Source organism: Massilia sp. P1_C10 (assembly GCF_056406475.1).
The window spans coordinates 1-57671 of record NZ_JBFUAC010000002.1 but is presented as its reverse complement, the minus strand read 5'-3'; the positions used below and the strand labels follow the sequence as shown (position 1 = coordinate 57671).

The window sequence follows — 57671 nt, the reverse complement described above, 5'->3', positions numbered from 1 at the left end:
GGTCTCTTCGTTGCAGGTCAGGCCGGCCAGGTAGAACATTGCCGGCAGGCGCGCGCCCGCGGCAGCGCGCGGCAAGAATACCGAGAAACGCATCGGCAGGCCGATGGCCTTGGAATCGTGCTGGTAAAAGCGTTGCAGCCCGCCGAAGCAGGCATGTTCACTAATGAGTTCTGGCATACGGTGGTCCGGATCGGGTTAACTGCCGCAGTATGCCTTGCCGCGCGGATTATTGCCAACGCGCGCAGGACAGCGGCTTCTAGTGCCCGAGATGCTCGCTGACGACGGCCCGGATGGTGGCGAAGTCATCGCCGGTCGTGCGCAGCGCGCTCGCCAGCAAGGTGAATTTGGCGCGGATTTCGAGTTCGGTCGGCCCGTGCTGTCCCGGCAGCCCGGGCGCCATCCCGATCCAGTCGTCTGCGTGGATGCCGAACAGCGTCGCCCAGCTGCCGATGCGCACGCCGGCGTACAGCAGTTTGCACTCCAGGGCGGTGCAGCCGCCCGCCATGCAGGCGAGAAAGAACATGCTGTCGGCATCGTCGCGCACCATGCCGGGCGTGCGCAGCGCGACGTCGTGGATGATCGCGGCGCGCCGGTAGCGGCCGGTGAACGGGCTGCCCACCGACGACCACAGCGTGCGGGGAATCGTGGCGCCATTGGTGACCACGCCTTTCGGCGCCTCCCAGCGTCGGCCCTGCGGATCGATGTACCAGAATGTCTCGAGCAGGCGCATGTCGCGGTCTTCGCCGTTTTCGCTCAGCCATTCCGTTTTCGGGTTGCCCGAGAAACTGCCGTTTTCCATGATGGATCACCTCCGCCTTGCCATTTCAGCACGACGGCAGCGAGGGCGCGCTGGGCTGGCGCAAGAACGGATCAGACCAGCTGCAGCGCGCCGACCAGGGCGCCGAATCCCAGCACCCACAGCAAATGGATTTTCGTGCGCCAGATCACCAGCCCGCTGGCCAGCGCGAGCGTCCACAGCGGCCAGTCGTGGCGCGCGTCGCCGCCTGCGGCGCCGAGGATGAAGCTGGTCGACACGAGCAGCGCGATGACGATCGGCGCCATGCCCTGCTTGAACGCCCGCACCGCGCGCAGTTCGCGGTTGCGGTGGCCCCACTGGGCCGCCACATAGGTCAGCACGGTCGACGGAATCATGATCCCGAACATGGTCACCATCACGCCCAGCACGGCCGCGGCCATGCTGCCGGCATTCAGGCCGACGTTCCAGCCCATCAGCGCGACGAACAGCACGTTCGGCCCCGGCGCGGCCTGCGCCAGCGCGATCGATTCGTTAAATTGCGCCTGGGTCAGCCAGTGATGCTGTTCGACCAGGTAGCGGTGCATTTCCGGCGTGGTGGAGATGGCGCCGCCGACCGACATCAGCGACAGCATCAGGTAGTGGGAAAACAGGTCGAACCAGTCGGCCCAGCCGAGCACCAGGTGGATTGGCGGGCTCATGCGCTCAGCCTGCGGTAGGTCAGCACGCAGCCGAGGCCGCCCAGGCCGATCAGCACGTAGCTGAGGTGGAACTTCAGCAGCGCGACCATGACGAAGCCGGCGATGGCGATGGCGACGCACCAGGCCAGCGGCATCGGATTGCGCGCCAGCGCCACCGACAGCTTCAGTCCGGCCGCGCCGATCAGGCCGGCGGAGACGGCGGCCATGCCGCGCAGCGCGCCGGCAACGTGGGGATTATCGGCGAACTGGGCGTGCACCAGGGCCAGCAGCAGGATCAGCACCAGCGGCACCGCCAGCATGCCGGCCAGCGCGGCCATCGCGCCGGGAAGCCCGAAGTAGCGTCCGCCGATCATCATCGACAGGTTCACCACGTTGGGGCCGGGCATGATTTGCGCGACCGCCCAGTCCTCGATGAATTCGTCCTGCGTCAGCCATTGCTTGCGGTCGACCAGCTCGCGCTGCACCACAGCGAGCACGCCGCCGAAGCCTTGCAGGGCCAGTAGAGTGAACGAAACGAACAGGTCGGTGAGCGATTGCGGACAGGGCCGCGGGGCAGGGGGCGCAGTGGTCATGCTGCCATTATCGCGTGCGCCGGCTTCGGTTGTCCATGCGGAAAGTACGTAGTTCCGGGGCATATCGTGCCGGACGACACGCGCCGCAAACGCGTGGTAGTGTGCACCTGTTCGCCGATTTTGAACGCTGGAATTTGCAATTTCGATGGGAAACTGACATTGACTTTGCATAGCGTTCGCGGATACTCCTTCTAGGCAACAAGGCGCCACGTTTCACTTTCTGTAAGGAATCGCCATGAATCCTCTCCCGAACGGTCCGGCCGGCAATCTCGCTCTCGCAGAGCCGAACTATGAACGGCGCGATTCGCGCTGCCGCGACATCGTCGACCATGCGATCGCTGTCCAGGAAACCCGCAACACCATGTCCGCCGTCGAATATCTGAAATCCCACGACATCGCCCCCCACGTGATCGAACGTGTCCTGCTCGATCCTGAACGCCGCCGCACCAATTCTGCACACTAATTTCTCCCGAACCGCATGAGCAGGCGGCGCAGCAGCGCCGAACGTGGCTTTTCGCGTCGATCAATATAAAAATGATATCGAAATCCGACCTGTTCAAGGCCTCGGACATTCCAGGTTATGCACAAAAAATTCCTACAAGAATTATCCAGAAATTTTTTTTGGACTTCAGCATTGACTTTGCAAGCCGTTGATTTTGCAGGCAATTTTTATTGCCTTCTGAACGGGCATTTTGTTGAAAGGCCCGTCTTTCAAGGCTTGCAGGGTGTCAAGCGGCGCTTATCCACAAAGTTATGCACAACGATTGTGGATATGTAAAAAAGTGCTTTAAAAACGGCCACTTAGCTTATCCATTGAATTTAACGCTTGAGCATCCGCAACACGGCGCGGCAAGTTAACAACAACCCGTCATGCAAAAAGGCCGATTTTTACTTGCGCTCATTTACTGGATAAATGTACAGTGCTATGAATTTCCCGACCGATTGCCATCAATGTCCGTAGTTGCCGTTCCCGATACCCAGGACGATCCCTATTCCAGCCTGAACGCCGAACAACGTTCGGCCGTCGAGCACGATATCGGTGCATCCGACGGCGCCGCGCGCCCGCTGCTTGTGATCGCCGGCGCCGGTTCCGGCAAGACCAATACCCTGGCGCACCGGGTCGCGCGCCTGATCCAGAGCGGGGCCGATCCGCAGCGCATTCTGCTGCTGACCTTTTCGCGGCGCGCCGCCACCGAGATGACGCACCGGGCCGGCAGCGTGCTGCATCGTGTAATGGGCATGCGCGGCAGCCAGGCGCCGACCAGCCTGCCGTGGGCCGGCACTTTCCACAGCATCGGCGCGCGCTTGCTGCGCGAATACGCCGGCCGGATCGGGCTCGACGATTCGTTCACCATCCATGACCGGGGCGACTCGGAAGACCTGATGGGCCTGGTGCGCCACGAAATCGGCCTGACCCAGACCGCCAAGCGCTTCCCGCTGAAGGGCACCTGCCTGTCGATCTATTCGCGGGTGGTCAACAGCCGCGATCCGCTCGCGCTGGTGCTGCAGAGCACGTTCCCGTGGTGCAGCGAATGGGAAGCCGAGCTCAAGACGCTGTTCGGCGCCTACGTCGACGCCAAGCAGGAGCAGAACGTGCTCGACTACGACGACCTGCTGCTGTTCTGGTCGGAAATGGCGTGCGACCCGGAACTGGGGCCGGAGCTGGGCGGCCTGTTCGACCATGTGCTGGTCGACGAATACCAGGACACCAACCGGCTGCAGGCCTCGATCATCACGGGCATGAAGCCGGACGGGCGTGGCGTGATGGTGGTGGGCGACGACGCCCAGTCGATTTATTCGTTCCGCGGCGCGACGGTGCGCAATATCCTCGACTTTCCGAAACAGTTTTCGCAGCCGGCGCAGATGATCACGCTGGACCGCAACTACCGCTCGACCCAGCCGATCCTGGATGCGTCGAACGCTGTCATCGCCGGCGCGCTCGAGCGCCACGCCAAGACGCTGTGGACCGACAAGGTGTCGACCGTGCAGCCTCAGCTGGTGCTGATCCCGGACGAGGCCGAGCAGGCGCGCTGGGTCTGCAACCGCATCCTCGAGCAGCGCGAGGCGGGGACGGCGCTGATCCAGCAGGCGGTGCTGTTTCGCGCCGCGAGCCACAGCGCCGCGCTGGAACTCGAGCTCATGCGGCGCAATATTCCCTTCGTTAAATTCGGCGGACTGAAGTTCCTCGAAGCGTCGCACATCAAGGACGTGCTGGCGGTGCTGCGCTTCGCCCAGAATCCGAGCGGGCGCATGGCGGGATTCCGTGTCGCCCAGCTGATTCCCGGCATCGGCCCGGCGACCGCGTCCAAGTTGCTGGACGCCGTGGGCGAGGCGGCCGAGCCGATGGCGGCCGTCGAGCAATTCGCCGCGCCGGCCAAGAGCAGTGGCGACTGGCAGGAGTTCGTCGCGCTGTACCGGGCGCTGCGCGCGCCGGGCCTGCGCTGGCCGGCCGACATCGAGCTGGTCAAGAATTGGTACCTGCCGCACCTGGAGCGCATGCATGACGACGCGCAAGTGCGCGCGGCCGACGTCGAGCAGTTGGCCCAATTGGCGGGCGGCTATGGCACACGCGAAACCTTCCTGGCCGAAATCACGCTCGATCCGCCGGAAGCGACCAGCGACCGCGCCGGCCCGCCGCTGCTCGACGAGGATTACGTGATCCTGTCGACAATCCATTCGTCCAAGGGGCAGGAGTGGAAATCGGTGCACGTGCTTAACGTGGTGGACGGCTGCATCCCGTCCGACATGAGCACCGGCAACGCCGACGATATCGAGGAGGAGCGGCGCCTGCTGTACGTGGCGATGACGCGCGCCAAGGAAAACCTGCACCTGGTGGTGCCGAACCGCTTCTTCATCAAGCAGCAGGCGCAGATGGGCGACCGCCACGTGTACGCCGCGCGCAGCCGCTTCATCGCGCCGGCCATGCTCAAGCATTTCGAGGAGTGCGTGTGGGTGACGGCGGATACGCAGCAGAGCCGCAAGCCGATGCCCGAGAGCGTGCGCATGCTGGTGCGCGACCGCGCGCGCAGTGCGTGGAAGTAGGTCAGCCGAGCTCGGTGGCGACGGCGACGTACTGGTCGACCGCGCCGTCGGCGCCCTTGTAGGCCTTGATCGAGCAGTGCAGCTGGCGCGGAACGCCGGCGATGTCGATGCGCAGGGTGCCGCTCCAGGCGCCGGCGCTCGACAGCTCGGCCAGGATCTCGGTTGCGATGTCTTCGGGGAAGGGTTCGCGATGCACGGCGTGCAGGTCGCGGCCACGCAGGCGTTCGACGGGCTGGCCGGCGACCTGGCAGAAATGGGAATTGGCGTCGACGATGCGACCTTCGCGATCGAGGGTGAGCACGAGCGCGCGTTCGCCGACCTCGTTCAGGATCTGGCGCGCGCGCTGCAGCTCAGCCAGCGCGGCGTCGCGGGCGTGAGCGGCGCCGGCCAGGGTGGCGTAGGCGCGCAGCGCGGCGATGACGGTGGTGAACAGCTTGCGCGTGGTCAGGTCGGTCTTGCTCCAGAAATCGTTGATGTCGTAATCGACGATGATGCTGTGCTCGAGCGCCTGGCCGGGCTGGCCGGTGCGCAGCACGATGCGCACCAGGTCGTTGTGCAGCTCTTCGCGTACCTGGCGGGCAAAGATCAGGCCGGCGTCGGTGGTTTCCATCATCACGTCGAGCAGCACCAGCGCGATGTCGGGAGTGTCGCGCAGCTTCTGCAGCGCTTCGCGGCCGGAGTAGGCGTGCAGGAAGCTGAGGCGGCGACCCTGGAAGTGGGTGTTACTCAGCGCAAACTTTGTGACGACGTGGACATCGACATCGTCGTCGACGATCAGGATGCGCCAGGGCGCCAGCTCGTCCACGACAGGCGCGCCTGTGCCTGGCGACTCGTCGTCGTCGATGAACAGGTCGGGATCGTCGGCATTCGCATTGTCGGTCGCTTGCATGAGCCCACACTAAGACAGAGCCGGCGCTTTGTCAAAGCAATTCCCGCTGGAAGAAAAGCTTGTTAAATGTGTCTTTGTTTGTGACTTATCCCCCGTGTGGAGTTTTTGTAGGACTACGCCTCGTCGCAGTGTGTAGGACAAAACGCCATCGTCTGCAAGTCATTGATTTAAAAAGGGAAAATTTCTGCCTCCGGAACGGGCATTTTGTCAAAAATGGCGTGGTTGCAGGGCTTTCAAGGCAGCAATGATGTCTTGTCCACAATGTTATCCACAGTTTGTGTGGATATCCCGAAAACCCCAATGAAATCCGTGGCTTAGCGCGCTGAGGCGGCGCCCTTCGGGTCTGGTCCTGCTGACCTGACCCCACTTTTTGTCGTCACGGAAACGCAAGCGACCATCAGTTTCGGCTTGGATGCTTTGCTAGTCCGTCAGATCCGGTAGCGGCGGGTCGACATATTCTTCGTCGATCGGAATCCCCTTCTTGCGAAATTCGGCTTCCTGCAGTGCACGAGTTTCTCCCATTTTGGAAATTTGGGGCTTCAACAGGGTTGTCCAACGAGGACGTTCCAAGCCGTCGACATATCCTCGAAAGTGGCCGTTTTCGTTCGATAGTTCAGTTGTAATCAAGTATGCGCCCGGTTTCGATAAGTCAACCAAAGTGCGTTCTCGCGTCATTTGCACGGTCAGAAACACACGGTCGGCGTAGAAAGTCCATTCCGTTAGATTGGCAAACTGCATCCATTCTTCCAGGGTCGGGACATACGATGGGTCCAAGGACGTTGACTTCCTAGATTGAAGCATTAAATCGGTCATGTGCTTTCCTCTCAGCCGTGCTACGTTTCGAGGAATAACTACCCGCCACCCGTTCTGAACTATGCTGTTCAGGTAGACGAATGTCTTTCTGCGTGCGTCGTCGTGTGAAATCGTATCCGTGTCAGCAAGGGCTGAATTTATTATGAATGAGTGCAGTCCTTCTGCAGGAAACTCCATGTCTTCAGTGCCGGTCACGCTGAGAACGTGTGCAATCGGTATGCTGCCGGTACGTTGTTCAATAACGACGGTTCCCATTGCATCGCTTGGCCAGCGAAGTTCGTAAAAATTTAATCCAGCTGGTTGACGGTCGACGTTCATCATTAAGCCATTTCGGCGAATGAAGGAGTCGGCTTTTTCGCCTATCGATAGATGAATCGAACTTTTTTGCATGGCGGGAAGGCTCCGTTGAGAGTAGGTGACAGTTCCAAATAGCGCGCACCCAACCAGAGCCGCGCCCAGGAAGATTTTTAATGCCAACTTCGGCCGCGTGGTACTACCCATTATCTGTACCATTTGTCCCCGCATCGGAGAGATCTATCCATGTCGCCATGATGGCAAGCACACCGTGAGTTTGTGAAATTTTCTCGCCGCTGAATCAATCCAGGCCATTCGGCTGGCGAAAGATTCGAGCATTGTCGACTGGGGAGCCAGGGACTTTACTTCAGCGTGCACGTTGTCACACTGATGGGTAAATACGAGCTGAAGTGTTGGGCTCGCCCATTGCGCATAGGCCGATCGCTGTTGCTTGACCCAGAAGGAAAATGCAGAATCGTCATAGATGAGCGGTTGCAAAATGACACCCTGTTCGTGATTGGCGATTTCGAGCAAATGCTCGAGTTGATATTTTTGTTTGTCGGTCGAGGCGGTGGCGGCTTCGAATTCCTTGAGCTTAGCGAATCCATTTTTGATTTCAGAGGATGGCGCGAAGTTTTTGATAATGGGAAGCGCCGTGGCATTCCACGGTAACCGCGCGACCTGCTGCTTTACGTTCTGAACGAATTTTCTGGCATCGCGCTCATCAAGGCATTTCTCGAAGGATGCGCGGTGGTTGCTGTGATACCAGTGCCAACCGCTAATGTCGCAAAAGAGCCAGAGATTTCCTCTACCCAGACCTTCCCACACAGTTTTGGTCGCAACGCTCATCGCTTGCACTTGCCATGCTTCGAATGTGCAGGCCACTGTCTTGCTTGCAAACGCGCCCAGCGCCATCCAGTAGTACCGTCCGATCTTGGTCGGGTCGCCACCTGCCTCCATCTCAAGATAGAAGCGTGCGTAGGTCGCAGCGATGCGTCGCGCCCGAACGGCGTAGTCGCGTATCAGTTTCCCCTTGTGCTTGCCGGAGTCGACGCAAAGGCGCCGTGTGCTGAAGTCCTGGGCCAGGGACCACATGATTGCGCAATCGCATTTGACACCAACGCAGGATTTCGGCGTGGTGTTGGTGGTAGCGTCCTTGACGCTTGCGTCAGCCATAGTGAGTCCTTTCGCGCGTGAACGCATGAGAGTGCGCCCTCATTTTTCCGCTCCCACCACCTCGAACCAACGCATCGCGAATTTGATTTTTTCGCTCGTTGTCGTCGAAATCCGATCTGTCGCGCCCGCCGCATCGGTGGCGGCGAAGTGCTTGCCATCGGGACCATCAATCGAATAAGGTACGGACGACATCGGGATGTCGTCCGGGTCGAGCAAGGCGAATGCTTCGTCATATTCCTTGACCCGCGTCTCCGGCAATCGGCTTAACTCAGCGGCATTCTTCCCCGCGTTGTCGAAATTATGCTTGCCACCCTTGACCGTAAAATTCCCCGGGCAGGCAAACGTGATATCCCCTCCTTGCAGCGTGACGGCGGACTGGCCCGCCTGGATCACGATCTTTTCCTTGGCCTTGATTTCGATGCAGTCGTTGACCGAGACGACGGTGATGGCCTTGTCGGCGAGGATCTCTAGCGCGTCGGTGTGTGCCTGCAGCGACAGCGGGCCGTTGCCTGCTGTCGCCTGGATCCCGCCGGCATGCGTGAAGAAGCTGGCCGCGCCGCCCGCCACCGAAGCCACCGTGTGCGCGGCGCTGAAGTGCAGGTCCGATTGCGCCGTCCAGTGGATCTGCCGGCCCGCGTACATGACCGTCGACGCCGGCGTCGCCCAATTGATCGTGCTTGGCGCATCCATCAGCACGATCGGCGCGCCGAATTTTTCGACGGGCTTGTCGGAATCCGGATCGCGGCTGCCGTCCTTTGCCTTGAATGCGCCCGCCACCTTGCCTTGCGCCTTCGGGTCGATCAGTTTGATGAATTTTTCCTGTGCGGCCTGCGCATCCTTGCTGGCCGATGCACCCTGCTGGCGCGCGGCGTCGGTCAGCACCTTGCCCAATTCCTTCGCGCCCTTCAGCTGCGAGAGCGCTTCGGCCGCATCCATCTGGGTCGATGCGATGCCGGCGCCCTGGGCCGTTCGCGCGCTGGTTGAAATGAGCACGCCATCGCCGCCGCGCACCACGCCCCACGCGTCGGTCCGCAACTCGAATCCGTTGCCACGATATTTGCCGCGCTGTGCCGACCATGGCTGCTGCTCGATCAGATAGCCCAGGTTCAGCTGGGTCGCCGCAGTGCTGCTGGCCAGCCGCATGCGCAGCTGCGACGCGCTGTCGTCGACCTGCCACTGGTTGTAGCCGCCGCCGTCGAAATTCGTGCTATGGATGCCGGACAGTGCGCCCGCGTGATTCGCGCCCGAATCGACGCCGGCGGAGTAGGGCGGCTCGTCGGCGCCGTTGTGCAGCTGTGCGACGACGATGGGCCGGTCGATGTCGCCGTCGATGAATTCGACCAGCACCTCGGTCCCGATGCGCGGCGTGAACACGGTGCCCCAGTTCGCGCCGGCCAGCGCTTCCGCTACGCGCACCCAGGCGCCCGACGTGTCGTTGCCCGGCGCATTCCCGCGCGGATCGGTGTCGTGGGCCAGTCCGCCCGGATTTGGCGCGGCGCCGCGCTGCCAGGCGAATTGCACCTTGACCTGATGGTCGCGCGTCGTCGTCGCAACAGCGCCGGGCAGACCCACCACCAGCGCGGTCTGCGAGCCCGGCGCCGTGATGGCGCGCCGTGCCGCGCCAGCAAGCGGCACGATCGCCACCGCATCGCGCACGCAGCCAAACGTATTGCGATAGGTCCCGCCATCGAGCTTGTCGGCGCCGCCACGCGACAGCGCCGGGTCGAAGTTGTTGCGCGCCTGGTGCCGGACCCAGAGCACGGTGAAGCGATCGTCGCCCGCATCGAACGAAGCATGCTGCGTCAACTGGAAGCTATGGCCGGCCGCAAGCTGGCGTACCGCGCCGGCGCCGGTGAACTGCTTGCTGCCGAGCTCGAACGCCTGCAGCGCCAGGTCGGCGTGGATGCGCGCGCCGTCGCTATCCGCGTGGCGCCGTTCGCCGGCGCCGTCGTACACCGCCAGCGGCGGCAGCGCGCCCGCCTCGATGTGCGATACCAGTTCGCTGGCCGGCGCGACCAGCATCCCGGGGTGCCAGCTTGATGTAATTGTGGAATTGGGTTTCACCTGGCCAACCGCCGCGAACTGGTCGATCGCGTCCTGGGTGTCGGTCGCGCGCATGCCGTGGAATCGCAGCGCGGCCTCGCCCGGCATGTCGGGCGCGCGCGCCTTGCTGTCGAAGATCACCAGCGTGTGCCTGGCGTGTTCGCTCGCATCGTCGGCCTGATCGTGATCGAAGCGCCAGTTCAATCCTTCCGACGCGAGGATCCGCTGGAGGAAGTCGAAGTCGCTCTCGCGGTACTGGGTGCAGACAGCGCGCGGCGCGAGCTGCCTGCGGATGTCGAACTCGAACGCGACCTGCGGATAGTCCGCCAGCAGTTCGGTGGCAATCTCCCGCACCGTCTTGTCCTGGAAGATGTAGCAGTCGCGCCGCGCGCGCAGCAGGCGCAGCGCCGGCTCGAGCAGCAGCCGGTAGCGCGCGACGCCGCCATCGGCGCCGACCCAGGCGGCGCTGGTGCAGATGCCGTGCCACGCGCGCCGGCTGCCGTCGGCCTGCAGCAGCTTGAGCGTGATTTCTTCGCCGAGGAACTGGTCCAGCTCAAGGTCGGTGGACGTGCTGAGGGCGTCGACTTCGAAGCGGAACAACTCGTTGACCGCCTCGCGTCCGGAAAATCGCTCGGCCATCAGCGATTCCGGCAACGCCGAGCCCTGCGCGGTGGCGAGGGTGATCAGGCGCGCGTTCTGGCTCAGGCCTGTGCCGAACTGGCCGAGCGCGGAGTTGATTTCGTCGCGCATCACGCAGCCACCGCAACGAGTTCGAGCTTCAGTTCGCGCATCCCGGACGGCACGTAGATCGAGATCGACTGCGCCTGCAGCATGCGCTCGTACATCGGCCCTTTGCTGTCGAGCGTGAAGTAGCAGATGTCCGGGCGCACCGGCACCGCGGCCGGCACTTGCGGCGCGTGCTGCAGCCGCACGCCCGGCATGGCCGCCAGCACGAACTTGTCGACGTCGTCGGGCGCGCCGACCTTGAAGCGCAGCGGCACCGCGTCGACCAGTTCCAGCGCCGGCATCGCGGCCGATACCGCGAGGTACAGCGCGGTGCGCTCGTCGATCTTGCCCGAGTCGAGCGCGCCGTGATGGTAGGACGGGCGCGTCTCGGTCAGCACGATGGCGAAGTATTTCGACGAAATCACGGTGTCGAGCAGTTCGCGGATGATCACGTGCAGCTGCGCGAACGGCGGCCCGGGATCGTCGTGCTTGTAGGGCGGCAGGTCGGCCAGCACGTAGTTCTTCGAGAACGTCATCAGCGCGCCGGCCAGCGTCAGCAGCTGCTGGTACAGGCGCTCGGGGTGCAGGGTCGGATGCTGGAAGTAATGCGACAGCGCGGCGTACGAGGTGCTGGCCGTGTGCAGCAGCCAGAACGTCGACATGTCGCCGGAACGGTATTCGATGACGTTCCTGCTCGGCTCGCGGTGGTGGCCGTGCAGCGCGCTGACCTTGGCCTGCAGCGCATCCATCAGCCGGCGCAGTTGCAGGAACAGCAGCGGCGCGCTGCGGATCGACAGGCTTGGCGGCACGAACGCGGGATCGACCTCGAAGCCGCCGGTCGACAGGCGCCGCAGCCGCACCAGCGGGAAGTTGACGTAGGCGTCGCGCGGCTCGGTGTCGGCCACCAGCCGCAGCGTCTTCTTCAGGTAGGTCACTTCGGCCAGCGCCGCCTGGGTGTACAGGTCGTGCGTCTTGGCGCTGCCCTGGGCGAAGCGGGCGCCGTTGTTGGTCTGGCCGGCCGGCGTGAAATTGCCGCCGAAGTGCTTGAGCGCGGGGAGGGCGGCGTAGAACGTCACCGTCGGACCAGGATCGAGCTCGCCCAGGTCGACCGGCTCCGGCACATCATCCTGGCCCGGCGCGTTAAAAATTTCGCCGTCCTGGAAAATCAGCGACAGCTCCAGCACGTGCAAAGTGTTGCTGGCCAGCGCCTCGCGGTCCACGTTCAAATGCGCCACGCCCCACGCGTAGGGATGCAGCGCCTTCACGCTCTCGTGCAGCCGATGTTCGTGGTACTGGTCCTGCTGCTGGAAATGCTGCGGCCGCAGAAACAATCCCTCGCCCCACAAGACCTTGCTGACTGTGCTCATCGTGATCCTCTCGGAAGGGTTTTTGATATCGACGAGAAACCATTTCACCGGGAATTTGCTCGCCTGCTGTTGCGCGCAATCAAGCCAATCGAGTGCGCTAGGCAATAAATTCACTATCTGGCGCCGCCGTTGCGGACGCGATTTGCGGGAGCGCGATGTGGAAGAACTGCTGCCCTACTACGAACGCGAACTGGGATTCTTGCGCCGCTACTCGCGCGAATTCTCCGAGCGCTACCCGAAGATCGCCGGGCGCCTGCTCATCGCCGGCGAGGTATGCGAAGACCCGCATATCGAGCGCATGATCGAGTCATTCGCGCTGCTCAACGCGCGCGTCGCCAAACGCCTCGACGACGACTATCCCGAATTCACCGAAGCCCTGTTCGACGTGCTGTACCCGCATTACCTGCGGCCGTTCCCCTCCTGCTCGATTGCGCGCTTCGACTGCGGCGGCGGCACGGTGCAGCTGACGAAGGCCGGGGAACTCGAACGCGGTACGAAACTCGAATCGCGCGTGGTGCAGAACGGGACCTGCACATTCCGCACTGTCTATCCTGTGTCCATCGCGCCGGTGGCGCTGGCCCGTGCATCGTTCGCGGCGATCCTCGCCGCACCGGACGCGGTGCAGGCGCCGCCCGGCGCCACCTCGAGCCTGAGCCTGACCCTGGAAGTCAGCGCCGACCAGGTCACGCTGGCGCATGTGGGACTCGGCAAGCTGCGCGTGTTCATCGACGGCGAACCGTCGTTCTGCGCGGCGCTGCGCGACGCCCTGTTCATGCGCGCGGTGGGAGCCTGGGCGCAGGTCGGCACGCGCGGCCGCTGGATCGCGCTGCCGGCCATTCCGCTGACGCCGGCCGGCTTCGCCGAAGACGACGCGCTGATCCCGTTCGCGACGCGCTCGCACCCGGCCTACCGGCTGCTGACCGAGTATTTCTGCTTCCCCGAAAAATTCAATTTTTTCGACATCGACGTCGGCGCGCTGTGTGCCGCCATCCCGGCCGGCGCGCGCTCGGTGACGCTGCATCTGGCGCTGGCGGGCCTGCGCGCCGATTCGAATACGGCGCGCATGCTGGGCGGTCTGTCGGCCAACAACCTGCTGCTCGGGTGCACGCCGGTGGTGAACCTGTTCCAGCAGCGCGGCGATCCGATCCAGCTGACCCACACCGCCGCGAGCTACCCGGTGCTGGCCGACGGACGCCGCGCCTTCGCCTACGAGGTGCAGTCGATCGACTCGGTCAGGCTGGTGCGCCAGTCGCCGCAGGGCGAGGAAGTGGTCGAATTCGGCCCGTTCTACTCGCTGCGGCATGGCCAGTCGCCTGAGAAGAATGGCCACTACTGGGTGATGCGGCGCGACGAGGCCGTGGCCGAAAGCTGCCCTGGCTTCGAGACCCGGATCTCGATCGTCGACATCGACTTCGATCCTGCCGCCGCCGAAACGCACACCCTCAGCCTGGAGCTGACCTGCACCAACCGCGACCTCCCGCTGTCGCTGGCGTACGGCGAGGCGGGCGGCGACCTGACACTGCAGGGCGGGTCGAACATCCGCTCGATCACCTTCCTGCGCAAGCCCACTCCGACCTATCGCTTTCCGCGCGGGCGCGGCGCGCACTGGCGCCTGATTTCGCACCTGTCGCTCAATCACCTGTCGCTGTCGGCCGGCGGCCTGGAAGCGTTCCGCGAAATGCTGTCGCTGTACGACTTGCCGCGCTCGCCGATCTCGGCGCGCCAGATCAGCGGCATCGCCGACATCGCGCACGCCGCGGCCAACGCCTGGCTGCCCGGCAATCCGTTTCCCTGCCTGGTGCGCGGCGTCGAGGTGCGCCTGACCATCGACGAGGAGGCGTTTGTCGGCAGCGGCGTGCACGCCTTCGCCCGCATCGTCGAGCAGTTCCTGGGACTGTACGTGCATGCCAACAGCTTCACCCAGCTGGTGGTGCTGTCGAAGAAAAACGGGGAGGAACTGCTGCGATGCCCACCACGAAGCGGCGATTTGAACCTGGTGTAATCGAGCGCCTGTTCGCTGAGCCGCACCGCTTCGAATACTTCCAGGCGGTGCGCCTGCTCGAACTGTGGCTCAAGCGCCACGGCGTGCCGCACGAAGGCGCGGTGGCGAACTTCCTGCGCTTCCAGAATTCGGTGTCACTCGGTTTCCCGGCCAGCCAGATCGAATCCCTGCAGCCGGAGCCGCGCGAGATCGGCCGCGACGCCGCGTCGCTGGGCGCCGCGCTGCAGCGCGCCCAGCTCAAATACGTCCGGGTCACGCCGGCCTTCATGGGCATGCTCGGCATGGCGGGCAGCCTGCCGGCGCATTACACGGAACGCATCGCCGCGCAGCAGCTGTTCGACAAGGATGAAGGCCCGCGCGCCTTCCTCGACACCTTTTCGAACCGCGCGCTGGCGCTGTTCTACGAGGCCTGGCGCAAATACCGGCTCGAGCTGAAATACCAGATCGAGGGCAAGGACAGCTTCCTGCCATTGCTGCTGGCGCTGGCCGGCGTCGGGCATCCAAGCCTGCAGCGTCGCCTGCACGATGGCGGCGACGGCCTGCGCGACGAGTCGCTCGGCTATTTTTGCGGGGCCTTGCTGCACCGGCCGACGTCGGCGGGGTCGATCGCGCGCGTGCTGTCGGAGTATTTCGGCCAGCCGGTTGGCGTCGAGCAATTCGTCGGCAACTGGTATGAACTCCCGCTGACGCAGCAAAGCACGCTGGGGGTGGGCAATTGCGCGCTGGGCGCCAGCGCGGTGGTGGGCGCGCGCGCCTGGCAGCGCGACTTGCGCCTGCGCGTGAGCGTCGGGCCGATGGCGCGCTCCAGCTTCGACGCCTTCCTGCCGGGCGGCGCCGCGGCGCGCGCGCTGGCCCGCATGCTGGCCATGTTCACCGGCCTGACCTTCGAATACGAAATCGAGCTGGTACTGCGCGCGGCCGACGTGCAGGGCGTCAGGCTCGATCCGGCGCGCAGCGGCGGCCGGCTTGGCTGGGACACCTTCCTTGGCGACGGGGCGGGCGCGCACGACCGGCGCGACGTGCGCTACGATATCGACGCGGCGTGATTCAGGCCGCGCGCACCAGCACCGCGCAGCGATAGTGGCCGTCGGTATTGCTCACGCAAAGCACCTGGCCGCCGTCGGAGCGCGCTTCCTGAGCGGCCAGCGCGAGCGCCGCCAGCGGCCCCACCGCGCCCGCGCTGCCGCAAGTGGCGCCCACGTTCATCATCGCGTCCAGCTCGAGATGCGGCAGCACGGCGTGCGCCATGGACATCAGTTCGCCCATGCGGTCGGGACGCATGTCGGCATCCGAGCAGATCATCGCAACGCAGTCGGACTCGGTCTGGGCGGCTTTCAGCGACTGGCGCGCCAGTGACGGCAGCAGCTCGCAGCGGCGCGGATCGGCCGACTCCGACCGGCGCCCCTCGCAGGCGCCGTGCAGCGTCGCCAGCGATCCGGATGGGAGCAGCGCCGCCTGCGTATCGTCGGCCAGCAGCAGGCCGGCCGCGCCCTCGCCCGGAATCTGCCCGCGCGGATTGCGCCCCGTGAACAGCACGCCACGGTCATGCCAGTCGCGCACGGTGTCGTCTCCCAGGTGTGACTCGCAGGCGATCAGCAGCGTCATGCCGGGGACGGCGCGCAAGGCGGCGGGCAGCGAGAAGCCGTCGGCGCCATCGGCCGCCGGCTGGAGCCGCTGCGCCGGCCAGCCATGCTGCTCGACCAGGTGCAGCATCCACTGTGTTGCGGCGAGGCGCTGCTCGGAGCGCCACGCGCCGGGCAGCAGCGCGGCGAGGTGCAGCATCGGCAGCCCGACGGCGTCGCGCTCGTCCTGCGCGGCGCCGAGGTAATCGGGCAGCAGCGGATGCAGCATCGCGTGCTGCGCCAGTTCGGCCACCACCGCGCCGCCCATCGCCAGCGCGCGCCATTGCTCGTCGCTGAAGCACAATTCCCCGCGTCCGTGCCTGGCCAGCCATGCGCCCATCACTTCGCGGGCGGAGACGGGATCGGCGTGTTCGAAGCGGCCGCTGAGAACCGGGTAGCCGGCGTCGTCGGTCAGTTCTCCATCGAGTTCGCATAGGGCGCTGTTGCTGCGCAAGGCCTCGGCCAGCGCTTCGGCCGAATCGCCGCCACGCAGGCGCACGGCGACGGCGGCGATGGCAGGCAGCGACTCGGGCGCAGTCGCGGCAACGGGGACGGCCGCCGTTGCGGCGGCGGGTGCGGCGGCGCGCGCGCGCAGCGCATTCCGGCCCACCCACAACGCGCACAGCAGCGCGGCCGGCACGGCGATCAGCAGGGCGCCGATCGCGATCCCGGTCGGCGGGTTGGGCGTCGAGCGCAGGTAAGCGACGCTGGCGAACCAGCATCCGCAGCAGACCGCCAGCGCGATGGCCGAATCGGCGGCGAGATTGCGGGCGGCGGCCATGGCTAGATCAGGTCCGTGGTGGCCTGCTGGCTGGCGATCAGGGTCGCGCCGCATGCGGTTTTGTCGCCGTGGCGCGCCACCGGCTTGCCATCGACGATGCAGGTCGGGTCGCCCTGGGCGATCGGATTGCTGCCGTGGCCGGCCAGCGGGCAAGTGGTCTTGTCGCCCATGCGCGCCACCGCGATGTCGCCGGAGGTGGTGTGCGGCGAAGCTTCGATGACGGTGCCGCCGTGCGAGGTCTTGTCGCCCAAGCGGATGATTGCGCCTGCCATGATCGACTCCCGTGCAATTGGCGAGCGCCCATCGTAGCGCTCCCGCGCCGGATGAACTTGAACAAAAGCAAGGGTCAGGTCAGGCCAGCGCTTTCAGGCGGTCCAGTTCGGCCAGGAAGCGGTCGCGTGCGACCGCCGGCGACCACGGTTCCCAGGCCTGGCCGCCGTACTGCGCCGCCAGCGGATCGTGCGACAGGGGAGGCACAGTAATTTTCAATGTATGCAGCACTTCGTGGGCCGACCAGCCCACCACGTGCACCGCCTCGCTGGCCGCGGCCAGCCGGTCGGCGCGCTTGTGCTGCGCGTGCTCCTCCGGCATCCATGGCGCCAGGCCGTAGCGCAGGAACACCGCGCGTTCGAGGCGGCCGGTCAGGTCGCGGAAGCTGTCGCCCATGAACGGCTTGAGCACGGAGATGCAGTCGAAGCCGAGCAGTCCTTCCTCGGCGTCGTGCAGCAGTTCGCGCAGTTCGTCGAGCGGCGCCAGCGGCGCGGGCGCGGCGGCGCGGCGCAGCAGCATCACCGTGATCGAATGCTGGGCCACCGACAGCGGCAGCGGCCAGGCCGAATGCCCGCCCCAGCGATAGGTGCGCGCCAGTCCCAGCGCCAGGTCTTCGTCTTCCCAGTCGTCAGGCGTCGGGTTGAGCAGGTCCAGCCGTTTGCCGGACGGCATGCGCACCCATGCCCGGGTGTGCGGATCGTGCGGAGTCGTCGTCATCCAGGGATTCTACAAGATCGCGCCTGCTTCGGCCGTCGGCTTCAGGCTCTCCAGCGCATGCGCCAGCGCTTCCTCGAACTCGGCGAACAGCGCCGGCGCGAGCTGCCCGGCGCGGGCGTGCGCTTCGAGCGCATCGGCCAGGTCGCGCAGCCGCGGCGAACTCAGATAGCCGGCACTGCCCTTGACCGCATGGAAGGCGTCGGCCGCAGCCGCGTGGTCGCCGCCGGCGATGGCGGCGCGCGCCTGGTCCAGGCGGCGCGGCGCCTCCGACAGGAAGGCGTTGGCGATGCTCGCCATGTGCGCGGCGGTCAGGCCGGGCATCGGCACGATGCGGACAGGTCCGCGCGGCTCGCCCGCCACGTCAGGCGCCGCCGGCGTCGCCGGTCCTGCGCGCGGCAGCGTGCGGCCGGCGGCCAGCAGCTTGTCGATGGTTTGCTGGATCGCTTCGAACAGCCGCGCTTCGTCGACCGGCTTGGACAGGAAGCCGTCCATGCCGGCGGCGATGTAGCGCGCGTTGTCGTGCGCGCTGGCGTTTGCCGTCAGCGCGATGATCGGGATGCGCGCATCGCGCACCTTCAGGGCTCCCGGCCGCGGCGCGCGGACGGTGCGCGTGGCCTGCTCGCCGTCCATCACCGGCATGCGGATGTCCATCAGCACCAGGTCGTAGTCGGCGGCGGCCAGCGCGCGCAGCGCTTCGACGCCATTCTCGACGATATCGACCCGGTGCCCCATCGCTTCGAGCAGCGCGCCGATGATAATCTGGTTGGTGCGCATGTCTTCAGCGCACAGCACGTGCAGGCGGTGGGCGTGGCGCTCGTGGTGCGGATCGGGGCGCGCCTGCGGCGGCGCGGCAGCCGCGGCGAGCGGCAGCGTAAAGGCGAATCGCGAGCCGGCGCCAGGCTGGCTCTCGACCGCGATCGAGCCGCCCATCAGGTCGACGAGCTCCTTGCAGATCGCCAGTCCCAGCCCGGTGCCGCCGTAGCGGCGCGTGGTCGAATGGTCGGCCTGCTCGAATTTCTGGAACAGGCGCCCAAGCACGTCGGGCTCGATGCCCGGCCCGGTGTCGCGCACGGCGAAGCTGATCGGCGTAACGCGGCCGTGCGGCGCGTCCGCGGCCACCGTCAGCCGCACCTCGCCGCGCTCGGTGAACTTGATCGCGTTGCCCAGCAGGTTGACCAGGATCTGGCGGATGCGGGTCGGGTCGCCTTCGACGAATTCGGGCAGGCCGTCGACCATGTTGACGCGCAGCGCCAGTCCCTTTTCGTCGGCCTGGCCTTGCAGGATGCCTGTCGCGTCGGCGATCAGGCCGGCCAGCTGGAACGAAGTCGACTCGAGCGTCAGCTTGCCCGCGTCGATCTTGGAGAAATCGAGGATGTCGTTGAGGATCGCCAGCAGGGACTCGCTGTTGTGCAGGCCGATGCGCAGGTACTCGCCGGTGCGGCCCTGCACCGCGCTGTCGCGCAGTCCCAGCTTGAGCATGCCGATCACGCCGGCCAGCGGCGTGCGGATGTCGTGGCTCATCGCCGACAGGAAGTCGATGCGGTGGCGGCTGACCACCTCCGCGTGCTCCTTCGCCACCGTCAGCGCCGCGTTTGCCCTCACCAGTTCCTGGGTACGGGTGGCGACGCTCTGTTCCATCTTGTCGCGCAGGATGCGGATCTCGTCGGCCAGCGCGAATGCCAGCAGAAGCGCATCGATGGTGCCACCAAGCAGCGACACCAAAGGCGTGTTGATCTGCGCACTCGAGATCAGGCCGAGGTTGGCCGGCACGATCAGCAAGGCGGGCGCGAGGACGGCGACAAACCCGAGCACGAAGAAGCGCGCCGGCCGGAACCCGCGACGCCAGGCGACGATCCCGCAGATGAGCGCGAGGATGATCCAGAAGCTGCTCACGATCGTCGCCAGCTTGTGCGCCCAGCCCAGGGCGAATACGCAGGACGGCATCAACAGCAACGGCACGACCAGGTTGACCCGGCTGATCGCGGCCAGCGTGGGCGCGACTTCGCGCAGGCGCAGGAATGACAGGTAGAACAATGTCGAGAAAACCGGCAGCAGGAAGAATGGGATGTAGTGGAACCGGGCGTCGCGGAAATCGAACAAGTCGGCCAACACGTTGAAGGCCGTGCCCCAGGCCAGCGCAAAGGCGACCACGTACAGCGCGTAGTACAGGTAGGAGCGATTCCGCGTGAACGAATAGATGAAGAAATTGAAGATCGCCAGCGCGCCGAGCGCGCCGAGCGAGCCGATGATCAGGAAATTCTCGCGCGCTACCAGCTGCTGGTACTCGGCACGCGGTCGCAAAACCATCACCGGCGCCCGGACGAAGTAGGGACTCGAAAGACGGATCACAAGCTGGTAGTCCAGGTGGGGATCGAGGTTCACGTCGTTACCGTAATGGAGCATGTAGTCGTGCGGGACCTTGAAACCGGTGCGAACTTTCTGCACGCTGCCGTCGGCGCCGAGCAGGTGCGACTCCGCCACGAAAACCATCGTGTTGTACGGCGCCAGAACCCATTGTGTCGCAGGGGATTGGTTACGCAGTTTGATGACCATCCAATAGGAACCACCGGCCGGATCGACCTTGGCGGCCGGTTCGAGCCCCTTCATCCAGGCTGGAACCGTCGCCGCGCTGGCCGGAAAATCACCGCCACGGTCCTTGAACAAGGTCGCCTGATCGAGCGCGAAGTGGGTCGCTTGCGGGAGCACCAGTTGGGCATCGCCGGCCAGTGCGTGGCCCGCCCAGACCAGGGAGTGCAGGACCACCATGACCAGCATGAGGAAGACGCGCATGGATACCGTTTTTGTTTTATATGGTTGAACCAGCCGGGACGAAGCCGCCAGCTTCGCCGGCGCCAGCGCGAAGATTTCATGCATTTTAATGCACAATATGCGCTTCTTTGCGGAAGCGGGGCGACAGCGCTAAAAAATCTGATCACGATAGCTTTTTAGACCACAATGTGGGTGAGTAGACGCGGAGCGCTGAATGGGCGAAACCCTTGAACGAATAGATTGCGATGTGCTGGTGGTGGGCGGCGGGATCAATGGCGCCGGAATCGCGCGCGATGCGGCCGGGCGCGGCCTGCGCGTGGTGCTGTGCGAGAAGGACGACCTGGCCGCGCACACGTCGTCGGCGTCCAGCAAGCTGATTCACGGCGGGCTGCGCTACCTCGAACACCGCGAATTCGGCCTGGTGCGCAAGGCGCTGATCGAGCGCGAGCTGCTGCTGCGCAGCGCGCCGCACATCATGTGGCCGCTGCGCTTCGTCATGCCGCACGACGCCGGCCAGCGCCCGGCGTGGCTGATCCGCGCCGGCCTGTTCCTCTACGACCGGCTGGCGCGGCGCGAATTCCTGCCCGGCTCCGCCGGCGTCGACCTGCGCCGCCATCCGGCCGGCGCGGCGCTGCAGCCGGCCTTCAAGCGCGGCTTCGAATACTCCGATGGCTGGGTCGACGACGCCCGGCTGGTGGTGCTGGCCGCGCTGGACGCGCGCGAACGCGGCGCGCTGGTCCTGACCCGCACCACCTGCGGCGGCGTGCAGCGCCATCCGCTGCACTGGAGCGCAACGCTGACCGGCGCGGCGGGCAGGGCGCGGCGCGTCAACGCGCGCTGCCTGGTCAACGCCACCGGGCCGTGGGCCGGAACCTTCCTGCAGGGCGCCCTGGGCACGCAGCTGCAGCCCTCGCTGCGCCTGGTGAAGGGCAGCCACATCGTCGTGCGGCGCCTGTTCGAGCACGATTTCGCCTACATCTTCCAGCATCCCGACGGACGCATCGTGTTCGCGATGCCGTACGAGAGCGAGTTCACGCTGATCGGCACCACCGACCTCGATTTCCGCGGCGACCCGGACGCCGTCGCCATCGACGACGCGGAAACTGCCTACCTGTGCGCGCTGGCGAACGGCTACTTCCGCCAGCCGATCGGCCCGGGCGACGTGGTGTGGTCGTATGCAGGCGTGCGGCCCCTGGTGGACGACGACGACGCCAGCGCGCAGGCCGCGAGCCGCGATTTCAGGCTGGCGCACGACACCGGCGGCGCGCCGCTGCTCACTGTCCTGGGAGGCAAGATCACCACCTTTCGCAAACTGGCGGAGGAGGCGGTCGACTGGATAGCGCCGCAAATGGGCAACAGCAAACAAGGATGGACCGCGGACGCCTGCCTGCCGGGCGGCGACCTGTTCGGCGCGCGTCCGTCGAACCGCGGTGTGCTCGAATTCGGCCAGTGGACGGCGACGATGCAGCAACGCTATCGCTGGCTTCCCCCCGCGCTGCTGCGCCGGTACGCGCGTGCCTACGGCGCCCGCATGGCCGTGCTGCTGGAGGGCTGCCGCAAGCTGTCGGACCTCGGCCCCGAGATCGTGCCGGGACTGTATCCGGCAGAAGCCGACTACCTGATGACGCACGAATGGGCGCGCAGCGCCGCCGACATCTTGTGGCGGCGCTCGAAACTGGGCCTGCACCTGCCGCCCGGCAGCGCGGCAAAGGTCGATGCCTGGATTGCCGATCGCGGCGCCAGGCCTAGCGCGCTTTCGCCACAATCCGGTAGCGCAGCTCCAGCGTGTCCATCACCGTCATTGCGCCCCCCAGCACCGACATCGGCGTGATGCCGAAATCGCTCTGGCGCAGCTGAACTTCGCCGCTGGCGGTCACGCTGTCCGCGGTTTCTTCGATAACGGCCGGCGCCGCGACGGTGCGGCTCACGCCATGCAGGGTGATTGTCAGCTGGACTGGCTGGCCGGCCCGCCGCTCGGCGTGCAGCGATACCACCGGAAAGCGCTCCGCGTCGAGCACGCGACCCAGCATGTTGGCGCGCGTGCCGGCGATGGCGTCCTCCGGCGGCTGGGCGCCGAGGCCGGCCTCGCGCCGCAGCGCAGGGTCGTCGACGCTCATCTGGTCGAGCCGAAAGCTGAAGTCCGCACGTCCCTGCGCGGGCGCCGCGAAGCCGGTGATGGTGCGGCTGGCGACAAGGTGGTCGTGGCCGAACCGGGCAAACGGGCCGCCGCGCCGCACGGTGACGGCAATCAGCGATTGCGCCGGATCGATCGCCAGCACTTTGGCCCCTGCCGCCGCAGCCTGGCGATACCAGCCGAATTGATCGCCCGAAGCTGCCGTGGGAGCGGGCGGCGGCGCGACGCGGGCGCAGCCGCCAAGCAACGCGGCCAGCGCGAAGGCCGCGCCTAGTTGGCGTGCGCGGCCAGCCATGCGTCGATCTCCGGCAAGCGCTCGCTACGCGCCCTGATGCGATCCCTGATGCTGTCGACCGCGGTTTCGGCGTCGCGCCGCGATCCCGGCGCCAGGTGGGCGCTCGCGTACGCCTCCAGCTTCGCGATCGTCGCGGGATTGGCGGATCCGGCGGCCAGGCGCGGAATGTAACGGCTGCGCGAGCTGGCGTCGACGCGCTCGTTTACCTTGGGCAGGTTGGCCAGCGCGAAGTCGAACGCCAGTTCGGGATGGTCGCCCGCCACCTGCGCCAGCATGGCCGCGCTGTTGGTCAGGCCCGGCGTGTCGGTCATCGCCAGGTCGAGGGCGCGGCGCGCCAGGGCTTCATCGGCAGGGGAGGCCAGCAGGCGGTATAGCTGGTCCTTGATCATCGGCGACTTCTCGCGCTCGGCTTCGGCGCGCAGGGACTCCCACGCCGCGCTGTCGGCATGCTGCGCGACGACCGCCATCAGCGCCTTGCGCAATGGATTATCGCCGGCACGACTGTACAGGCGCCGCGCTTCCGCGACGGTGGCCTGGTCGTTCAGGTTGGACAAGGTGAAGACCAGCTTTTCGCGCAGGTTGGCGACGGTAGCGTTCTCGCCGGCGCGCGGCGCCCATCCGACCTGTTTGAACACCGGCAGCAGGCGGCCGGCCGCGAAGGCGTCGAAGCGCTGCTGGCGCGCGCGATCGCCGGCGTACATCTCGTGGATGTCGTTGAACACGCTGGCGATCTTGCCCCACACCTGAGGGTCGGCCGACAGCGGCGCGGCGTTCGACAGTTCGAGGAAGTCGGAGGCCGGCTGCATCCCGGCCACGCCGAGAGACCAGGTATCGGCCAGAAGTCCCATCTGGTCGATTGGCGCAAGTTGTGCGAAGCCGGTGGCTAGCGCGCGGAAATGCGCCGGCGCGTAAGTGGTGCGGTAGTAGCCGTTCTGGCCGGCGTTGACGATCACCGTTCCGCAGCCGGGCACGCTGACGCTGGCCTTGCCGCCGGTGACCAGGGTGCGCACCTTGTGGCTCGATCCGGCCGCCTGCAAGGTCACCGGGACGCGCCAGCGCAGCGGCTGTTTGCCCGGCTGGCCGCGGCTGAACTCCGATTGCGTCAGTTCCACCTGGGTGCTGCTGCCGCGGCAGGCGGCGGCGTCCACGCGGATCAGCGGCACCCCGGCCTGCAGCGTGAAGTCGTGGGCGATATCCCTGACCGGCTTGCGCGCCGCCGCTTCCATCGCCCGCCACAGGTCGTCCGACACCGTGTTCTTGTAAGCGTGCTGGCGCATGTACGCGCGCACGCCGTTGCGCCATGCCTCGGCGCCGACGTAATCCTCCAGCATGCGGATCACCGACTCGCCTTTCTGGTAGGTGATTTCGTCGAAGGCCTGGCTGGCCTGTTCGACCGTTTCGACATGCTGTACCACTGGGTGCGTCGAGGCCACCGAATCGCGCACCATCGCCGCCTCGCGCACGTTGACCGCGTTTAGCGCGGTGTTCCATTCGGGATGCAGCTGCGCGGTCATGCGGCTTTCCATCCACGAAGCGAAGCCTTCGTTGAGCCACAGGTCGTCCCACCACTGCATCGTCACCAGGTCGCCGAACCACTGGTGCGCCATTTCGTGCGCCGCGGTGAGGAATACCTCCTGTTTGTCGGACTGGGTGGAGATGGCCGGGTCGAGCAGCATCGCGTATTCGAACGAGAAGATCGCGCCCCAGTTCTCCATCGCGCTGAAGAACTGGCTGCGGCCCGGCGCGGCGATGTTGTCCAGTTTGGGCAGCGGGTAGTGCACGCCGAAGTAGCGGTTGTATTCGCCCAGGATCGCCTTCGCCGCATCGAGCGCGAAGGCGGCCTTGGCGGCGCCCCCTTTGGTGGTGATCACGCCCAGCTCGGTGCCGCCGGCCATGGCGGTGGCGCGTTCGAATTCGCCCAGTCCGAAGAACAGCAGGTAGGTCGACATCTTTGGCGTTGCGGCGAACTTCACCAGGCTGCGGCCGTCGGCCAGCTTCCTGTTGGAGGCGACCGGCATGTTACTGACGGCCATCTGGCCGGCGGGGACAGTGGCCTCCAGCGTGAAGCTGGCCTTGTATGCCGGCTCGTCCCACGACGGAATCATGCGGCGCGCATCGGAGTTTTCGAACTGCGTGTACAGCGCGCGCTTCTTGCCCGCAGCGGTATCGTAGTCCAGCGAGAACAGGCCGGCCGCCTGCTGGCCGATCACGCCCTGGTAGTCGAGCGCCAGGCGGTAGCGGCCTTTAGGGACGGGCTGGGCGAAGCGGAAGTTCGCGGTCTGCGCGTCGGCGTCGACGCCGACGGTGGCAGCGACGGGCGCGCCGCCCGCTGCTGGCGTGAGCATGGCGCTCGCGAATTTGAGATCGGCGGCGTTCAGCGTAATCGTGCCAGTGGGCGCCTCCACGTCGAGTGTAATGACGACCTTGCCGGCAAACGTGCCGCGAGCGGCGTCCGGTGTGATGGCGACGTCGTAATGGATCGGGCGTATCCCGCGCGGCAGCTGCGTGGTGATGCCGGCGATGGGCGCCGCGGCCGGCGCGGCCATCAGCGGCTGGGCCGCCAGGCCGGCAAGTGCGAATACGGCGGCCGAAATCAGGGTGCGATGCATGGAGTTCCTTGTGCGAAGTTCGTCCCGCAATCTAAAGTGAAAGGGCGGGCCTGTCAACGCGCGCACGGCGGCGATTCGGGTATGATCCCAAGCTGCTTCCCAGATTGAAGGAATAGCCATGATCGACCTGTATTCAGCCGCCACGCCGAACGGCCACAAGGTGTCCATCGCGCTGGAGGAACTCGCGCTGCCCTACACGCTGCATGCGCTCGACCTGCAGGAGAACCAGCAGAAGGAGGACTGGTTCCTTGCGGTCAATCCGAACGGGCGGATTCCGGCCATCGTCGATCGCGCCGAGGACAATTTCGCCGTGTTCGAATCCGGCGCCATCCTGGTCTACCTGGCCGAGAAGACCGGGCGCCTGATGCCGGCCGATGTCAAGGGCCGCTCGCTGGTGATGCAATGGCTGATGTTCCAGATGGGCGGGATCGGCCCGATGATGGGGCAGGCCAACGTCTTTTTCCGCTACTTCCCCGACAAGATCCAGCCGGCCATCGACCGTTACCAGGGCGAGAGCCGGCGCCTGTTCCGGGTGCTGGACACGCGCCTGAAGGACCACGAATTCCTGGCCGGCGATTACTCGATTGCCGACATCGCGAACTGGGCGTGGGTGCGCACCCACAATTGGTCTGGCGTCGCGATCGACGACTTGCCGAACCTGAAGCGCTGGGTCGACGCGATTCGCGCGCGTCCGGCGGTGCAGCAAGGCCTGCTGCAGCCGCCGTCGCAGCGCGACCTCGCATCGAACGCCGAAGAGAATGCCGAAAAATATGCCGCTGCGGTGCGCGGGATGGTCGAAACCGGCCAGTCGAAAAACGCCTGATCAATCACCTGGAGAGAAAATGAAACTGTACGTCAGCAGCCATGCCCCCAACCCGCGCCGGGTCACCATGTTCATCGCCGAAAAAGGCATCACCGGCATCGAGAACGTGACGATCGATATCATGGCCGGTGAGCAGCACAGCGAATCGTTCATCTCCAAGAATCCGCTGGCCCGCGTGCCGGCGCTGGAGCTGGACGATGGCCGCGTGCTGTGCGAGACCCGGGCGATCTGCAGCTACCTGGAAGGCCTGTACCCGGAGCCGAACCTGATGGGCGAGGGTTTCGAGGAGCGCGCTTTCATCGAAATGGCGGACCGGCGCGCCGAGCTGCACCTGATGGCGCAGATCGCCAACTCGGTGCGCCATACCCATCCGGCGCTGGCGGTGCTGGAGAAACCGCAGTTCCAGGATTTCGGCGCATCGCAAGGGGAAAAAATGCGCGACGCGGCGCGCTGGCTTGACGGCGTGCTCGCCGACCATCCCTATGTGGCGGGACACCGCTTCACGGTCGCCGACATCACGGCGTTCTGCGCGCTGGAGTTTGCGCGCGGGCTGCTGAAGTTCAAGCCTGGCGCCGAAGGGATGAACCACCTGCAGGAATGGCGCGACCGGATCGCGGCGCGGCCGAGCGTCGGCCGGCCATAAAGGGTGGGGTCGGGTCCGCCGGACCCGACCCCAAACCTCAGGCGACGCGCTTGTACCAGGGCTGGTTCGAAAAAACCGCCTGGTAGCTGGCCGCCAGCGGGTCGCCATCGGACATCTGCCGGTCCAGTCCCAGCACGCCGAACAGCGACAGGCTGTCGTGGAACAGGCGCAGCACGCGCTGGCGCAGCAGCGGGCCGAAGTCGGGCAGGGCGCGCTGGCACGCGATCATCTGGAATTCGTTGAACGAGGCGTCCGTCACCACGTTGTACTGGGCCCAGGTGATGCGCTCGCGCAGCGATGCGATCAGCACCGCCCGGCCGTCAGCGACGTCGAAATAATCGGACAGTGGCGCCGTGCCGCCGCTCCTGAGATAGTTTTCCTGATACTCCGCCAGGCGCTCGGCCGGGATGCTGGCCAGCTGCGCCGCGGCCACCATCTCTTCGTTCGCCACCGTGGCGTAGATCTCGGTGCGCAGGTGCAGCTGCTCCTCGGCCAGCAGGATCGCCAGCGACCATGCTTCTTCGGCGCCCGCGCATTCGGCCAGCCACACTTTTGGAACGGCCGACGCGCGCAGGCACGACGCCAGCACGATGCGCGCCTGGCGCGCCCGCTCCGGGTCGTCGAACAGCGCGGCCGGCTGCACCGACAGAGCGCGCAGCAGGGCGGGGCCCGCGCCCGGTTCATGCAGCACCCGGTCCTGCAGCGACGAGACGGTGGTCAGTCCGCGCCCCTGCATTTGCTGGTGCAGCTTGCGCCGCAGCGTGGGCCTGTCGTAGGCCCTGAAATCGTAGCCGAAGCGCTGGAACAACGCCTCCAGCAGCAGCTCGATTTCAAGTTCTTCCGTCGCCAGTCCGGCTTCCATCGCCAGATACCCGGTCAATGCAGCCATACCCGCATCAGCGACAGCAGCTGGGCCACGTCGACCGGCTTGGTGATGTAGTCGGAGGCGCCGGCGGCGATGCACTTGTCGCGGTCGCCCTTCATCGCTTTCGCGGTCAGCGTGATGATCGGCAGCGACTTGAACTTCGGAATGCGCCGGATCGCGCGCATCGTGTCGTAGCCGTCCATCTCCGGCATCATGATGTCCATCAGGACGATCTCGATGGTCGGGTCCTTCTCCAGCACCTCGATGCCGTCGCGGCCGTTTTCGGCGAACGACACCTGCATCTGCTGTCGCTCGAGCAGCGAGGACAGCGCGAAGATGTTGCGCAGGTCGTCGTCGACGATCAGCACCTTGCGTCCGGCCAGGCCGCCGTCGGCCGCATGGATCTCCTCGAGCATGCGGCGCTGCAGTTCAGGCAGCGAGGCGTGCGAACGGTGCAGGAACAGCGCCGTCTCGTCGAGCAGGCGCTCGGGCGAACGGGCGTCCTTGATCACGATGGTCTTGGCGTAGCGCTTGAGCTTCGTCACTTCCTTCTTGTTCAGCTCCTTGGCGGTGTAGATCACGATCGGCAGGTCGCGCAGGTTCGGCTCCTTGCCGATCACGTCGAGCAGGTCGAAGCCGCTGATGTCGGGCAGGGTCAGGTCCAGCACCATGCAGTCGAAGTGCGACGAGCGCAGCGCCTCGAGCGCCTGGGCGCCGGTTTCCACCGCGACGATGCGCAGGTCGGAGTCGCCGATCAGCGACACGATCGAATCGCGCTGCATCTTCTCGTCGTCCACCACCAGCAGGCTGCGCTTGCCGCCCATCAGGAACTTCTGGATGCGGGTGAATTCCTCCTGCAGCGCCTCGCGCGACACCGGCTTGTTGATGTACGAGATGGCGCCCTGGCGCAGCGCGCGCTCGCGCTCGCGCAGGCTGGACATCACGTGCACCGGGATGTGGCGCGTGCTCGGATCGCGTTTCAGGCGGTCGAGCACCGTGAAGCCGTCGATGTCGGGCAGGTCGAGGTCGAGCAGGATGGCCGACGGCAGGTAATCGCGCGCCATCGACAGCACCGAGTCGCCCAGGTGGGTGACGATGCCCTTGAAGTTCTTCTCGCGGGCGAATTCCAGCACCATTTCGGCGAAGGTTTCGTCATCCTCGACGATCAGCACCGAAGGGTCGCCCGGTGCGATCAGGCCGCGGTCGTCCGGCATCGAATTGAATTCGACCACCTGGACCGAACTCGGCGCGGTCGGCTGCGGAGCGACTTCGTTCTCCAGCTGCAGCGTGTTGGCGTACACCACCTGGGCCGGCGGCGGCGCCATCCGCGCAGGCTGCGGCTGGCGCGCCTGGTCGTAGTTGATGAAGCCGGCGCGATTGTAAGGCAGGAACAGGGTAAAGGTGGAACCGGTGTTGACCACCGATTCGACCCGGATCTCGCCGCCCAGCAGACGCGCCAGTTCGCGCGAAATCGACAGTCCAAGTCCGGTGCCGCCGTACTTGCGGGCGGTCGAGCCGTCGGCCTGCTGGAACGCTTCGAAAATCAGCTGCAGCTTGTCGGCGGCGATACCGACGCCGGTGTCGCGCACCGAGAACGCCAGCACCGCGTCGGCGTGCACCAGGCTCGGATGGTCGCTGGTCCAGCCGCTGGTGACCAGCGAGATGTTCAGCGCGACCTGGCCGTGGCTGGTGAACTTGAACGCGTTCGACAGCAGGTTTTTCAGCACCTGCTGCAGGCGCGTGGTGTCGGTCATCACGGCGGTCGGCAGGGTGTCCGCCAGTTCGACCGTGAAGCCCAGGTGCTTGGCTTCGGCCATGTGGCGGAAGGTGCGGTCGACGTAGTTGCGCAGGTTCGCGAAGCGGTACTCGGAGACGTCCAGCGTCACGGTGCCGGACTCGATCTTCGACAGGTCGAGAATGTCGTTAATCAGCGTCAGCAGGTCGGAACCGGAGCCGTGGATGGTCTTCGCGAATTCCACCTGCTTGCCCGACAGGTTGCCCTCGGGGTTATCCGACAGCTGCTGCGCCAGGATGAGCAGGGAGTTGAGCGGGGTGCGCAGCTCGTGCGACATATTCGCCAGGAACTCGGATTTGTACTTGGAGGACAGCGCCAGCTGGGTCGCCTTTTCTTCCAGCGCCAGCTTGGCCTGCTCCACCTCCCGGTTCTTCCGTTCCACCTCGATGTTCTGCTCGGACAGCAGGCGCGCCTTCTCCGCCAGCTCCTGGTTGGTCTGCTGGAGCTCTTGCGCCAGCGACTGCGACTGGGTCAGCAGCGACTCGGTCCGGCTGTTCGCCTCGATGGTGTTCAGCACCACGCCGATCGACTCCATCAGCTGGTCGAGGAAGGACAGGTGGGTTTCGGTGAAGCGGTCCAGCGATGCGATCTCGATGACCGCCTTGACCTGCTGCTCGAACAGGATCGGCAGCACCACGATGTTGGTCGGCGGCGCCGCGCCCAGGCCCGACGAGACGACGATGTAATCGCGCGGCACATCGGTCAGCCAGATGCGGGTTTTCTCGACCGCGCACTGTCCGACCAGGCCTTCGCCCGGCAGGAAGGAGGTGGCGAGCTTGCGGCTGGAACGGTAGCCGTAGCTGGCGATCATGCGCAGGCGCGCATCCATCTCCTGCGAGTCCATCATGTAGAACACGCCGTGGTGCGCCGACACCAGCGGCGCCAGCTCGGACAGGATCAGCTTCGTCACCGCCTGCAAGTCGCGCTGGCCCTGCAGCAGTCGCGTGAAGCGCGCCAGGTTGGTCTTGAGCCAATCCTGCTGCGCGTTCTTCTGCGTGGTTTCCTTCAGGTTTCGGATCATCTCGTTGATGTTGTCCTTCAGGTAGGACACCTCGCCGCGCGCCTCCACCTGAATCGAACGGGACAAGTCGCCTCGCGTCACCGCGGTCGCCACTTCACCGATCGCGCGCATCTGGTTGGTCAGGTTTGCCGCCAGCTGGTTGACGTTCTCGGTCAAGTCCTTCCAGGTGCCGCCGACGCCCGACACGTTCGCCTGGCCGCCCAGCTTGCCCTCGGTACCCACCTCGCGCGCCACACGGGTCACTTCGGATGCGAACGAAGACAGCTGGTCCACCATCACGTTGATGGTGTCTTTCAGTTCCAGGATCTCGCCCTTCACGTCCACGGTAATCTTCTTCGACAAGTCGCCTCGGGCCACCGCGGTCGTCACCGCCGCGATGTTACGCACCTGGCCCGTCAGGTTCGACGCCATGAAGTTCACATTGTCGGTCAAGTCTTTCCAGGTGCCGCCGACGCCCGGCACGTATGCCTGGCCGCCCAGCTTGCCCTCGGTACCCACCTCGCGCGCCACCCGGGTCACCTCGGATGCGAACGAAGACAATTGGTCCACCATCACGTTAATCGTGTTTTTCAGCTCGAGAATCTCGCCCTTCACGTCCACGGTAATCTTCTTGGACAGGTCGCCGTTCGCCACCGCCGTCGTCACGTCGGCGATGTTACGCACCTGGCCCGTCAGGTTCGACGCCATGAAGTTCACGTTGTCGGTCAAGTCCTTCCAGGTGCCGCCCACGCCCGGCACGTTCGCCTGGCCGCCCAGCTTGCCCTCGGTACCCACCTCGCGCGCCACCCGGGTCACTTCGGATGCGAACGAGTTCAATTGGTCGACCATCACGTTAATGGTGTTTTTCAGCTCGAGAATCTCGCCCTTCACGTCCACCGTGATCTTCTTCGACAAGTCGCCGTTCGCCACCGCGGTCGTCACGTCGGCGATGTTTCGCACCTGGCCGGTCAGGTTACCCGCCATCGAGTTCACCGAGTCGGTCAAGTCCTTCCAGGTGCCGGCCACGCCCTTCACCTGCGCCTGGCCGCCCAGCTTACCCTCGGTACCCACCTCGCGCGCCACCCGGGTCACTTCGGAGGAGAACGAGGACAACTGGTCCACCATCACGTTAATCGTGTTTTTCAGTTCGAGAATCTCGCCCTTGACGTCCACGGTAATTTTCTTGGACAGGTCGCCGTTCGCCACCGCGGTCGTCACCGTCGCGATGTTACGCACCTGTCCCGTCAGGTTCGACGCCATGAAGTTCACGTTGTCGGTCAAGTCCTTCCAGGTGCCGCCGACGCCCGGCACGTATGCCTGGCCGCCCAGCTTTCCTTCGGTACCCACCTCGCGCGCCACCCGGGTCACCTCGGATGCGAACGATCGCAGCTGGTCCACCATCACGTTGATGGTGTCCTTCAGCTGCAGAATCTCGCCGCGCACGTCCACCGTAATCTTTTTCGACAAGTCGCCGTTCGCCACCGCGGTGGTCACCTCGGCGATGTTACGCACCTGCGACGTCAGGTTACCCGCCATCGAGTTCACCGAGTCGGTCAAGTCCTTCCAGGTGCCGGCCACGCCTTTTACCTGCGCCTGGCCGCCCAGCTTGCCCTCGGTACCCACTTCGCGCGCCACGCGCGTCACTTCCGACGAGAACGAGGAGAGCTGCTCCACCATCGTGTTCGCGGTGGTCGCCGCGCGCAGGTACTGGCCCTTGAGCGGGTGGCCGTCCACTTCCAGCGCCATGGTCTGCGACAGGTCGCCTTTCGCCACGGCGCCGATGACGCGCGCCATTTCGGTGGTCGGGCGCACCAGGTCGTCGATCAGCGTGTTGACGGAGCTGATGATGGTCTGCCAGCCGCCGGCCACGTTCGGCACCGCGGCGCGCTGGGTCAGGCGGCCTTCGCGTCCGACCACGCGCGACACTTCGGTCACCGCCTTGACCATCTTTTCCTTGGTCTCGATGATGTCGTTCATGGTGTCGGCGATCTTGCCGGCCACGCCAGTCCAGTCGGACGGCATGCGCGCGGTAAAGTCGCCCTTCTTTAACGCCATCAGCGTGGAAAGCAGGAGCTTGGCGTCAAGCTCCTCAATGAAATCGCTCATGTTATTCATCGACATTGTCCTCGTTTTTTCGGAGTGGAAGTGGTGGCCGGATCTGGGTCCGGCTCGTGATGGTGGAGTGATTCGGGCCGGCGGACGCCAGCAGGTCGGAAACGGTGTCGGCCGCCAGCGGCTGGCTGACCAGCGCGCCCTGGTACTGGTCGCAGCCGAGGGTGCGCAGCAGGGCGAGCTGTTCTTCGGTGTCGACGCCTTGCGCCAGCACCGACAGGTTGAGCGCGCGCGCCAGGTGGATGATCGCCGCGACCATGTCGGCGCCGCCAGGCGCGCCGAGGTCGCGCACGAAGGCGCAATCGATCTTGATGGCGTCGAACGGGAGATCGCGCAGCGCCGTCAGCGAAGCGCCGGCGCTGCCGAAATCGTCCACCGCCAGGCGAACGCCGGCCGCGCGCAGCGGTTGCAGTACCGCGCGCGCCTGGTCGGGATCGGCCAGCAGGTGTTCGGCGATTTCCAGTTCGAGCCAGCCGGATTCGAGTCCGCATCTGGTCAGGTGGGTCGCTATCCAGCCCGCCAGGGCCGGCTCGATACGGGTGCCGGCCAGGTTGACCGAGATCGGCAGCGCCTGGCCCTGCCTATGCCATTGCGACGCTTGTTTGCACGCCGCGCCGATGGTCCACTCGCTGACCCGTTCGAGCAGGGCGCGTTCGGTCACCTGCGGCAGGAAGCCAGGCGCCGCGAGCAGGCCCTGGCTACGGTGGCGCCAGTGCAGCAGCGCTTCGACGCCAGCCAGCGCGCCGCTCGCCGTATCGGCCTTCGGCAGGAACAGCAAGGTCAGTTCGTCGTTGTCGAGCGCCTGCTGCAGCTCGGCGGCCCAGCGCGCGCGTTCGACTTCGCGCGTATTCAGCTCCTCGCGGAAGAATTCGATGCTGCCGCGGCGTTGCCGCTTGGCGTGGTACATCGCGAAATCGGCGTTGCGCAGCAGGGTGGCGGCGTTGGGCGCGTCCTGCGGATACAGGCCGATGCCGATGCTGGCCGCGGCGCGCAGCTGCTGGCCGGCGATCGCGAACGGCTCCATGTTGGCCTGCTCGATCTTGCGCGCCACGCCGGCCGCGTTGGCGGAGGCCCCGGGGCCTTCGAGCAGCACGACGAATTCGTCGCCGCCCAGGCGCGCCACCACGTCGGACGCGCGCACCGCCGCGAGCAGGCGCGCGGCGACCTGGCGCAGCAGTTCGTCGCCGGTCTCATGGCCGAAGGTGTCGTTGATGCGCTTGAACTGGTCGAGGTCGAGAAACAGCAGCGCGAATTCGCCGGCGTGGCGGTCGGCGTAGGCCACCGCGTGCTCCAGCTGCTGGATCAGCGCGCGGCGGTTCAGCAGGCCGGTCAGGCCGTCGCGAATCGACAGTTCGTGGGCGCGCTGCTCGGCCAGTTTGCGCTCGGCCACCTCGAGTTCGAGTTCGCCGTTGATGCGTTCGAGGTCCTGCAGGCGCTGGGCGCCGAGGTCGTCGTACAGGCGCGCCAGTTCCTCGGTCTTGGCCACCAGCGCCAGGTTGTACTTGGTCAGCTCGACGAACACCCGCACCTTGGTCTGCAGGATCTGCGGAATCACCGGGGTAAACAGGTAGTCGACGGCGCCGGCCTGGTAGGCCTTCAGGCGGTGCAGGTCGTCCGGGTAGTGGGCGGTGATGAAGATGATCGGCACCGCCAGCGAGCGCGGATGCGAGTGGATCGCCTCGGCGGTCTGGTAGCCGTCCATGCCCGGCATGTTCACGTCGAGCAGGATGACGGCGAATTCGTGGGTCAGCACTTCGCGCAGCGCCTGCTGGCCGGAGGTCGCCGTGATCAGCTCGTACTCGTTGTCGCGCGTCGCTTCGGCCAGCGCGGTCTCCAGCGCGAGCAGGCTCGCCGCGTCGTCGTTGACAAGGAGGACTTTGGGGATTTGCACGTCTGGACGGGACCTGTTCAGTTTAATGGGGCGTTAATTGGGACTGCGGGTCCGGCTCACGATACTCTTGTGAAATTCTACGTCAAGCGAGGGGCGCGGCGAAGGCTGCCTCACACCCACTTTGGCAAAATAACAACAACCGTTCTATCGTAATCAGCGCAGAATAACGCTAGAGAACTTTCCGAGGCGCACGATACGATGGCACTGCGGAAGCAGGCCTGTCCCATGAGGATCAGGCGTGATAATCCGAGAGAAAGCCCGCCGCCACCGGCCCCACCTTCTGATGAAATTATTTCGCAAAACCGGTCACGTGACCATTGAGTTTTGATAAAAAGTCAACTACGATCTAGACTCAGCAGCCGTGAGAGTTTGCAACTTTCGCAAGTGAGGAGGAAACATGGTCGAGATCAGTCAGTTGATGCGGTTGATCAATAGCAACTCGGAAGCGGCATGGAGCGGTGCGTTGTTCGATCTGGCCTCGGCGCTGGGTTTCGAGTCGGTGATGTATGCCGCCTTGCCGACGAAACACGCGAATCTCGAGACTTCCTTTCTGCACAGCAATTATTCGGACAAGTGGCGCCAGCATTACGAAACCCAGAAGCTGCACTACGTCGATCCCACTGTGCAACACTGCATGACCAGCGTGCTGCCCCTGGTGTGGGAGCCCGACGCCTTTGTGCAGGAGCAGCAGCACGCTTTGTATGAAGAGGCGAGCCACTTCGGCATTCGCTCCGGTATCACTTTACCCATGCACGGCTGCAACGGCGAAGCGGGCTTGATCAGTTTTGCCACCGACGTCCTGCCCGGAAAGGTCTTCACCGAACGGGTAGCGCATTTCCTGGCCGATCTGTCGCTGGTGCGCGATTACGCATTTCAATCGTCGCTGAAATACATGCGCGCGCACGGCACCGCGGAACCGGTGCCGCACCTGACCAAGCGCGAGCTCGAAGTGCTCAAATGGGTGATGGCCGGCAAATCGTCCTGGGAAATTTCCAGGATCACCGATTGTGCCGAAGCCACCGTGAATTTTCATATTTCCAACATCCGCCAGAAATTCGGCGTCAACACGCGGCAGCAGGCGCTGGTCAAGGCGATCGCGCTCGGCATCGTTACTCCAGAAGATCACCATCGCTGAGCTTGCCGTTCACGTACAACCTGAGCAGCAAGGCCACCGGGGGCGGCACGCCCAAGCCTGTTTCGAAGCGGCTGCCGCTTGACTGGGTCACGCCGAAGCGGGCCCAGAATGTCGCCTGGCTTTCCCTTTTGCTGATCCGGAACTGGCGCAGGCCCGCTGCGCCCGGCGCGCGCAGCTGCAGCGGCGCCACGTAGGGGTCGTTTGCTGCGTACGAGACGGCTTCTTCCGCCACCACCACCTGAAGATTGTAGTCCTGGTCCATTTCGCTTCCCTCGCTTTGGCAAATATCTGCAGTATTCCACCTCGCCGTCCGGTTTCCAGCTATCACTTCTGCTAGTTATGCAAATGCCATATTTGTCCGATTCTGGATGCACGTTGCATAACTTCTTGAAAGAAAGCGAGGCAATAAAATGGTCATGAACATCCAAATCGCAGCACGCAAAGACTTCAAATCACGGGACCTGTGGGAAATGCACAAGCTGCGTGCCAAGGTTTTCAAGGACCGCCTCGGCTGGGAGGTGCCAGTGCTGAGCGGCATGGAAATCGACGGTTACGACGCCCTTGATCCGTACTACATGATGATCCGGGAGCCAGGGTCGAGCGCGCTGCGCGGCTGCTGGCGCCTGCTGCCGACCGAAGGCCCCTACATGCTCAAGGACTCTTTCTCCGAACTGCTGCACGGCGAGCCGGCGCCGGAAGATCCGCACACCTGGGAGCTGAGCCGCTTCGCCATCGAAACCGACTGCGACTCCCGCTTCGGCCTGTCGCAGATCACCATGGAATCGTTTTCCGAAATGGTGCTGTATGGCCGCCGCAATGGAATTGACCGCTATGTCACCGTGACCACCACTTCCCTGGAGCGGCTGGTGCGCCGCGCCGGGGTCAACATTACACGGCTCGGTCCGCCGGTTCAGATCGGCATCGAGCAGGCCGTTGCCCTGTACATCGACGTGGAGGCGACCTACGCCGCCTTGTTCGAGCAGCGGCTCGCCTCCTAGCAAGCGGGCGGTGGCGCGCCGGACAGGGCCGGCGCGCGCACCATCGCAAGTTCCCTGAAATCGCAGGCGCAGTATTTACCGATTGGCAAGCGTATTTTTAAATTTTGCAGAATTGCCACAGTCCCCAGATCTTGGCGAAATTCAATAGTATCCTTGGTGAATATCGCGGCGCCCGACGGCGCCGTTCCGCGCCAAGCGAACCGGGGGCAGGTACGAAGATGACGCAAGCGATCATGCGCAGCGTGCGCAGCACCTTGGCCGGCAATGCGCCGGCGCAGTTCCTTTTCTGGGGCGCCGGCGCCGCATTTTCGTTGCTGGTGGCCGCCGCCATGTATGCGATGGCGGTGCGCACGGTGGAGGAGGACGCGCGCCAGCGCTTCGACAGCATCGCCCGCAGCGCCCAGATCGCGCTGCAGGCGCGCCTCGACACCTTCTACCAGCTGGGGCGCGGCGCCGCCGCGCTGTACGAGGCAGCCGACGCGCCGCTCACGCGCGCGCAGTTCCAGCGCTATGTCGACTCGCTGCAGGTCGGACGCCATTTTCCGGCGGTCGAGCGGATGTCGTTCGCCAGCCCTGGACAGCAGGTCGGGATCGAGATCCCGGGCGCGCCGCCGGCGGCGCCCGGCAAGCCGCGCATGGCCATCGAACTGCCCGCGTACCGCGATGGCGCGCCGGCCGGCGCCGTCGGGATCGACTTCGGGGTGGCCGCTCTGGCGCGCGAGGTGATCGACCAGGTCGCGGTGCCGGGCCTGGAGATGGCGCTGTATTCGGGCGCCGGCGACGCCAGCCTGCTGTTCGGCGACGGCGCCCCGCGCGACACCGGCCTCCGGAAGGTGCTGCCGGTGGACTTCAACGGCAGCGCGTGGCGGGCCCGCTTCAGCATGCGCAGGTCCGACCTGTACAACCGCTTCGACCGGGTGCTGCCGATGGCCGCGCTGCTGACGGGGCTGGCCTGCAGCATGCTGATCGCCGGCTTTTTCATCCGCATGTACTGGTCGCGGCGCGAACAGTTCGAGCAGCGCCACCTGCTCGACACGGTGCTCGACACGGTCGAGGCGCACGTCTACATGAAGGACCGCGAGCGCCGCTACACCTATATAAATGCGCGCACCGCCGAGGCGATGGGGCGCAAGCCGCACGAAGTGACCGGAAAAATCGACCGCGACATTTTGCCTGCGGCCCTGGCCGATGCTTACTGGGAGCAGGACCGCCAGGTGTTCGAATCGGGCGAGCACCAGGCCGGCCAGCACCAGTTCACCCAGCTCGATGGGGAGGTGCGCCAGTTCTGGACCGTCAAGGTGCCGGTGATCCGGGCCGGCGAGGTGTGCGCGGTGATCGGCCTGTCGACCGACGTCACCGAGCTCGATAAGCTCAAGGCGCAGGCCGACGCCGCCAATCTGGCCAAGAGCAACTTCCTCTCGAATATGAGCCACGAGATCCGTACGCCGATGAACAGCATCATCGGCATGGCCCACCTGGCGCTCAAGTCGGTGACCAGCCCCAAGCAGCGCGACTATCTCGACAAGATCTACCATTCGAGCCAGCACCTGATGGGCATCATCAACGACATCCTCGACTTTTCCAAGATCGAAGCGGGCAAGCTCGAACTCGAAGCGGTCGATTTCGGGTTCGCCATCCTGATGCAGGACATCGCCAACCAGCTGGGCGACGCCGCCGCGGCGCGCGGCCTGGCGCTCGAATTCGACATTTCGCCCGACTTGTCGCATCAGTTGCGCGGCGATCCGCTGCGTCTCGAACAGGTGCTGCTCAATTTCACCGGCAACGCCATCAAATTTTCCGAGAACGGCGTTGTGCACATCCGCGCCTGGCCGTTGCAGGAATCGGACAACGATACGCTGGTGCACTTCGAAGTGCAGGACAGCGGCATCGGCATGACCCAGGCGGAAATGGGAGAGCTGTTCAAGTCCTTCCACCAGGCCGACCCCTCGACCACCCGCAAGTACGGCGGCACCGGCCTCGGGCTGGTGATCAGCAAGCAGCTGGTCGAACTGATGGGCGGCAGCGTCGGCGTCGAGAGCGCGCCCGGCATGGGCAGCACGTTCTGGTTCACCGCGCGCCTCGGCAAGGGTGTCAGCTTCATGCGCGCCGGGCCCGAACCGGTGCCGCAGGAGATGCTCGACCAGGTCGCCGGCGCCGCCGTGCTGCTGGTCGAGGACAACGTGTTCAGCCAGCAGGTGGGACAGGAACTGCTGGAGGAGGCCGGGGCGCGCGTGGTCGTCGCCAACAACGGCAAGGAAGCGATCGACCTGATGCTGCGCCAGCGCTTCGACTGCGTGCTGATGGACCTGCAGATGCCGGTGATGGACGGCTTCGAGACCACTCGCATCATCCGCAGCGACCCGCGCCTGCGCGACACGGTGGTGATCGCGCTGACCGCCAACGCGGGGCGCGACGACCAGGACCGCGCTTTTGCCGCCGGCATGAACGAATTCGTCACCAAGCCGACCTCGCCCAACCAGCTGTTCGAGGTGATCGCACACTGGATGCGCCAATGTCCGGTGCGCGCCCCCGAGCCGGCGGCGGCGGCGCCGGAGCCGGATCCGTCCGCCGAACCCTCCGGCATGCTCGACATGGCCGCGCTGGCGCTGACCTTCGGCGGCAACCAGGACAAGATGCGCAAATATGCCTTCATGTTCCTCGACGCCGCGCGCGACGGCCTGGCCGACGCCGCCGAGGCGCTGGCGCGGGACGACCTGGAGCGTGCGGCCGACATCGGGCACCGCCTCAAGGCGTCGGCGAAGGCGGTCGGCGCTATGGATTTCGCCTATTTGTGCGCGCGGCTCGAACAGCAGCGGGTGGGCGGCGCCCTCGCCGACGCCGGCGCGCTGATCGAACGGCTGGCCGCGCTGCGCGAGGAACTGGTGCAGCATATGGCGATGGAGCTGGGCGAAGCGGCGGCCGGCTGACGGCGGCCCTACCGCCGCGGCCCTAAAAATAGTATGCTGTGGCGCTGCCGACCCGGCGCCTTAACGGAACACCATGGCATCTCCCGTCACCCCCGGCCTTCTCATCCTGCACGGTAACCAGATGGAGCAATTGCGCGCCGCCGTATTCGGCTGGCTGCGCAACCATCCGCTGGCGCCGCTCGAGTCCGAGATCGTGCTGGTGCAGTCGAACGGGGTGGCCGAATGGCTGAAGATCGCGCTGGCCGAGGAGGCCGGCGTGTGCGCCGCGACCCGCGTCGCGCTGCCGGCGCGCTTCCTGTGGGAGGCCTACCGCGGCATGCTGGGCGCCGACCGCGTTCCCCGGCGTTCGCCGTTCGACAAGGCGCCGCTGACCTGGCGCCTGATGCGATTGCTGCCGGCGCTGCTGGCAAGCGAGGGCTTCGAACCCTTGCGCCACTTCCTTGGCGACGGCGACCCGGAACGCCGGCTGCAGCTGGCCGAGCGCCTGTCCGACCTGTTCGATCAGTACCAGGTGTACCGGGCCGACTGGCTGGAAGACTGGGCCGCCGGCCGCGACGTGCTGCGCGGCGCGCGCGGCGACGAACTGCCGCTGCCGGCGGACCAGCGCTGGCAGGCGCAGCTCTGGCGCGCCGTCAACGACAGCCTGGCGCCGGCATTGCGCCAATCGGGCCGCGCCACCATCCACCGCGAATTTGTGCGCGCCGCCGAATCGGGCGAGGTGCCGGCCGGACGCCTGGCGCGCCGCGTCGTCGTGTTCGGCATTTCGGCGCTGCCTTACCAGACCCTGGAAGCGCTGGCCGCGTTGTCGCGCCACTGCCAGGTGCTGCTGGCGGTGCCCAATCCCTGCCAGTTCTTCTGGGGCGACATCATCGAAGGGCATGCGCTGCTCAAGGCCGAGCGCCGGCGCCAGCGGCCCCGCGCCGGCCACGACCTGTCGGGCATCGCCATCGAAGACATGCACGCGCACAGCCATCCGCTGCTGGCGAGCTGGGGCCGGCAAGGGCGCGACTTCGTGCGCATGCTCGACGAATTCGACACCGAGGCGCAGGGCCGCTTCGAGAACATGCGGGTCGACCTGTTCAGCGAAGGCGAGGGCGCGACCCTGCTCGGCCAGGTGCAGGCGGCCGTACGCGACCTGCTGCCGCTGTCGGAGCATCCGCACCATGCGCGGGAGCAGGGCGACCGCTCGATCGAATTCCACGTCTGCCACAGCGTGCAGCGCGAAGTCGAAGTGCTGCACGACCAGCTTCTTGCATGGTTCGGCGCCGATACCACGTTGCGCCCGCGCGACGTGGTGGTGATGGTGCCCGACATCGACACCTTCTCGGCCGCCATCCACGCGGTATTCGACCAGCACAAGCGCAGCGACCCGCGCTTCATCCCGTTCGAGATCGGCGACGTCAAGGACCGCAGCGTCAATCCGCTGCTGGTCGCGCTGGAGTGGCTGCTGCGGCTGCCGCAGCAGCGCTGCCGCCAGAGCGAGGTGCGCGACCTGCTCGACGTGCCGGCACTGGCGTCGCGTTTCGGGCTGGACGGCGAGGACCTGCCCACCCTGGGCCAGTGGATCGAAGGCGCCAGCGTGCGCTGGGGACTGGACAAGCAGCACCGCGAAGGGCTGGGACTCGGCGCCGCGGGCGAGCAGAATGCCTGGATCTTCGGCGTTCGGCGCATGCTGCTCGGGTATGCCAGCGGCGCTGGCGCCAGCTTCGACGGCATCGAGCCGTATGCCGAAGTGGGCGGGCTCGATGCCGCGCTGGCCGGCTCGCTGGCGCAACTGATCGAAACCCTGCTGGCGTGGCGCGCTGCCCTGGCGCAGGCGCGCACGCCGGCCGAGTGGGGCGAACAGGCACGCGCGCTGCTGGCGGCGTTCTTCGACGCCACCGAGGAAGGCGACCGGCTCACGCTGGGCCAGCTGCAGGACGCGTTGCGGGACTGGCTCGAAACCTGCGAGAACGCCGAATTCGCCGAGGCGGTGCCGCTGGCGGTGCTGCGCGAAGCGTGGCTGGGGGCGCTCGACGAGCCGACCCTGAACCACCAGTTCGTGTCGGGCGGCGTGACGTTCTGTTCGCTGATGCCGATGCGCGCGGTGCCGTTCCGCGTGGTATGCCTGCTGGGCATGAATGACGGCGACTTCCCGCGCCGCGCGCGCCAGGCCGACTTCGACCTGCTGGCGCTGCCCGGCATGGCGCGCCCGGGCGACCGTTCGCGGCGCGACGACGACCGCTACCTGATGCTCGAAGCGCTGCTGGCGGCGCGCGACAAACTATATATAAGCTGGGTCGGGCGCAATGTGCGCGACAACAGCGAGCAGCCGGCCTCGGTGCTGGTGTCGCAATTGCGCGACTACCTGAAGGCGGGCTGGGAGCTGGACCTGCACGCCATGACCACCGAACACGCGCTGCAGCCATTCAGCCGGCGCTATTTCGAGCAGGGCGGCTTGCTGACGTATGCGGGCGAATGGCGCGCCGCGCATGCCGGGTCGATCGCCGACGGCGACGCGGTGCTGCCGCCGTTCGAACTGGAACCCGGCTACCAGCTGAAGCTCGGCGAACTGGCCAACTTCCTCAAGCAGCCGGCGCGTTACTTCTTCCGCCGCCGCCTGAGCGTCTGGTTCGCCGACGCCGAGGAACTGGGTCAGGACGAGGAACCGTTCGCCCTCGATGCGCTGGAGCGCTACTTCCTGGAAGACAGCCTGCTGGACGATTCCGGCGTTCCCGAACCGGAGGACGACGTGCGCGCCGCATTATCGGCGCGGGCGGAGCGGCTGGCGCGCGAAGGCGTGCTGCCGATCGGCCAGGCCGGCCGAATGTGGCAGGAAGACCTGGTCGGCGCGCTGGTGCCGGTGCGCACGGCGTGGCTGGCGCTGAACGCGCGCTTCCCGGACAGCGCGCCGAAACAGGCGGTCGGGCTGGATTTCGGCGGCATCCGGCTTGACGACTGGATCGACCGCCTGCGCGGCAACGGCGCCGAGACGGCGTGGCTGATGCAGATATCGTCGAAGGTGCTGGACAAGGAAAACCGGCCGCGCGGCGAGAAGCTGATCGGCCCGTGGCTGCGCCAGCTCGCGGCGGCCGCTTCCGGTCATCCGGTGTCGGGCTACCTGGTCGCGCGCGACGCGGTGGTGGCGATGGCGCCGCTGGATGCGCAGGCGGCGAACGCCGAACTGGCCGCGCTGGTGGCGTTATGGCGCCGGAACCTCGACCAGCCGCTGCCGGTTGCGTGCAAGACCGCGCTGGCGATGCTGGGCGCCGGAGATGCGCGCGCCACCTACGACGGCGGATTCCAGATCGGCGGCGAAGTCGAGGACCTCTGCCTGGCGCGCCTGTGGCCCGATTTCGCCGCCTTCAGCGCGAGCGGCGAATGGCTGGAGACGTCGAAGGCGCTGTATGGGCCCATGGCGCACTGGCTTGGCCAGGTTACGGTGACGCCGCTGGGCAAGGAGCAGCCATGAGCGAACTCCTGCGACCGATCGATTTTCCCCTGCACGGCTCGCGCCTGATCGAGGCCAGCGCCGGCACGGGCAAAACCTGGACCATCGCCGCCCTGTACGTGCGGCTGGTGCTGGGGCACGGCGGCGACGCCGGATTCGGACGCCCGCTGCTGCCATCCGAGATCCTCGTGATGACCTTCACTCGCGCGGCGACGCGCGAGCTGTCGAACCGCGTGCGCGAGCGGCTGATCGAGGCGGCGGCCTTCTTCCGATCCGACGATCCGCCGGAGGATCCGTTTCTGACCCCGCTGGCGCAGTCGTATCCGGGCCACGCCGAGCGTCGGCAGGCCGCGTACCGCCTCGTGATGGCGGCCGAGACCATGGACGAAGCGGCGATCTTCACGATCGACGCCTGGTGCCAGCGCATGCTGCGCGAGCACGCGTTCGACAGCGGCAGCCTGTTCGACGAGGAACTGGTCAGCGACGAACGCGCGCTGTTCGAGGACGCCGCGCACGACTACTGGCGCCAGAATGTCTATCCGCTCAACGACGCGGCGCTTGGCGCGCTGATGGCGTGCTGGAGCGACGTCGGCGCGCTCAAGCAGTCGGTGCGCGACCTGGTGAGCCGTTCGGGCGCGCTGGGCGGGACGCCGGACGAACCATTGGCCAGGCTGATCGCGCGTGTCCAGGAAGCGCGCCGCGCGCAACTGGCGCAACTGAAGGCGGGATGGACCGATCGCGCCAGCCAGATGGAGCGGTGGATCGCCGCCCAGCGCGAGGCGGCGCCGAAATGCTTCAACGGGAACAAGCTGCGGCCCGACTCGCTGGTCAAGTGGTTCGATGCGCTGCGCGCGTGGGCGGACGACCCGGAACTGCTGATGCCGGTGATGACGGACACCGCCTGGCATCGTCTGACTCCGGACGGCATCATGGACGCCTGCAGCAAGGACTTCATCGCGGATGTGCCGGAATGCTTCGAACACACGACGGCCTTGGGGGAAGCGCTCAAGGCGATTGAGCCGTTGTCGCACGCACTGTACCGCCACGCTGCGTGCAGTATCGCGCGCCGCATGGCCGAGCTGAAGATGCGCAGCCGCCAGTTCGGCTTTTCCGACATGCTCGAACGCCTGAAGGCCGCGCTGGAAGGCCCGAATGCCGCGGCGCTGCGCGACCGGATCTCCAGGCAATACCCGGTCGCGATGGTCGACGAGTTCCAGGACACTTCGCCCGACCAGTACGCGATCTTCAACCTGCTGTACCGGGTGGCGGAGAACGATCCGGCAAATGGCCTGTTCCTGATCGGCGACCCGAAGCAGTCGATCTACGGCTTCCGCGGCGCCGACATCCACAGCTACCTTTCGGCGCGCCGCGCCACCGAGGGCCGCCACTACAAGCTGGGCACCAATTTCCGCTCGACCAAGGCGCTGGTCAGCGCGGTCAACCAGCTGTTCATGCACGCCGAACAGGGACATGCCGCCGGCGCATTCCGGTTCAGGAAGGGCGAGGTGAACCCGCTGCCGTTCGATGCGGTGGGAGCGATCGATCGCAAGCAGCGGCTGGTGGGCGTGGCCGGGCCGTACCAGGCACTGGCGGTCTGCAGTTCCGACCGCGAGGACTTGCGCGCGGACGGCTACCGCGAGTTCTTCGCGCATCACTGCGCCGAGCATATCGTCGACATGCTCAACGATCCCGAAGTCGGCTTCGAGGAAAACGGCGCCTTCACGCGCCTGGCGCCGGCCGACATCGCCATCCTCGTGCGCGACCGCAAGGAAGCGGCCGCGATCCGGCGTGCGCTGAGCCAGCGCGACGTCAAGAGCGTCTACCTGTCGGACAAGGACTCGGTCGTCGACAGCGACGAAGCCGCCGACGTGCTGCGCTGGCTGCACGCGGTGGCCAATCCGCTGGACGGCGCTCTGGCGCGGGCGGCCTTCGCGACCCGCACCGCTGGTCTCTCGCTGGCGGCGCTGGCGCGCATCTCGTCGGACGAACTGGCGTGGGAAGAACGGGTCGAGCAGCTGAAGGCGCTGCACGTGGTCTGGCAGCGCCAGGGCGTGCTGGCGATGCTGCGCCGCTTCGTGCACGAATTGAACCTGCCTTCGACGCTGCTGGCCGAAGCGGGCGGCGAGCGTCGGCTGACCAACCTGCTGCACCTGGCCGAACTGTTGCAGTCGGCCAGCGGCGCGCTCGACGGCGAGCAGGCCCTGATCCGCTGGTTCGCCGAACAGGTGCAGGGACTGGGAGAGGGCGGCGACGAGCGCGTATTGCGCCTCGAGAGCGACGCCGAGCTGGTGAAGGTCGTCACGGTGCACAAGTCGAAGGGCCTGGAGTACCCGCTGGTGTACCTGCCGTTCGCCGTCACCGCACGCAAGACCGACCGCCGCAACCGCAGCTTCTTCGAATATGCCGGCGAGGACGGCGAACGCCTGGTCGACCTGGCGATGTCGGACCAGGCGCTGGAAGCGGTCGACCGCGCCCGCCTCGAAGAAGACCTGCGCCTGCTGTACGTGGCGCTGACGCGCGCGCGGCATTTCCTGTGGCTGGGCGTTGCCGCGATCGCCGCGCGGAAGGCCGGCGAGAACCAGCTGCACGAATCGGCGCTGGGCTACCTGCTGGGCGGCGGCGGCAGGATCGCCGCGGCCGACATGAACGGACACTGGGAACGGCTGCGCGGCGATCTCGACGCCATCGAACTGAAGCCGCTGGCGGCGCCTGAGGGCATGACGCGGCTCGCGCGCGCCGAAAACCTGCCGGAACTGGGGCCGGCGCCGGCGTTCACGGGCCGCTTCGAGCGCAACTGGTCGGTCGGTTCGTTTACCTCGCTGACGCGCCAGACGGGCGTGGCGCCGATGCGCGCGCAGGAAGAGACGCTGCTGGAAGAAGCGCCGCAGCAGGCGCCGCAGCGCACCGACGACGCGCCATGGCACCGCTTCCCGCGCGGCTCGGTCCCAGGCAACTTCCTGCACGAGCAGCTCGAATGGATGGCGCAGGAAGGATTCGCCCGCGTGGCCGACGAAGGTTTCGATGCCCGGCTGGGCGCGCGCTGCGACCGCGCCGGCTGGGGCAATCGCAAGGAAGACGCCATCGCGTGGCTGCGCGCGGTAGTCACCACGCCGCTGCCGCAACTAGGCGCGCCGCTGGCCGCGCTGGAGGGCGTGCTGCCCGAGATGGAGTTCTGGTTTCCGAGCCGCCACCTGGACAGCATCGCGCTCGACCAGCTGTGCGCCGATGCCTTGCTGGACGGCGTGGCGCGCCCGGTGCTGCCGGAGCGCCAGCTGCACGGCATGCTGAAAGGCTTCGCCGACCTGGTGTTCGAGCACGAAGGACGTTACTGGGTGCTCGACTACAAATCGAACTCGCTGGGCGCCGGAGACGCCGCGTACAGCCGGCCGGCGATGGCGGCCGGCATGGCGGCGCACCGTTACGACATCCAGGGCGCGATCTACATGCTGGCGCTGCACCGCCTCCTGAAAAGCCGGCTGGGCGACGACTACGACCCCGCATCGCAGCTGGGCGGCGCGGTGTTCCTGTTCCTGCGCGGGATCGCCAACACCGCCACGCGCGGCTGCTACCTGCTGGAACCTGACCTGGAACTGCTCGATGGCCTGGACCGGCTGCTGGGCGACGACTCATGACGACTACCGACCTGGCGCCCCTGTGGGCTGAAGTGACCACCCTGACCGAAGCGGGAGAGCTGCGCCGGCTGTCCGGCGCCTTCGCGCGCTTTATCGGCTCGGTGGGCGACGCCCCGGCGCCGCTGATGCTTGCCTGCGTGCTGCTGTCCGAGCTGGAGGGCCGCGGCCACAGCTGCCTGATGCTGGACGAACTGGCGGCGGATCCCTGCGCGCTGATGGGATGGGCCGACGAGCAGTGGCAGCCGCTGGCGGCGGCCGCCGGCCCATTGCCGAAGACGGCCAAGGCGTGGACGCAGCTGCTGGCCGGCGCCGCGCAGGTCTGGCATGCCGGCGAGTTGAGCTACGGCGAGCCGCTGGTGCTCGATGGCGAGCGCCTGTACCTGCGCCGCTACTGGCGCGACGAGACCACCGTCGCGACGACGGTCGGCGAGCGCGCGCGCCAGGCGCGGGAAGTCGACACCGCCAAGGTGCGCAAGTGGCTCGACAGCCTGTTCGCGTCGCACCGCGAAGCGGACAAGCCGGACTGGCAGAAGCTGGCCTGCGCCATCGCGTTGCGCGGCTCGGTGGCGATCATCACCGGCGGTCCCGGCACCGGCAAGACTTACACGGTGGCGCGCCTGCTGGCGCTGCTGCTCGCCACGGCGGACGATGCGGCCGGCCAGCGCATCGCGCTGGCTGCGCCGACCGGCAAGGCGGCGGCGCGGCTGAAGCAGTCGATCGACAAGGCGCTGAACGAACTGGCGGAGAAAGTGGGCGACGAACTGCCGCTGAAAAAACTGACCGAACGCATGGGCGCCGCGCGCACGCTTCACAGCCTGCTCGGCGCGCGGCCGGACACCCGGGCGTTCTCGCACAACCGCGGCAATCCGCTCGACGTCGACGTGCTGATCGTCGACGAGGCATCGATGGTGCACCTGGAGATGATGGCGGCGCTGCTGGATGCGCTGCCGGCCGGCGCGACCCTGGTCCTGCTGGGCGACAAGGACCAGCTGGCGTCGGTGGAGGCGGGCGCGGTGCTGGGCGACCTGTGCCACGATGCGCAGGCCGGCGGCTACGACGAGGCCACGATGGCGTACGCGCAGGCGGCGAGCGGCGAGATCATTCCGCCGGCGTTTCTCGGCGGCGCCGGCGCGCTGGCGCAGCAGACGGTGATGCTGCGCCACAGCCGGCGCTTCGGCGGCCCGATCGGCCAGCTGGCGCTGGCGGTCAATGCCGGCGGCGTCGGGCGCGCGGAGGAAGTGCTGCGCGGCGGCGCGGACGGCGTGCGCTGGATCGAACACGCGCAGCAGGGGCACGTGCTGCAGCTGGCGATCGACGGCTACCGGCCTTACCTGGAATCGATCAAGGATGGCGACCCGAAGGCGGTGCTGAAAAGCTTCGAGGACTTCCGGATCCTGTGCGCCGTGCGCGAGGGCGAGTGGGGCGTGTCGGGCCTGAACGCGGCGATCGAACAGAAACTGGAGGCGGCGCGCCTGATCCGCCGCCGCGGCGAATGGTACGTCGGGCGGCCGGTGATGGTGACGCGGAACGACTACGGCACCAAGGTGTTCAACGGCGACATCGGCCTGACGCTGGCCGATCCGGCGCGGCCCGATTCGCTCCGCGTTTATTTCCTCGAGGGCGACGAGGTGCGCAGCGTGCTGGCCACCCGGCTGCGCCACGTCGAGACGGCGTACGCGATGACGGTGCACAAATCGCAGGGTTCGGAGTTCAGGCACACCGTGCTGGTGCTGCCGAAGGCCGGCGGGGGGATGCTGGCGCGGGAGCTGGTCTACACGGGGATCACGCGGGCCAGCAAGGAGTTCACGCTGGTGACGCCGGCCAGCGCGGTGCTGGCGGAGGCGATCGGACGCAAGACCCGCAGGGCCAGCGGGTTGAGGGCGATGCTGGAAAGGTAGGCGCCTGCGACAAAACCGGGGTCAGGTCCGGCGGACCTGACCCCATCTTCGATTACACGCGGCGGTGACGCGGCTTGACGTGCTTGGCGCCGCGGGTGCGGATCGAGGCCTTGACGATGCGGCCTTCGCCGCGGCTGGCGCGCGCGACGCGCACTTCTTCGCCGCCCATCAGGCGCCGGATCGACATCGCGTCGAACGCGCGCGCCGACGAGGCTTTCGCGTTCAGCAGCACCAGCGTGGCGTTCTTGCCGGCGGCCTTGATGCGCATGATCAGGCAGCGGCCCGCTTCCTCGGTGTAGCCGGTCTTCGACAGGCCGATGTCCCAGCCCTTGGCGCCGACGAAGCGGTTGGTGTTGTGGTATTCGACGCCGCGGCCGTTGATCTTGATGATGTCCTTGGCCTCCGTGGTGATGCGGGTGATCTCGGGATAGGCCGAGGCGGCGACCGCCATCTTGACCAGGTCGGACGCGGTCGACTTGTTGTGCGGCGACAGGCCGGTCGGCTCCTCGATCACGGTCTGGGTCATGCCCAGAGCGGCGATCTTGGCTTTGACAGCGGCCTTGAACGCTTCGGTGCCGCCCGGGTAGGTGCGGCCCAGCGAGGCGGCGGCGCGGTTATCCGACGACATCAGCGCCAGCTGCAGCACGTCGCGGCGCGAGATGGTCGCGCCGACCGGCACGCGCGAGGTGCTGTGCTTGAGCATGTCGACGTCGACCTTGTCGATCGAGATGGGCGCATCCATGTCCTGCTTCGAGTCCAGCACGACCATCGCGGTCATCAGTTTGGTCAGCGAGGCGATCGGGACGATGGCGTTGGCGTTTTTCTCGACCAGGACCTTGCCGGTGTCGTCTTCGACGACGAGCACCGATTGCGATCCGAACGGGCCGGCGACGGCGGCGGCGGTGGAGATCGACAACAGGACGGTGGCGAACAGTTTTTTCATGTGGGCGTTTTCGGTAGTGTGCTGCTGGTTCAATATCGGGCGCCGGGGACGAGGGCGCTGCGCGGATGCTGAAAGTAAACTGGCTGTGGAGCAACTAACTTATTGCGGGAAGATATCATCCAATTTGGGGTGTGTCTATGGCGCACAAGTCGAAAGCGGTCTCCAAACGTAAATTTCCATGAAAAAAGGCCCTGCGCGGCGCAGAGCCTTTCGAATCCGACAAGCGAAACGTCGGAAATCTATTTCGGCTGATAAATCTTGTCGAACTCGCCGCCGTCGTCGAAGTGCTTTTTCTGGGCAGCTTTCCAGCCGCCGAACAGCTCGTCGACGGTGAACAGGGCGATCGGCTTGTAGTTGGCCGCGTATTTCTTTGCCACCGCGGCCGAACGCACGCGCATGTAATGCCTGGCGCCGATTTCCTGACCAGCTTCAGAGTACAGGAAGTTCAGGTAAGCCGTCGCTTCCTTGCGTACGTTGCGCTTGTCGACCACCTTGTCGACCACCGCGACCGGCGACTCGGCCAGGATCGAGGTGGCCGGATACACCACTTCGAAGTTGTCGCCGAACTCGGCGCGCACCAGCTGCACTTCGTTTTCGAACGTCACCAGCGCGTCGCCGATCTGGCGCTGCGTGAAGGTGGTGGTGGCGGCGCGGCCGCCGGCGTCGAGCACCGGCACGTTCTTGAAAATCTTGCCGACCAGCTCGCGCGCCTGCGCTTCGTTGCCGCCTTTTTTCAGCACCGAGCCCCAGGCCGCCAGATAGGTGTAGCGGCCGTTGCCGGCGGTCTTCGGATTCGGGATCACCACCTTGACGCCCGGCTTGGCCAGGTCGTCCCAGTTCTTGATCTGCTTCGGGTTGCCCTTGCGGACCAGGAACACCATGGTCGAGTAATAAGGCGCGGCGTTGTGCGGGAACTTTTTCGCCCAGTCGGCGGCGACCAGGCCGCGGTCGGCCAGCATGTCGATGTCGTTGGCCTGGTTCATCGTCACGACCGAGGCCTCCAGCCCGTCCGCGACCGAGCGCGCCTGCTTGCTCGAGCCGCCGTGCGACTGCTTGATCACGACCGTCTCGCCGGTCTTCTGCTTGTACTCGGCGATGAAGGCCGGGTTGATCTCTTTATACAGTTCGCGGGCGACGTCGTAGGACACGTTGAGCAGCTCGACCTCGGCTGCGCTGGCGGCAAACGGGGCGGCGAGGGCGCCGATGGCCAGGGCCAGGATCCAGCGGCGAAGATGCGACGGGCGGATGTTTGTCATTATTTTCTCGCGTGTATGGTGTTGTGGAAACAGAACAGCATGGTCTAGAATTCGCGCAAAAAACGGAACGACTGTTTTTCTATATGCTTAGACGGCAATGTTGTAGCGCCGCGTCAGCCGGCGGCTCATCAGGCAGACGCCCGGGCTTTGCGGTATAGTCTTTATATGTATCTTGAAGCGTAGCAATACCTTTTTCCCGAAATCATTGCGTTATTGTTCATGAGTCCAGACATCCGTCCCGCCACGCCCGAAGACGCCCCGGCTGCATGCACCGTGCTGCGCCGCTCCATCCAGGAATGCTGCGCGGATGATCACTGCCACGACCAGGCCAAGCTGGACGCGTGGCTGGGCAACAAGACGCCGGCGCAGGTCGCCGCGTGGATGAGCGCTCCCGCCAATCATATGCTGGTAGCGCTGCGCGATGGCGCACTGGTGGGGGTGGCGCTGATCACCCAGGCCGGCAAGCTGTCACTGTGCTACGTGCTGCCCGAAGCGCAGCGTCACGGCGTCGGCACGGCCTTGCTCGCCGGCGTCGAGGCCAAGGCGCGCGAGTGGGGCGTCGGGGTATTGCAGCTGAAAAGCACCACGGTCGGCGCCGGCTTCTACGCCCGGCACGGCTACGTGAACGCCGGCAAGGACAAGACCTGCTACGGGCTCGAGTGCGACGTGTTCTGGAAAAAGCTCGACGCCGATCCGGGCGCCGCCGCCACGCCGGGCAAGCGCTTTTGCAGCTGCAGCGGCGCCTGACAAGCGCCCCCCGCGCAGGCAGGCGCCTATGCTGAGCATGCGTTCATTCTCCCATCGAATCCACATGGCTACCTGCCTTCGCAGGCACAGAATCGTGTTCAATTTGCTGTCGTGCGCTGGCGCCTTGCGTTATAGTGAGCGCCTCGAATTGATGAGTTGAATAATGGCTTCGCGCAGAGAATTTCTTCACCACGGTGTTTGCCTGTCGGCGCTCGGCGCGCTGGCCACCCCGCTGATCGGCTGCGCTCACGCCAGCACCGCCAGGACCGCCGTCGCCGCCAAATCGTCCGGCCGCAGCGTCGGCCGTGCCGCGGCGCCGGCGCGCGCGGTCGAGACCACCGAACTGGCGCCGCCGCCCGACATCTTCGACGCCCAGGTGCTCGACATGGACTTCTGGCTCAAGCCGCGCACGCTGACCCTGATCCGTCCGCAGAGCGGCGAGAAGACCAAAGTGCTGTACTGGCGCGATGGCGAGGTGATCGACTCGGCCTACCAGGAGCTGTGCCACATCATGCGCGACGTCAACGGCAAGGAGACCGCGCCGATCGACCCCAAGCTGTTCGAAACCCTGTGGGGCACCCAGGCCTTCGTCGCGCGCTACGGCATCGAGCAGCCGCTCGAAATCCTGTCGGGCTACCGCACCGCCAAGTCCAACCTGCGCCTGATCGAGCAGGGCATCCCGGCCGCGCGCCAGTCGCTGCACATCGAAGGCAAGGCGGCCGACATCCGCATCGCCAACCTCAATTCCGAAGTGCTGGGCTCGCTGGTGCGCAGCTTCCGCCAGGGAGGCGTCGGCTTCTACTACCGCGAGGGGCCGAAAGGCGGCTGGATCCACGCCGATACAGGCCTCAAGCGCACCTGGAAGGGCTGATCCGCCAGCCGGACCCGGCAAAACTTGCAGCGCGCTTCCTGGTCTAACCAGCTGCCCGGTTACGGGCCCACTGGTCTATTCACGAGGAGGTAGCGATGGCAACCCTGGACATGCCCACCACCGACCGCCGCCATATTCCCGAGCGGCGCCACCATCTGCCCGGCGAGCGGCAGGCGTGGAGAGTTTCTTCGATCGATTACATTGCGCTGGCGCTGCTGGTCATCGGCGGCCTGAACTGGGCCAGCGTGGCCCTGTTCAACATCGACGCGGTCGCCACCGTGTTCGGCGCGCAGAGTCCGGCGACCCGGCTGATTTACGCATTGGTGGGGATCGCCGCGCTGTACTCGGTGTATTTCGGCGCGAAGATCGCGCGCCGGCCGCGTTGACAGGCTTGCCGCACCCGCGCAGGCGGGTATCCACGCCGAGTTTGCAGTGCCGCTCGCGCGGCATGGGTGCCTGTTTGCGCATGCACGACAAGCTGGAATCTGGTGCGGGGCCGCGGAATCGAACCGCGTTTTCAGCCTGAGGCGACTGGGCTTTACCAATAAGCGAACCTCGCAACTGCATCATACCAAAAAATTCCCGCAACGCAATTAAAATTCGTCAAAAACAATATAAATTTTTCTATGGAATCTAGTCGTATTGATAGGGTTTTACCGGAACGGCATCGTCATGCTGCTTTTCCAGGTCCTTCAGGTCAACGAGGTGGTCCCACCAGATGTACCAGCCGCGCCGCTGGTCGGCGCTAATTTCCGGGTGCTCGACCATGTAGTTGTCGATGAATTGATCAAATTCTGAGACGTAGCCGCCATGGCGGACACGATAATCCGCAGCCTTCGGTTTCATAAGTCCTCCTGTTCGCACTTGCCTGACTCGGCGCAGCCGATGCGCTTCGCCCATGTCAATCCGCGCGCTTCCATGTACTGCACGCCGGAAATGCCGTACGATACGCGCCGTCACCAGCTTATTTCGAACCAGGTAATGAATCAAGAATCGCACGAACCGACGCCCCGTTTCCGGCCCGTCCGCTGGATCGCCCTGGAAACGCCGCAGGATGTGGAACTGTGGATCGACGAGCACAACGCCAGCCTGGTCGAACATATCGGCCCGCAGGAAACCGGCTACGGCGTGTGCTTCACGCTGGCCATCGGCGGAAACATCTACTTGCAGACCACCGGCGACGCAATCGTGCTCGACGTCGACGCCGACGCGCAGTGGGTGGCGCCGCTGATCGTGGCCGCCACCGGCGCCGAGATGCCCGCCGGCCAGCTGTGGGTGTTGCCGGAAGACCGCCTGGTGCAGCTGATCCTCGGCCTGTCGAGCCTGGTCGACAGCACGACCCTGGTCAGCGGTCACAAGTTCGGCTCGCGCAACCGCAAGATGGCGGCGTGACGCATTCTCCAGAGATACTTGACTAGTCAACCTTTTTTCGAATCGAGCAACGATGATCGCATTCCGCCGTTACGTCCTGAAAACCGCCGCCGCGCTGCTCGCGACCAGCTTCGCGCTGCCGGCCCTCGCCGCCGACCTGCTCGACAGCGCCAGGGCGCGCGGCACCCTGCGCATCGCGATGGAAGGCACCTATCCGCCGTTCAATTTCAAGGACCAGAAGACGGGCGAACTGGCCGGCTACGACGTCGACGTCGCGCGCCTGCTGGCCGCCAAGCTGGGCCTCAAGCCGCAGTTCGTCAGCACCGAATGGGCGGCGATCCTGGCCGGCCTGGGCGCCGGCAAGTACGACGTCATCATCAGCCAGGTCGGCATCACGCCGAAGCGGCTGGAGGCGTTCGACTTCTCCGAGCCCTACACCTACTCGAGCCCGCAGCTGATCGTGCGCAAGGATGAGCGCGCGACCTACGCCTCGCTGGCCGACCTGAAGGGCAAGAAAGTCGGCGTGGGGCAGGGCAGCGTGTTCGAGCAGCAGGCCAGGGCCGTGCCCGGCATCATGGTCAAGAGCTACCCGGCGGCGCCCGAAAACCTGCAGGACCTGGCCTTCGGCCGCATCGACGCCGCGCTCAACGACAGCCTGATGGTGGCCTACCTGCTGAGCAATTCGCAGCTGCCGATCAAGGCCGGCGCCCGGGTCGGCGCCATCGAGCGCACCGGCATCCCGTTCCAGAAGGGCAATCCGCAGTTCAAGGCGGCGCTCAACAAGGCGCTGGCCGAGGCCGCCGCCGACGGCAGCCTGAAGAAGATCTCGGTGAAATGGTTCGGCGCTGACGTCAGCCGCCCGGCGCCTTGATGGACCTGGTTGCGCTGCTGCGCGAAGCGGCGCCGGTGATGCTGGCCGGCGCCGGCTACACGCTGGTGTTCGCGCTGGCCTCGATGGTGGGCGGCCTCGCGCTCGGCTTTCCGGTCGCGGTGCTGCGCATGTCGCCGTACGCGGCGCTGCGCTGGCCGGCCACGCTGTATGTCAGCGCGATGCGCGGCACGCCGCTGCTGGTGCAGATCTTCGTCCTTTATTACGGCCTGCCCAGCGTCGGGATCGAATTCACCCCGGTCACGGCCGGCATCCTGGCGCTGTCGCTGAACGCCGGCGCCTACCTATCGGAAAGCCTGCGCGGCGCGATCGACAGCATCGGCGTGGGCCAGTGGCGCGCCAGTTTCAGCCTGGGACTGGGCTACTGGCAGACGCTGGGCCACATCGTGCTGCCGCAGGCGCTGCGGGTGGCGGTGCCGTCGATGAGCAACACCTTGATCAGCCTGATCAAGGACACCTCGCTGGTGTCGGTCATCACCATGACCGAGCTGATGCTCTCGACCAAGGAGGTGATCGCCACCACCTTCCGTCCCTTGCCGCTCTACATCGCCGCGGCGGCGCTGTACTGGTGCATGAGCCTGGCGTTCGAGGCCGTGCAGCGGCGCGCCGAGCGGCGCCTGAACAGGGCTCATCAATAAACTCGACAGCGTGGCCGCGCCCGTGCTAATCTTGTCCGTATAGCAACGACGACCGATTTCTGACGCCTGCGAGGGGTTATGGACGACGATCGCGATCCGGCCTGGTTCAACGAGTTGTATCTGCTCGCCCCTGTGGGCTATTTCGTGCTGGCGTTCGACAGCCGCGTGCTGCTGGCCAACCAGGCCGGCGCCGCCATGCTTGGCATTGCCCACGCCAATCCCGGCGCCCACCGCTTCCGCGCTTTCATCGCGCCCCATCACGCGGACGAGTTCGACAGCTTCATCGGCCGCGCGCTCAACAGCAGCGAGCCCGAACAGTGCCGCCTGTCGCTGCGCGGGGCCGGCGGCGCGGAATTCGACGCGATCCTGTTCGCCAGCGTCGACGCCAGCGGCCAGGCCTGCCGCGTGGTGGTCGAGCACCGCGACGCCAGGCTGGCCGCGCTCGAACGCGGCGATGAGCGCTTCCGCCGCATCTTCGACGGCGCCGGCGACCATGTCGGCACGCTGGCCCCGAGCGCCGACCTCGGCGAACGCCGCGCGTCGACCGAAGCGATCTGGCGCCAGGCCAACTTCGACGAGCTGACCGGCCTGCCGAACCGCCACATGTTCATGGACCGGCTGCGGCTCGAAGTGAAGAAGGCCGACCGCGGCGGCGCTTTCCTGGCGCTGGTGTTCCTCGACCTCGACCGCTTCAAGGAAGTCAACGACCAGCACGGGCACGCGATGGGCGACGCGCTGCTGGTGGAGGCGGCGCGCCGCATCGCCGCGTGCGTGCGGGCGTCCGACACGCTTGCGCGCCTGGGCGGCGACGAATTCGTGGTGATCCTGGCCGGGATCGACCATGTCGGCAGCGTCGAGCGCATCGGCCAGGCGCTGGTCGCGACCCTGGCGCGGCCGTTCGAGATCGGCGGCGAGCGCCTGTCGATTTCCGTCAGCGCCGGCGTGGCGCTGTATCCGCCCGACGCCGGCAACGTGGCCGACCTGCTGGCGCGCGCCGACCAGGCGATGTACGCGTCGAAGAAGGCCGGCCGCAACCGTTTCAGCTACTTCACGCCCGACTTGCAGGAGGAAGCGATCGAGCGCCAGTACGTCGCCGCCGACCTGCGCGCCGCGCTGGCGACCGGCCAGTTCGAACTGCTTTACCAGCCGATCGTCTGCCTCGCCACCGGCAACGTGCGCAAGGCCGAGGCGCTGCTGCGCTGGCGCCATCCGATCCGCGGCCTGCTGGCGCCGGCCGAATTCATCCCGTTCGCCGAATCGAACGGGCTGATCGTCGAGATCGGCGACTGGGTGTTTCGCGAGGCGGCGCGCCAGGTGCAGCTGTGGCAGCGCCAGATCCACCCATCGTTCCAGGTCAGCGTCAACAAGTCGCCGGTGCAGTTCCGGCGCGACGCCTCGCTGTACCGCGCGTGGATCGACTACCTGGCCGAACTGGACCTGCCGGCGCAAAGCATCGTCATCGAGATCGCCGAGGGCGTGCTGTTCGAGGGCGCCGACAAGGTGCTCGAGCGGCTGCGCCAGTACCGCGCGATGGGGCTGCAGGTCGCGCTCGACCACTTCGGCACCGGCTACTCGTCGCTGTCGCACCTGAAGCGCTTCGGCATCGACTTCCTCAAGATCGACCAGTCGTTCGTGGCCACGCTGGACGCCGAGAACGGCGAGCTGGCGCTGTGCGAAGCCATCATCGCGATGGCGCACAAGCTCGGGCTGAAGGTGGTGGCGGAGGGCGTCGAGACAGCCAGGCAACTGGCGCTGCTGACCGACGCGGGCTGCGATTATGGGCAAGGCTTTGCGATCGGGAGGCCGATGGCGGCAGACGAACTGAATGCGATGGCGCACGCGGGCGCGATCGACTTTCTGAGGGCTGCGCCATGAACTGGATCGACCTGGCGGAAGTGGCGCTCGAGGCGTGGGGACTCGTGATTGTCGTCGCGGCGCTCGGCTATGCCGGCTGGCGCGTGGTCAAGCAGCTGCGCAAATAAAAATGGGGTCAGGTCCGCCGGACTGAAGTGCCACCTAAAAGTTGGACGCCAACTTTTAGGTGGTTTATGACAAAGTATGACGAGCAATTCAAGCTGGCCGTCGTCCGTCAGTATCTTGATGGCGATATAGGCTACAAGCAGCTGGCCAGGCAGCGCGGGCTTGCGCATTCGATGGTCCATCGTTGGATTAGCTGGTTCCAGGCTCATGGCACGTTCATCGCGGGCAATCAGGTCGGCCCGTATAGCGCG

At 66.1% G+C, this 57671-nt stretch carries 43 protein-coding genes and 1 tRNA gene (1 of these 44 running past the window's edge); 21 read left to right on the top strand and 23 right to left on the bottom strand.

All coding sequences use genetic code 11. The annotated features are described in order from the left end of the window. The 4 genes from fghA to AC1D02_RS04355 all read right to left on the bottom strand — a co-directional run. Window positions 1–177, bottom strand: partial view of an S-formylglutathione hydrolase gene (gene fghA / locus AC1D02_RS04370; protein ID WP_477314109.1) — the beginning only. The gene continues 663 nt to the left of window position 1, outside the view; only the first 177 of its 840 coding nucleotides appear in the window; its start codon is at window positions 175–177; its stop codon lies beyond the left edge, outside the window. Window positions 178–256: 79 nt separating this feature from the next. After that, window positions 257–799 carry a DUF1353 domain-containing protein gene (locus AC1D02_RS04365; RefSeq protein WP_477314107.1) on the bottom strand — a complete coding sequence of 181 codons (543 nt, stop codon included), beginning with the start codon at window positions 797–799 and terminating at the stop codon, window positions 257–259. A gap of 71 nt (window positions 800–870) precedes the next feature. Next, the gene (locus AC1D02_RS04360) at window positions 871–1455 is read right to left on the bottom strand and encodes a chromate transporter (RefSeq protein WP_477314105.1); all 585 of its coding nucleotides are present in this window, start codon (window positions 1453–1455) and stop codon (window positions 871–873) included. After that, window positions 1452–2027 carry a chromate transporter gene (locus AC1D02_RS04355; RefSeq protein WP_477314103.1) on the bottom strand — a complete coding sequence of 192 codons (576 nt, stop codon included), beginning with the start codon at window positions 2025–2027 and terminating at the stop codon, window positions 1452–1454. The genes AC1D02_RS04360 and AC1D02_RS04355 overlap by 4 nt, the downstream gene beginning before the upstream one ends. A 235-nt stretch (window positions 2028–2262) precedes the next feature. Between AC1D02_RS04355 and AC1D02_RS04350 the strand changes: the two genes are divergently transcribed. Both AC1D02_RS04350 and AC1D02_RS04345 read left to right on the top strand, forming a co-directional pair. Next, window positions 2263–2490 carry a hypothetical protein gene (locus AC1D02_RS04350; protein WP_477314101.1) on the top strand — a complete coding sequence of 76 codons (228 nt, stop codon included), beginning with the start codon at window positions 2263–2265 and terminating at the stop codon, window positions 2488–2490. A gap of 488 nt (window positions 2491–2978) precedes the next feature. Continuing rightward, window positions 2979–5069, top strand: coding sequence for an ATP-dependent helicase (locus AC1D02_RS04345; RefSeq protein WP_477314099.1), 2091 nt, complete (start codon window positions 2979–2981; stop codon window positions 5067–5069). A 1-nt stretch (window position 5070) separates the two neighbouring features. Here AC1D02_RS04345 and AC1D02_RS04340 read toward each other — a convergent pair whose 3' ends face one another. The 5 genes from AC1D02_RS04340 to tssK all read right to left on the bottom strand — a co-directional run bounded on the left by AC1D02_RS04340 (window position 5071) and on the right by tssK (window position 12377). Then, window positions 5071–5958, bottom strand: a complete 888-nt coding sequence (locus AC1D02_RS04340) for a PAS domain-containing protein (RefSeq protein ID WP_477314097.1) — start codon at window positions 5956–5958, stop codon at window positions 5071–5073. 420 nt (window positions 5959–6378) lie between these two features. Beyond that, the gene (locus AC1D02_RS04335) at window positions 6379–7161 is read right to left on the bottom strand and encodes a hypothetical protein (RefSeq protein WP_477314095.1); all 783 of its coding nucleotides are present in this window, start codon (window positions 7159–7161) and stop codon (window positions 6379–6381) included. Window positions 7162–7305: 144 nt separating this feature from the next. Continuing rightward, on the bottom strand, window positions 7306–8241 hold the full coding sequence (locus AC1D02_RS04330; protein ID WP_477314093.1) for a DUF2515 family protein: 936 nt from the start codon (window positions 8239–8241) through the stop codon (window positions 7306–7308). Between the two features lie 39 nt (window positions 8242–8280). Continuing rightward, window positions 8281–11034: a type VI secretion system Vgr family protein gene (locus AC1D02_RS04325; protein ID WP_477314091.1), complete on the bottom strand. Its 2754-nt coding sequence runs from the start codon at window positions 11032–11034 to the stop codon at window positions 8281–8283. Continuing rightward, a complete protein-coding gene (gene tssK, locus AC1D02_RS04320) occupies window positions 11034–12377 on the bottom strand; it encodes a type VI secretion system baseplate subunit TssK (RefSeq protein WP_477314089.1) in 1344 nt (447 codons plus the stop codon). Before tssK ends, AC1D02_RS04325 begins: the two co-directional genes overlap by 1 nt. Before the next feature lie 157 nt (window positions 12378–12534). Between tssK and tssF the strand changes: the two genes are divergently transcribed. Together tssF and tssG are read left to right on the top strand one after the other, a co-directional pair. Next, entirely contained in the window at window positions 12535–14379 is a 1845-nt protein-coding gene (tssF, locus tag AC1D02_RS04315; protein WP_477314087.1) for a type VI secretion system baseplate subunit TssF, read from the top strand. After that, a complete protein-coding gene (gene tssG / locus AC1D02_RS04310; RefSeq protein WP_477314085.1) occupies window positions 14343–15425 on the top strand; it encodes a type VI secretion system baseplate subunit TssG in 1083 nt (360 codons plus the stop codon). The genes tssF and tssG overlap by 37 nt, the downstream gene beginning before the upstream one ends. Before the next feature lies 1 nt (window position 15426). Here tssG and AC1D02_RS04305 read toward each other — a convergent pair whose 3' ends face one another. The 4 genes from AC1D02_RS04305 to AC1D02_RS04290 form a co-directional block, all read right to left on the bottom strand. Then, complete coding sequence (locus AC1D02_RS04305) at window positions 15427–16782, bottom strand: hypothetical protein (RefSeq protein WP_477314083.1); 1356 nt, start codon at window positions 16780–16782, stop codon at window positions 15427–15429. Between the two features lie 2 nt (window positions 16783–16784). Continuing rightward, window positions 16785–17054: a PAAR domain-containing protein gene (locus tag AC1D02_RS04300; RefSeq protein ID WP_477314081.1), complete on the bottom strand. Its 270-nt coding sequence runs from the start codon at window positions 17052–17054 to the stop codon at window positions 16785–16787. Between the two features lie 79 nt (window positions 17055–17133). Next, entirely contained in the window at window positions 17134–17769 is a 636-nt protein-coding gene (locus tag AC1D02_RS04295; RefSeq protein WP_477314079.1) for a phosphohydrolase, read from the bottom strand. Between the two features lie 9 nt (window positions 17770–17778). Next, the gene (locus AC1D02_RS04290; protein WP_477314077.1) at window positions 17779–20559 is read right to left on the bottom strand and encodes a 7TM diverse intracellular signaling domain-containing protein; all 2781 of its coding nucleotides are present in this window, start codon (window positions 20557–20559) and stop codon (window positions 17779–17781) included. Between the two features lie 193 nt (window positions 20560–20752). Between AC1D02_RS04290 and glpD the strand changes: the two genes are divergently transcribed. After that, window positions 20753–22369 carry a glycerol-3-phosphate dehydrogenase gene (gene glpD / locus AC1D02_RS04285; protein ID WP_477314075.1) on the top strand — a complete coding sequence of 539 codons (1617 nt, stop codon included), beginning with the start codon at window positions 20753–20755 and terminating at the stop codon, window positions 22367–22369. Here the strand turns inward: glpD and AC1D02_RS04280 are convergent. Both AC1D02_RS04280 and AC1D02_RS04275 read right to left on the bottom strand, forming a co-directional pair. Next, entirely contained in the window at window positions 22284–22967 is a 684-nt protein-coding gene (locus AC1D02_RS04280) for a YceI family protein (protein WP_477314073.1), read from the bottom strand. The genes glpD and AC1D02_RS04280 overlap by 86 nt on opposite strands. Continuing rightward, window positions 22943–25576, bottom strand: a complete 2634-nt coding sequence (locus tag AC1D02_RS04275) for a M1 family metallopeptidase (protein WP_477314071.1) — start codon at window positions 25574–25576, stop codon at window positions 22943–22945. The genes AC1D02_RS04280 and AC1D02_RS04275 overlap by 25 nt, the downstream gene beginning before the upstream one ends. A 118-nt stretch (window positions 25577–25694) precedes the next feature. Between AC1D02_RS04275 and AC1D02_RS04270 the strand changes: the two genes are divergently transcribed. Further along, window positions 25695–26399 (top strand): glutathione S-transferase family protein, encoded by a 705-nt coding sequence (locus AC1D02_RS04270; RefSeq protein ID WP_477314069.1) that lies wholly within the window; start codon window positions 25695–25697, stop codon window positions 26397–26399. A 19-nt stretch (window positions 26400–26418) separates the two neighbouring features. Beyond that, window positions 26419–27042 (top strand): glutathione S-transferase family protein, encoded by a 624-nt coding sequence (locus tag AC1D02_RS04265; RefSeq protein ID WP_477314067.1) that lies wholly within the window; start codon window positions 26419–26421, stop codon window positions 27040–27042. 37 nt (window positions 27043–27079) lie between these two features. Here AC1D02_RS04265 and AC1D02_RS04260 read toward each other — a convergent pair whose 3' ends face one another. From AC1D02_RS04260 to AC1D02_RS04250, 3 genes are read right to left on the bottom strand one after another with little or no spacing between them, the layout of a single operon-like run. Beyond that, window positions 27080–27931: a CheR family methyltransferase gene (locus tag AC1D02_RS04260; protein ID WP_477314065.1), complete on the bottom strand. Its 852-nt coding sequence runs from the start codon at window positions 27929–27931 to the stop codon at window positions 27080–27082. Further along, entirely contained in the window at window positions 27919–32817 is a 4899-nt protein-coding gene (locus tag AC1D02_RS04255; RefSeq protein WP_477315349.1) for a hybrid sensor histidine kinase/response regulator, read from the bottom strand. Before AC1D02_RS04255 ends, AC1D02_RS04260 begins: the two co-directional genes overlap by 13 nt. Beyond that, window positions 32810–34705 (bottom strand): putative bifunctional diguanylate cyclase/phosphodiesterase, encoded by a 1896-nt coding sequence (locus AC1D02_RS04250; protein ID WP_477314063.1) that lies wholly within the window; start codon window positions 34703–34705, stop codon window positions 32810–32812. The genes AC1D02_RS04255 and AC1D02_RS04250 overlap by 8 nt, the downstream gene beginning before the upstream one ends. Before the next feature lie 397 nt (window positions 34706–35102). Between AC1D02_RS04250 and AC1D02_RS04245 the strand changes: the two genes are divergently transcribed. Then, a complete protein-coding gene (locus AC1D02_RS04245; RefSeq protein WP_477314061.1) occupies window positions 35103–35840 on the top strand; it encodes an autoinducer binding domain-containing protein in 738 nt (245 codons plus the stop codon). Here AC1D02_RS04245 and AC1D02_RS04240 read toward each other — a convergent pair. Next, window positions 35815–36102 carry a helix-turn-helix domain-containing protein gene (locus AC1D02_RS04240; protein ID WP_477314059.1) on the bottom strand — a complete coding sequence of 96 codons (288 nt, stop codon included), beginning with the start codon at window positions 36100–36102 and terminating at the stop codon, window positions 35815–35817. The two genes, AC1D02_RS04245 and AC1D02_RS04240, sit on opposite strands and share 26 nt — an antisense overlap. A gap of 148 nt (window positions 36103–36250) precedes the next feature. Between AC1D02_RS04240 and AC1D02_RS04235 the strand changes: the two genes are divergently transcribed. The 5 genes from AC1D02_RS04235 (at window position 36251) to recD (ending at window position 48725) form a co-directional block, all read left to right on the top strand. Next, window positions 36251–36838 carry an acyl-homoserine-lactone synthase gene (locus tag AC1D02_RS04235; RefSeq protein ID WP_477314057.1) on the top strand — a complete coding sequence of 196 codons (588 nt, stop codon included), beginning with the start codon at window positions 36251–36253 and terminating at the stop codon, window positions 36836–36838. Window positions 36839–37056: 218 nt separating this feature from the next. Continuing rightward, entirely contained in the window at window positions 37057–39765 is a 2709-nt protein-coding gene (locus AC1D02_RS04230; protein WP_477314055.1) for a hybrid sensor histidine kinase/response regulator, read from the top strand. A 73-nt stretch (window positions 39766–39838) separates the two neighbouring features. After that, entirely contained in the window at window positions 39839–43216 is a 3378-nt protein-coding gene (gene recC / locus AC1D02_RS04225) for an exodeoxyribonuclease V subunit gamma (protein WP_477314053.1), read from the top strand. Beyond that, window positions 43213–46827, top strand: a complete 3615-nt coding sequence (recB, locus tag AC1D02_RS04220; RefSeq protein WP_477314051.1) for an exodeoxyribonuclease V subunit beta — start codon at window positions 43213–43215, stop codon at window positions 46825–46827. Before recC ends, recB begins: the two co-directional genes overlap by 4 nt. Then, on the top strand, window positions 46824–48725 hold the full coding sequence (recD, locus tag AC1D02_RS04215) for an exodeoxyribonuclease V subunit alpha (RefSeq protein ID WP_477314049.1): 1902 nt from the start codon (window positions 46824–46826) through the stop codon (window positions 48723–48725). The genes recB and recD overlap by 4 nt, the downstream gene beginning before the upstream one ends. Window positions 48726–48777: 52 nt before the next feature. Here the strand turns inward: recD and AC1D02_RS04210 are convergent, their stop codons facing one another. After that, the gene (locus AC1D02_RS04210; protein ID WP_477314047.1) at window positions 48778–49668 is read right to left on the bottom strand and encodes a serine hydrolase; all 891 of its coding nucleotides are present in this window, start codon (window positions 49666–49668) and stop codon (window positions 48778–48780) included. A 239-nt stretch (window positions 49669–49907) separates the two neighbouring features. Continuing rightward, window positions 49908–50924 (bottom strand): sulfate ABC transporter substrate-binding protein, encoded by a 1017-nt coding sequence (locus AC1D02_RS04205; protein ID WP_477314045.1) that lies wholly within the window; start codon window positions 50922–50924, stop codon window positions 49908–49910. Window positions 50925–51143: 219 nt separating this feature from the next. On the opposite strand from AC1D02_RS04205, the gene AC1D02_RS04200 reads away from it, so the two are divergent. From AC1D02_RS04200 to AC1D02_RS04190, 3 genes are all read left to right on the top strand, one after another. Then, the gene (locus AC1D02_RS04200) at window positions 51144–51671 is read left to right on the top strand and encodes a GNAT family N-acetyltransferase (RefSeq protein ID WP_477314043.1); all 528 of its coding nucleotides are present in this window, start codon (window positions 51144–51146) and stop codon (window positions 51669–51671) included. A gap of 163 nt (window positions 51672–51834) precedes the next feature. Continuing rightward, the gene (locus AC1D02_RS04195) at window positions 51835–52542 is read left to right on the top strand and encodes a YcbK family protein (RefSeq protein WP_477314041.1); all 708 of its coding nucleotides are present in this window, start codon (window positions 51835–51837) and stop codon (window positions 52540–52542) included. Window positions 52543–52637: 95 nt separating this feature from the next. Beyond that, a complete protein-coding gene (locus tag AC1D02_RS04190) occupies window positions 52638–52928 on the top strand; it encodes a DUF378 domain-containing protein (protein ID WP_477314039.1) in 291 nt (96 codons plus the stop codon). A gap of 100 nt (window positions 52929–53028) precedes the next feature. Here the strand turns inward: AC1D02_RS04190 and AC1D02_RS04185 are convergent. Together AC1D02_RS04185 and AC1D02_RS04180 are read right to left on the bottom strand one after the other, a co-directional pair. Further along, window positions 53029–53101 (bottom strand) — tRNA-OTHER (locus tag AC1D02_RS04185). Window positions 53102–53175: 74 nt separating this feature from the next. After that, complete coding sequence (locus tag AC1D02_RS04180; protein ID WP_477314037.1) at window positions 53176–53388, bottom strand: DUF3460 family protein; 213 nt, start codon at window positions 53386–53388, stop codon at window positions 53176–53178. Window positions 53389–53427: 39 nt separating this feature from the next. On the opposite strand from AC1D02_RS04180, the gene AC1D02_RS04175 reads away from it, so the two are divergent. The 5 genes from AC1D02_RS04175 to AC1D02_RS04155 all read left to right on the top strand — a co-directional run. Beyond that, on the top strand, window positions 53428–53934 hold the full coding sequence (locus AC1D02_RS04175; protein WP_477314035.1) for a hypothetical protein: 507 nt from the start codon (window positions 53428–53430) through the stop codon (window positions 53932–53934). 52 nt (window positions 53935–53986) lie between these two features. Then, window positions 53987–54784 (top strand): transporter substrate-binding domain-containing protein, encoded by a 798-nt coding sequence (locus tag AC1D02_RS04170; protein ID WP_477314033.1) that lies wholly within the window; start codon window positions 53987–53989, stop codon window positions 54782–54784. Beyond that, window positions 54784–55440 carry an amino acid ABC transporter permease gene (locus tag AC1D02_RS04165; RefSeq protein WP_477314031.1) on the top strand — a complete coding sequence of 219 codons (657 nt, stop codon included), beginning with the start codon at window positions 54784–54786 and terminating at the stop codon, window positions 55438–55440. The genes AC1D02_RS04170 and AC1D02_RS04165 overlap by 1 nt, the downstream gene beginning before the upstream one ends. 78 nt (window positions 55441–55518) lie before the next feature. Continuing rightward, window positions 55519–57315: a putative bifunctional diguanylate cyclase/phosphodiesterase gene (locus AC1D02_RS04160; RefSeq protein WP_477314029.1), complete on the top strand. Its 1797-nt coding sequence runs from the start codon at window positions 55519–55521 to the stop codon at window positions 57313–57315. 173 nt (window positions 57316–57488) lie between these two features. Then, a partial coding sequence (locus tag AC1D02_RS04155; RefSeq protein ID WP_477314027.1) for a transposase occupies window positions 57489–57671 on the top strand: 183 nt, incomplete at its 3' end.

Excerpts from the sequence above, each read along its gene's own strand:
- AC1D02_RS04365 (WP_477314107.1), bottom strand. The coding sequence starts at position 799 with ATGGAAAACGGCAGTTTCTCGGGCAACCCGAAAACGGAATGGCTGAGC.
- AC1D02_RS04360 (WP_477314105.1), bottom strand. The coding sequence starts at position 1,455 with ATGAGCCCGCCAATCCACCTGGTGCTCGGCTGGGCCGACTGGTTCGAC.
- AC1D02_RS04355 (WP_477314103.1), bottom strand. The coding sequence starts at position 2,027 with ATGACCACTGCGCCCCCTGCCCCGCGGCCCTGTCCGCAATCGCTCACC.
- AC1D02_RS04350 (WP_477314101.1), top strand. The coding sequence starts at position 2,263 with ATGAATCCTCTCCCGAACGGTCCGGCCGGCAATCTCGCTCTCGCAGAG.
- AC1D02_RS04345 (WP_477314099.1), top strand. The coding sequence starts at position 2,979 with ATGTCCGTAGTTGCCGTTCCCGATACCCAGGACGATCCCTATTCCAGC.
- AC1D02_RS04340 (WP_477314097.1), bottom strand. The coding sequence starts at position 5,958 with ATGCAAGCGACCGACAATGCGAATGCCGACGATCCCGACCTGTTCATC.
- AC1D02_RS04335 (WP_477314095.1), bottom strand. The coding sequence starts at position 7,161 with ATGCAAAAAAGTTCGATTCATCTATCGATAGGCGAAAAAGCCGACTCC.
- AC1D02_RS04330 (WP_477314093.1), bottom strand. The coding sequence starts at position 8,241 with ATGGCTGACGCAAGCGTCAAGGACGCTACCACCAACACCACGCCGAAA.
- AC1D02_RS04325 (WP_477314091.1), bottom strand. The coding sequence starts at position 11,034 with ATGCGCGACGAAATCAACTCCGCGCTCGGCCAGTTCGGCACAGGCCTG.
- tssK (WP_477314089.1), bottom strand. The coding sequence starts at position 12,377 with ATGAGCACAGTCAGCAAGGTCTTGTGGGGCGAGGGATTGTTTCTGCGG.
- tssG (WP_477314085.1), top strand. The coding sequence starts at position 14,343 with ATGCCCACCACGAAGCGGCGATTTGAACCTGGTGTAATCGAGCGCCTG.
- AC1D02_RS04305 (WP_477314083.1), bottom strand. The coding sequence starts at position 16,782 with ATGGCCGCCGCCCGCAATCTCGCCGCCGATTCGGCCATCGCGCTGGCG.
- AC1D02_RS04300 (WP_477314081.1), bottom strand. The coding sequence starts at position 17,054 with ATGGCAGGCGCAATCATCCGCTTGGGCGACAAGACCTCGCACGGCGGC.
- AC1D02_RS04295 (WP_477314079.1), bottom strand. The coding sequence starts at position 17,769 with ATGACGACGACTCCGCACGATCCGCACACCCGGGCATGGGTGCGCATG.
- AC1D02_RS04290 (WP_477314077.1), bottom strand. The coding sequence starts at position 20,559 with ATGCGCGTCTTCCTCATGCTGGTCATGGTGGTCCTGCACTCCCTGGTC.
- glpD (WP_477314075.1), top strand. The coding sequence starts at position 20,753 with ATGGGCGAAACCCTTGAACGAATAGATTGCGATGTGCTGGTGGTGGGC.
- AC1D02_RS04280 (WP_477314073.1), bottom strand. The coding sequence starts at position 22,967 with ATGGCTGGCCGCGCACGCCAACTAGGCGCGGCCTTCGCGCTGGCCGCG.
- AC1D02_RS04275 (WP_477314071.1), bottom strand. The coding sequence starts at position 25,576 with ATGCATCGCACCCTGATTTCGGCCGCCGTATTCGCACTTGCCGGCCTG.
- AC1D02_RS04270 (WP_477314069.1), top strand. The coding sequence starts at position 25,695 with ATGATCGACCTGTATTCAGCCGCCACGCCGAACGGCCACAAGGTGTCC.
- AC1D02_RS04265 (WP_477314067.1), top strand. The coding sequence starts at position 26,419 with ATGAAACTGTACGTCAGCAGCCATGCCCCCAACCCGCGCCGGGTCACC.
- AC1D02_RS04260 (WP_477314065.1), bottom strand. The coding sequence starts at position 27,931 with ATGGCTGCATTGACCGGGTATCTGGCGATGGAAGCCGGACTGGCGACG.
- AC1D02_RS04255 (WP_477315349.1), bottom strand. The coding sequence starts at position 32,817 with ATGAATAACATGAGCGATTTCATTGAGGAGCTTGACGCCAAGCTCCTG.
- AC1D02_RS04245 (WP_477314061.1), top strand. The coding sequence starts at position 35,103 with ATGGTCGAGATCAGTCAGTTGATGCGGTTGATCAATAGCAACTCGGAA.
- AC1D02_RS04240 (WP_477314059.1), bottom strand. The coding sequence starts at position 36,102 with ATGGACCAGGACTACAATCTTCAGGTGGTGGTGGCGGAAGAAGCCGTC.
- AC1D02_RS04235 (WP_477314057.1), top strand. The coding sequence starts at position 36,251 with ATGGTCATGAACATCCAAATCGCAGCACGCAAAGACTTCAAATCACGG.
- AC1D02_RS04230 (WP_477314055.1), top strand. The coding sequence starts at position 37,057 with ATGACGCAAGCGATCATGCGCAGCGTGCGCAGCACCTTGGCCGGCAAT.
- recC (WP_477314053.1), top strand. The coding sequence starts at position 39,839 with ATGGCATCTCCCGTCACCCCCGGCCTTCTCATCCTGCACGGTAACCAG.
- recB (WP_477314051.1), top strand. The coding sequence starts at position 43,213 with ATGAGCGAACTCCTGCGACCGATCGATTTTCCCCTGCACGGCTCGCGC.
- recD (WP_477314049.1), top strand. The coding sequence starts at position 46,824 with ATGACGACTACCGACCTGGCGCCCCTGTGGGCTGAAGTGACCACCCTG.
- AC1D02_RS04210 (WP_477314047.1), bottom strand. The coding sequence starts at position 49,668 with ATGAAAAAACTGTTCGCCACCGTCCTGTTGTCGATCTCCACCGCCGCC.
- AC1D02_RS04205 (WP_477314045.1), bottom strand. The coding sequence starts at position 50,924 with ATGACAAACATCCGCCCGTCGCATCTTCGCCGCTGGATCCTGGCCCTG.
- AC1D02_RS04200 (WP_477314043.1), top strand. The coding sequence starts at position 51,144 with ATGAGTCCAGACATCCGTCCCGCCACGCCCGAAGACGCCCCGGCTGCA.
- AC1D02_RS04195 (WP_477314041.1), top strand. The coding sequence starts at position 51,835 with ATGGCTTCGCGCAGAGAATTTCTTCACCACGGTGTTTGCCTGTCGGCG.
- AC1D02_RS04190 (WP_477314039.1), top strand. The coding sequence starts at position 52,638 with ATGGCAACCCTGGACATGCCCACCACCGACCGCCGCCATATTCCCGAG.
- AC1D02_RS04180 (WP_477314037.1), bottom strand. The coding sequence starts at position 53,388 with ATGAAACCGAAGGCTGCGGATTATCGTGTCCGCCATGGCGGCTACGTC.
- AC1D02_RS04175 (WP_477314035.1), top strand. The coding sequence starts at position 53,428 with ATGCGCTTCGCCCATGTCAATCCGCGCGCTTCCATGTACTGCACGCCG.
- AC1D02_RS04170 (WP_477314033.1), top strand. The coding sequence starts at position 53,987 with ATGATCGCATTCCGCCGTTACGTCCTGAAAACCGCCGCCGCGCTGCTC.
- AC1D02_RS04165 (WP_477314031.1), top strand. The coding sequence starts at position 54,784 with ATGGACCTGGTTGCGCTGCTGCGCGAAGCGGCGCCGGTGATGCTGGCC.
- AC1D02_RS04160 (WP_477314029.1), top strand. The coding sequence starts at position 55,519 with ATGGACGACGATCGCGATCCGGCCTGGTTCAACGAGTTGTATCTGCTC.